The 55,891-nt window shown below is 69.9% G+C and carries 56 protein-coding genes (2 of these 56 only partly in view); 35 read left to right on the plus strand and 21 right to left on the minus strand.

From position 1 onward, the window contains the following. From thrC to ABZV77_RS16495, 21 genes are all read left to right on the plus strand, one after another. A protein-coding gene (gene thrC / locus ABZV77_RS16395; RefSeq protein ID WP_356256463.1) for a threonine synthase crosses the window boundary here: on the plus strand, positions 1–397 show its end. It extends 662 nt beyond the left edge of the window; only the last 397 of its 1,059 coding nucleotides appear in the window; its start codon lies off the left edge, out of view; it ends in the stop codon at positions 395–397. A gap of 276 nt (positions 398–673) precedes the next feature. Continuing rightward, a complete protein-coding gene (thrB, locus tag ABZV77_RS16400) occupies positions 674–1,591 on the plus strand; it encodes a homoserine kinase (RefSeq protein ID WP_356256466.1) in 918 nt (305 codons plus the stop codon). Between the two features lie 394 nt (positions 1,592–1,985). Next, entirely contained in the window at positions 1,986–4,043 is a 2,058-nt protein-coding gene (rho, locus tag ABZV77_RS16405) for a transcription termination factor Rho (RefSeq protein ID WP_356256469.1), read from the plus strand. Between the two features lie 339 nt (positions 4,044–4,382). Next, on the plus strand, positions 4,383–5,498 hold the full coding sequence (locus ABZV77_RS16410) for an LCP family protein (protein WP_356256471.1): 1,116 nt from the start codon (positions 4,383–4,385) through the stop codon (positions 5,496–5,498). 159 nt (positions 5,499–5,657) lie between these two features. Continuing rightward, complete coding sequence (rpmE, locus tag ABZV77_RS16415) at positions 5,658–5,879, plus strand: 50S ribosomal protein L31 (protein WP_356256474.1); 222 nt, start codon at positions 5,658–5,660, stop codon at positions 5,877–5,879. A gap of 115 nt (positions 5,880–5,994) precedes the next feature. Continuing rightward, positions 5,995–7,071 (plus strand): peptide chain release factor 1, encoded by a 1,077-nt coding sequence (prfA, locus tag ABZV77_RS16420; RefSeq protein ID WP_356256477.1) that lies wholly within the window; start codon positions 5,995–5,997, stop codon positions 7,069–7,071. 45 nt (positions 7,072–7,116) lie between these two features. Then, positions 7,117–7,962 carry a peptide chain release factor N(5)-glutamine methyltransferase gene (gene prmC, locus ABZV77_RS16425; RefSeq protein ID WP_055564415.1) on the plus strand — a complete coding sequence of 282 codons (846 nt, stop codon included), beginning with the start codon at positions 7,117–7,119 and terminating at the stop codon, positions 7,960–7,962. Between the two features lie 58 nt (positions 7,963–8,020). Further along, positions 8,021–8,668: an L-threonylcarbamoyladenylate synthase gene (locus ABZV77_RS16430; RefSeq protein WP_150172252.1), complete on the plus strand. Its 648-nt coding sequence runs from the start codon at positions 8,021–8,023 to the stop codon at positions 8,666–8,668. Continuing rightward, positions 8,665–9,315, plus strand: coding sequence for a protein-tyrosine-phosphatase (locus ABZV77_RS16435; protein ID WP_150186231.1), 651 nt, complete (start codon positions 8,665–8,667; stop codon positions 9,313–9,315). The genes ABZV77_RS16430 and ABZV77_RS16435 overlap by 4 nt, the downstream gene beginning before the upstream one ends. Positions 9,316–9,364: 49 nt before the next feature. Further along, positions 9,365–10,624 (plus strand): serine hydroxymethyltransferase, encoded by a 1,260-nt coding sequence (gene glyA / locus ABZV77_RS16440; RefSeq protein WP_356256482.1) that lies wholly within the window; start codon positions 9,365–9,367, stop codon positions 10,622–10,624. Positions 10,625–10,754: 130 nt separating this feature from the next. Then, a complete protein-coding gene (locus ABZV77_RS16445) occupies positions 10,755–12,095 on the plus strand; it encodes an MraY family glycosyltransferase (protein ID WP_356256485.1) in 1,341 nt (446 codons plus the stop codon). 261 nt (positions 12,096–12,356) lie between these two features. Next, positions 12,357–12,806, plus strand: coding sequence for a hypothetical protein (locus ABZV77_RS16450; protein ID WP_356256488.1), 450 nt, complete (start codon positions 12,357–12,359; stop codon positions 12,804–12,806). A 276-nt stretch (positions 12,807–13,082) separates the two neighbouring features. Then, positions 13,083–13,853: a F0F1 ATP synthase subunit A gene (atpB, locus tag ABZV77_RS16455; RefSeq protein WP_150221139.1), complete on the plus strand. Its 771-nt coding sequence runs from the start codon at positions 13,083–13,085 to the stop codon at positions 13,851–13,853. A 73-nt stretch (positions 13,854–13,926) separates the two neighbouring features. After that, a complete protein-coding gene (gene atpE / locus ABZV77_RS16460; RefSeq protein WP_016643250.1) occupies positions 13,927–14,172 on the plus strand; it encodes an ATP synthase F0 subunit C in 246 nt (81 codons plus the stop codon). Positions 14,173–14,213: 41 nt separating this feature from the next. Continuing rightward, positions 14,214–14,777 (plus strand): F0F1 ATP synthase subunit B, encoded by a 564-nt coding sequence (locus tag ABZV77_RS16465; RefSeq protein ID WP_356256492.1) that lies wholly within the window; start codon positions 14,214–14,216, stop codon positions 14,775–14,777. Continuing rightward, positions 14,774–15,598 carry a F0F1 ATP synthase subunit delta gene (locus ABZV77_RS16470; protein ID WP_356256495.1) on the plus strand — a complete coding sequence of 275 codons (825 nt, stop codon included), beginning with the start codon at positions 14,774–14,776 and terminating at the stop codon, positions 15,596–15,598. The genes ABZV77_RS16465 and ABZV77_RS16470 overlap by 4 nt, the downstream gene beginning before the upstream one ends. Positions 15,599–15,712: 114 nt before the next feature. Then, positions 15,713–17,302 carry a F0F1 ATP synthase subunit alpha gene (atpA, locus tag ABZV77_RS16475; RefSeq protein ID WP_356256498.1) on the plus strand — a complete coding sequence of 530 codons (1,590 nt, stop codon included), beginning with the start codon at positions 15,713–15,715 and terminating at the stop codon, positions 17,300–17,302. 21 nt (positions 17,303–17,323) lie between these two features. Continuing rightward, the gene (locus ABZV77_RS16480; RefSeq protein WP_356256501.1) at positions 17,324–18,241 is read left to right on the plus strand and encodes a F0F1 ATP synthase subunit gamma; all 918 of its coding nucleotides are present in this window, start codon (positions 17,324–17,326) and stop codon (positions 18,239–18,241) included. Continuing rightward, positions 18,241–19,683 carry a F0F1 ATP synthase subunit beta gene (gene atpD, locus ABZV77_RS16485; protein WP_356256504.1) on the plus strand — a complete coding sequence of 481 codons (1,443 nt, stop codon included), beginning with the start codon at positions 18,241–18,243 and terminating at the stop codon, positions 19,681–19,683. The genes ABZV77_RS16480 and atpD overlap by 1 nt, the downstream gene beginning before the upstream one ends. 132 nt (positions 19,684–19,815) lie before the next feature. Then, complete coding sequence (locus ABZV77_RS16490) at positions 19,816–20,190, plus strand: F0F1 ATP synthase subunit epsilon (protein ID WP_356256507.1); 375 nt, start codon at positions 19,816–19,818, stop codon at positions 20,188–20,190. 144 nt (positions 20,191–20,334) lie between these two features. Further along, positions 20,335–20,784, plus strand: coding sequence for a DUF2550 domain-containing protein (locus ABZV77_RS16495; RefSeq protein ID WP_055564401.1), 450 nt, complete (start codon positions 20,335–20,337; stop codon positions 20,782–20,784). 75 nt (positions 20,785–20,859) lie between these two features. Here ABZV77_RS16495 and ABZV77_RS16500 read toward each other — a convergent pair whose 3' ends face one another. The 3 genes from ABZV77_RS16500 to ABZV77_RS16510 form a co-directional block, all read right to left on the minus strand. After that, positions 20,860–22,674 carry a glycoside hydrolase family 18 chitinase gene (locus ABZV77_RS16500; protein ID WP_356256510.1) on the minus strand — a complete coding sequence of 605 codons (1,815 nt, stop codon included), beginning with the start codon at positions 22,672–22,674 and terminating at the stop codon, positions 20,860–20,862. Positions 22,675–22,908: 234 nt separating this feature from the next. Continuing rightward, entirely contained in the window at positions 22,909–23,559 is a 651-nt protein-coding gene (locus ABZV77_RS16505; protein WP_356256513.1) for a response regulator transcription factor, read from the minus strand. Beyond that, positions 23,556–24,746 carry a histidine kinase gene (locus ABZV77_RS16510; protein WP_356256516.1) on the minus strand — a complete coding sequence of 397 codons (1,191 nt, stop codon included), beginning with the start codon at positions 24,744–24,746 and terminating at the stop codon, positions 23,556–23,558. Before ABZV77_RS16510 ends, ABZV77_RS16505 begins: the two co-directional genes overlap by 4 nt. Before the next feature lie 215 nt (positions 24,747–24,961). On the opposite strand from ABZV77_RS16510, the gene ABZV77_RS16515 reads away from it, so the two are divergent. Continuing rightward, positions 24,962–25,501 carry a hypothetical protein gene (locus tag ABZV77_RS16515; RefSeq protein ID WP_356256519.1) on the plus strand — a complete coding sequence of 180 codons (540 nt, stop codon included), beginning with the start codon at positions 24,962–24,964 and terminating at the stop codon, positions 25,499–25,501. Between the two features lie 4 nt (positions 25,502–25,505). Here ABZV77_RS16515 and ABZV77_RS16520 read toward each other — a convergent pair whose 3' ends face one another. The 3 genes from ABZV77_RS16520 to ABZV77_RS16530 are packed head-to-tail and all read right to left on the minus strand — an operon-like array spanning position 25,506 to position 27,663. Then, positions 25,506–26,078 carry a cob(I)yrinic acid a,c-diamide adenosyltransferase gene (locus ABZV77_RS16520; RefSeq protein WP_356256522.1) on the minus strand — a complete coding sequence of 191 codons (573 nt, stop codon included), beginning with the start codon at positions 26,076–26,078 and terminating at the stop codon, positions 25,506–25,508. Positions 26,079–26,091: 13 nt separating this feature from the next. After that, entirely contained in the window at positions 26,092–26,847 is a 756-nt protein-coding gene (locus ABZV77_RS16525; protein WP_356256525.1) for an ABC transporter permease, read from the minus strand. A 24-nt stretch (positions 26,848–26,871) separates the two neighbouring features. Continuing rightward, positions 26,872–27,663 (minus strand): ATP-binding cassette domain-containing protein, encoded by a 792-nt coding sequence (locus ABZV77_RS16530; RefSeq protein WP_356256528.1) that lies wholly within the window; start codon positions 27,661–27,663, stop codon positions 26,872–26,874. 90 nt (positions 27,664–27,753) lie between these two features. On the opposite strand from ABZV77_RS16530, the gene ABZV77_RS16535 reads away from it, so the two are divergent. The 4 genes from ABZV77_RS16535 to ABZV77_RS16550 all read left to right on the plus strand — a co-directional run bounded on the left by ABZV77_RS16535 (position 27,754) and on the right by ABZV77_RS16550 (position 32,597). Continuing rightward, positions 27,754–28,395, plus strand: a complete 642-nt coding sequence (locus ABZV77_RS16535) for a TetR/AcrR family transcriptional regulator (RefSeq protein ID WP_356256531.1) — start codon at positions 27,754–27,756, stop codon at positions 28,393–28,395. Positions 28,396–28,542: 147 nt separating this feature from the next. Beyond that, positions 28,543–29,391, plus strand: coding sequence for a 3-hydroxyacyl-CoA dehydrogenase family protein (locus tag ABZV77_RS16540; protein WP_356256534.1), 849 nt, complete (start codon positions 28,543–28,545; stop codon positions 29,389–29,391). Between the two features lie 196 nt (positions 29,392–29,587). Continuing rightward, positions 29,588–29,911, plus strand: coding sequence for an STAS domain-containing protein (locus ABZV77_RS16545; protein ID WP_030792181.1), 324 nt, complete (start codon positions 29,588–29,590; stop codon positions 29,909–29,911). A 208-nt stretch (positions 29,912–30,119) separates the two neighbouring features. Beyond that, positions 30,120–32,597, plus strand: coding sequence for an ATP-binding protein (locus ABZV77_RS16550; RefSeq protein WP_356256537.1), 2,478 nt, complete (start codon positions 30,120–30,122; stop codon positions 32,595–32,597). Between the two features lie 72 nt (positions 32,598–32,669). Here ABZV77_RS16550 and nucS read toward each other — a convergent pair whose 3' ends face one another. Continuing rightward, entirely contained in the window at positions 32,670–33,341 is a 672-nt protein-coding gene (nucS, locus tag ABZV77_RS16555) for an endonuclease NucS (RefSeq protein WP_356256540.1), read from the minus strand. A 254-nt stretch (positions 33,342–33,595) separates the two neighbouring features. Between nucS and ABZV77_RS16560 the strand changes: the two genes are divergently transcribed. Then, positions 33,596–33,988: an SCO5389 family protein gene (locus ABZV77_RS16560; protein ID WP_356256543.1), complete on the plus strand. Its 393-nt coding sequence runs from the start codon at positions 33,596–33,598 to the stop codon at positions 33,986–33,988. A 67-nt stretch (positions 33,989–34,055) separates the two neighbouring features. Here ABZV77_RS16560 and ABZV77_RS16565 read toward each other — a convergent pair whose 3' ends face one another. Continuing rightward, positions 34,056–35,090, minus strand: a complete 1,035-nt coding sequence (locus ABZV77_RS16565; protein WP_356256546.1) for an LLM class flavin-dependent oxidoreductase — start codon at positions 35,088–35,090, stop codon at positions 34,056–34,058. 210 nt (positions 35,091–35,300) lie between these two features. On the opposite strand from ABZV77_RS16565, the gene ABZV77_RS16570 reads away from it, so the two are divergent. Then, positions 35,301–35,633 (plus strand): ATP/GTP-binding protein, encoded by a 333-nt coding sequence (locus tag ABZV77_RS16570; RefSeq protein ID WP_356256549.1) that lies wholly within the window; start codon positions 35,301–35,303, stop codon positions 35,631–35,633. 12 nt (positions 35,634–35,645) lie between these two features. On the opposite strand, the gene ABZV77_RS16575 is transcribed toward ABZV77_RS16570, so the two are convergent. The 8 genes from ABZV77_RS16575 to mce all read right to left on the minus strand — a co-directional run bounded on the left by ABZV77_RS16575 (position 35,646) and on the right by mce (position 46,543). Next, entirely contained in the window at positions 35,646–36,434 is a 789-nt protein-coding gene (locus ABZV77_RS16575) for an ABC transporter permease (protein WP_356257613.1), read from the minus strand. A 188-nt stretch (positions 36,435–36,622) separates the two neighbouring features. Then, on the minus strand, positions 36,623–37,813 hold the full coding sequence (locus tag ABZV77_RS16580) for an ABC transporter ATP-binding protein (RefSeq protein WP_356256552.1): 1,191 nt from the start codon (positions 37,811–37,813) through the stop codon (positions 36,623–36,625). Positions 37,814–37,922: 109 nt separating this feature from the next. Then, positions 37,923–38,753 carry a hypothetical protein gene (locus ABZV77_RS16585; protein ID WP_356256555.1) on the minus strand — a complete coding sequence of 277 codons (831 nt, stop codon included), beginning with the start codon at positions 38,751–38,753 and terminating at the stop codon, positions 37,923–37,925. Between the two features lie 195 nt (positions 38,754–38,948). After that, complete coding sequence (locus tag ABZV77_RS16590; protein WP_356256558.1) at positions 38,949–39,719, minus strand: ABC transporter permease; 771 nt, start codon at positions 39,717–39,719, stop codon at positions 38,949–38,951. A 3-nt stretch (positions 39,720–39,722) separates the two neighbouring features. Further along, a complete protein-coding gene (locus ABZV77_RS16595) occupies positions 39,723–40,700 on the minus strand; it encodes an ABC transporter ATP-binding protein (RefSeq protein ID WP_356256561.1) in 978 nt (325 codons plus the stop codon). A gap of 73 nt (positions 40,701–40,773) precedes the next feature. After that, positions 40,774–41,709 carry a cellulose-binding protein gene (locus tag ABZV77_RS16600; protein WP_356256564.1) on the minus strand — a complete coding sequence of 312 codons (936 nt, stop codon included), beginning with the start codon at positions 41,707–41,709 and terminating at the stop codon, positions 40,774–40,776. A 182-nt stretch (positions 41,710–41,891) separates the two neighbouring features. Then, a complete protein-coding gene (scy, locus tag ABZV77_RS16605; protein WP_356256567.1) occupies positions 41,892–45,863 on the minus strand; it encodes a polarized growth protein Scy in 3,972 nt (1,323 codons plus the stop codon). Positions 45,864–46,102: 239 nt separating this feature from the next. Next, the gene (mce, locus tag ABZV77_RS16610; protein WP_055564221.1) at positions 46,103–46,543 is read right to left on the minus strand and encodes a methylmalonyl-CoA epimerase; all 441 of its coding nucleotides are present in this window, start codon (positions 46,541–46,543) and stop codon (positions 46,103–46,105) included. A gap of 138 nt (positions 46,544–46,681) precedes the next feature. Between mce and ABZV77_RS16615 the strand changes: the two genes are divergently transcribed. Continuing rightward, a complete protein-coding gene (locus ABZV77_RS16615) occupies positions 46,682–47,884 on the plus strand; it encodes an acetyl-CoA C-acetyltransferase (protein ID WP_356256571.1) in 1,203 nt (400 codons plus the stop codon). Positions 47,885–47,969: 85 nt separating this feature from the next. Beyond that, the gene (meaB, locus tag ABZV77_RS16620; protein WP_356256574.1) at positions 47,970–48,926 is read left to right on the plus strand and encodes a methylmalonyl Co-A mutase-associated GTPase MeaB; all 957 of its coding nucleotides are present in this window, start codon (positions 47,970–47,972) and stop codon (positions 48,924–48,926) included. 62 nt (positions 48,927–48,988) lie between these two features. Here meaB and ABZV77_RS16625 read toward each other — a convergent pair whose 3' ends face one another. Continuing rightward, positions 48,989–49,693, minus strand: coding sequence for a PepSY domain-containing protein (locus tag ABZV77_RS16625; protein WP_356256577.1), 705 nt, complete (start codon positions 49,691–49,693; stop codon positions 48,989–48,991). A gap of 149 nt (positions 49,694–49,842) precedes the next feature. Between ABZV77_RS16625 and ABZV77_RS16630 the strand changes: the two genes are divergently transcribed. Together ABZV77_RS16630 and ABZV77_RS16635 are read left to right on the plus strand one after the other, a co-directional pair. Continuing rightward, positions 49,843–50,508, plus strand: a complete 666-nt coding sequence (locus ABZV77_RS16630) for a response regulator transcription factor (protein WP_356256580.1) — start codon at positions 49,843–49,845, stop codon at positions 50,506–50,508. Next, entirely contained in the window at positions 50,505–51,950 is a 1,446-nt protein-coding gene (locus tag ABZV77_RS16635; RefSeq protein ID WP_356256583.1) for a HAMP domain-containing sensor histidine kinase, read from the plus strand. Before ABZV77_RS16630 ends, ABZV77_RS16635 begins: the two co-directional genes overlap by 4 nt. A 28-nt stretch (positions 51,951–51,978) precedes the next feature. Here ABZV77_RS16635 and ABZV77_RS16640 read toward each other — a convergent pair whose 3' ends face one another. From ABZV77_RS16640 to ABZV77_RS16655, 4 genes are all read right to left on the minus strand, one after another. Next, a complete protein-coding gene (locus ABZV77_RS16640) occupies positions 51,979–52,455 on the minus strand; it encodes a MarR family transcriptional regulator (RefSeq protein WP_055564215.1) in 477 nt (158 codons plus the stop codon). A 118-nt stretch (positions 52,456–52,573) separates the two neighbouring features. Then, positions 52,574–53,329, minus strand: a complete 756-nt coding sequence (locus ABZV77_RS16645) for an AIM24 family protein (RefSeq protein WP_356256587.1) — start codon at positions 53,327–53,329, stop codon at positions 52,574–52,576. A 56-nt stretch (positions 53,330–53,385) separates the two neighbouring features. After that, the gene (locus ABZV77_RS16650; RefSeq protein ID WP_356256590.1) at positions 53,386–54,069 is read right to left on the minus strand and encodes an AIM24 family protein; all 684 of its coding nucleotides are present in this window, start codon (positions 54,067–54,069) and stop codon (positions 53,386–53,388) included. 1 nt (position 54,070) lies between these two features. Continuing rightward, complete coding sequence (locus tag ABZV77_RS16655; protein WP_356256593.1) at positions 54,071–54,709, minus strand: AIM24 family protein; 639 nt, start codon at positions 54,707–54,709, stop codon at positions 54,071–54,073. A gap of 167 nt (positions 54,710–54,876) precedes the next feature. Here ABZV77_RS16655 and ABZV77_RS16660 point away from each other — a divergent pair, with 167 nt between their 5' ends. From ABZV77_RS16660 to ABZV77_RS16670, 3 genes are all read left to right on the plus strand, one after another. Further along, positions 54,877–55,227: a DUF3817 domain-containing protein gene (locus tag ABZV77_RS16660; protein ID WP_356256596.1), complete on the plus strand. Its 351-nt coding sequence runs from the start codon at positions 54,877–54,879 to the stop codon at positions 55,225–55,227. Next, positions 55,224–55,517, plus strand: a complete 294-nt coding sequence (locus ABZV77_RS16665; protein WP_055564212.1) for an MTH1187 family thiamine-binding protein — start codon at positions 55,224–55,226, stop codon at positions 55,515–55,517. The genes ABZV77_RS16660 and ABZV77_RS16665 overlap by 4 nt, the downstream gene beginning before the upstream one ends. Positions 55,518–55,696: 179 nt before the next feature. Then, positions 55,697–55,891, plus strand: the start of a protein-coding gene (locus ABZV77_RS16670; protein ID WP_356256599.1) for a hypothetical protein. It continues 525 nt past the right edge of the window; 195 of the gene's 720 nt are visible here — the first part of the coding sequence; its start codon is at positions 55,697–55,699; the stop codon falls past the right edge of the window.

Raw genomic sequence — 55,891 nt, forward strand, 5'->3', positions numbered from 1 at the left:
CGGATCGGCGCCCATCGTGCGCGGCGAGATCGTCAAGGACCCGTCCACGATCGCCACCGCGATTCGCATCGGCAACCCCGCGTCGTGGCAGCACGCGCTCAACGCGCGCGACGAGTCCGACGGCTTCATCGACGAGGTGACGGACCGTGAGATTCTGCGCGCCTACAAGCTGTTGGCGTCGCAGGAGGGTGTCTTCGTGGAGCCCGCGTCGGCCGCCTCGGTCGCCGGTCTGCTGAAGGCCGTCGAGCAGGGCAAGGTCGACAAGGGGCAGAAGATCGTCTGCACCGTGACCGGCAACGGCCTCAAGGACCCGGACTGGGCCGTTGCGGGCGCTCCGCAGCCGGTCACCGTCCCGGTCGACGCGGCCGCCGCGGCCGAGCGCCTCGGCCTGGCGTAGTCGCGACGGGGCCCGCGGCCCCGCAGTCCCGTAGCACCACGGTCAGAACCCGCAACTCCGTACAGGGGGTGGCACAGGGGGCTTACGACACGCATCGTGCGCCTCCTGTGCGCCCTATGTCGCCACAGAACCTTCCTTCGATAGGCTGTACCGAACCCGCCCGCCGCATATGCCGCGGTGCCGCCGTAGTTCGCGGCCTTCGGGTGTTCCGTACATGTGGCACGTACTGAAATACGCAGCCTCAAAAACACGCAGCTCAAGGAGAGTCATCGAGCGATGGCCGGTCCCGCGTTCCGCGCCGCCGCCGTCCGGGTGCGCGTCCCCGCCACCAGCGCCAACCTCGGTCCGGGCTTCGATGCCCTGGGCCTGTCGCTGGGTCTTTACGACGACGTGGTCGTCCGGGTGGCCGACTCCGGTCTGAACATCGACATCGCAGGCGAGGGCAGTGAATCCCTCCCGCGCGACGAGTCGCATCTGCTTGTACGTTCCCTGCGCACCGCCTTCGACCTGCTCGGCGGACAGCCGCGCGGGCTCGAGATCGTCTGCGCCAACCGCATTCCGCACGGCCGTGGCCTCGGCTCGTCGTCCGCCGCCATCTGCGCGGGCATCGTCGCCGCGCGCGCCGTGACGATAGGCGGCGAGGCCAGGCTCGACGACGCGGCGCTGCTGGAACTGGCCACCGAGATCGAGGGCCATCCCGACAACGTCGCCGCCTGTCTGCTCGGCGGTTTCACGCTCTCCTGGATGGACGGGGGCACGGCCCGCGCGATCAGGATGGAGCCCGTCGATTCCATCGTTCCGGTGGTTTTCGTACCCGGAAAACCCGTCCTCACCGAGACGGCACGCGGCCTGCTCCCGCGCACCGTCCCGCATGTCGACGCGGCCGCCAACGCGGGCCGTGCGGCGCTGCTCGTCGAGGCCCTGACCAGGCGCCCGGAGCTGCTGCTGCCCGCCACCGAGGACCGGCTGCACCAGGAGTACCGCGCCCCGGCCATGCCGGAGAGCGTCGCCCTGGTGGAGCGGCTGCGCGCCGACGGCGTGCCCGCGGTGATCTCCGGCGCGGGCCCCACGGTCCTCGCGCTGGCCGAAGACAGTGCGGCCGACAAGGTCGCACGCCTGGCGGGAGAGGGCTGGGCGGCCAACCGCCTGGAGCTCGACGCCTCGGGAGCGAGCGTGCTGCCGCTTGCGCCCTGACGCAGTGGACGACGGGATTTCGGGGTGTCCCGATCCTGAGAGGGGGAATGTTTGTTGGATCCGGTAGTGTTAATCTCAAGTCTGCACCCGACCTCACCATGGCGAGGTGCTTTGTGTCCCCGTCCGGGACAACCATTCTTCCGGGAGCCTCCCAAACTGCTTCGTGCCTTGCACTGAGCGGTCCTGAGCACGCTCCGGAACCGGCGTGACCGAGCCGGGTGACACCGCACTCCAGTGGCACCGCACCGGGAATCGCCATCACCAATGAATTCTTCCGCCGCGTTGGCGGACCACCGCCCCGGCACGGTCCACAGAATGCAAGGACCGACCGCCGGACAGCACAACCGGTCGCCGAGCCAGACAGGCCGACGTCCGCTCCAGGGAAGGACCCTTCGTGAGCGACACCACCGATCTGATGGGCGTGACTGCCGACACGCCCGCCACGGACGCCTCCGCGGCGCCTGCCACCGGTGCTTCGGCCGGGTCCCGGCGGCGCCGCGGCACCGGCCTCGAGGGCATGGTGCTGGCGGAACTGCAGCAGGTCGCATCGGGCCTTGGGATCAAGAGCACCGGGCGCATGCGCAAGAGCCAGCTGATCGAGGTCATCAAGGAGGCGCAGGCAGGGGGCGGAGCCCCGGCCAAGAGCGCCGCGCCTTCCGGGGACACCACCGAGACCAAGCCCAAGCGCCGGGCGACCTCGAAGGCCCGGACGGGTGAGGACGCCGCCGAGCCCGCCGCCAAGGCGAGCGCCTCGGCCAAGTCCGAGGGCGGCAAGTCCGAGGGCAAGGCCGACAAGGCCGCGTCCCAGCAGCAGATCGACATCCCCGGCCAGCCCGCCAGTGACGACCAGCCCGCGGGTGAGCGTCGTCGGCGTCGGGCCACCGCCGACGCGGGCAGCCCGGAGACGGTCACCGCCGAGGCGAAGGGCGAGGCCAAGGGCGACGCGTCCGAGGCCAAGGGCGACAAGGGCGCCGACGCCTCCGGTGACGGCGGCGACGGCCGTCGCGACCGCCGTGACCGGCAGGGCCGCGGCCGTGACCGCGACCGCCGTGGCAACAAGGGCGACGACCAGCAGCAGGGCGGCGGCCGTCAGGACCGCCAGGAGCGTCAGGACCGCCAGCAGCAGGGCGGCGGTGGGCGCCAGGACCGCCAGGACCGTCAGGACCGTCAGCAGCGGGACAACGGACCGCAGGATGACGACGACTTCGAGGGCGGGCGTCGCGGACGCCGCGGGCGCTACCGCGACCGCCGTGGCCGCCGTGGCCGCGACGAGCAGGGCTTCGGCAATGAGCCGCAGGTCTCCGAGGACGACGTCCTGATCCCCGTCGCGGGCATCCTGGACATCCTCGACAACTACGCGTTCATCCGTACGTCGGGCTACCTCCCCGGTCCCAACGACGTCTACGTCTCGCTGGCCCAGGTCCGCAAGAACGGTCTGCGCAAGGGCGACCACGTCACCGGCGCGGTGCGCCAGCCCAAGGACGGCGAGCGCCGCGAGAAGTTCAACGCGCTGGTCCGCCTGGACTCCGTCAACGGCATGGCACCCGAATCCGGGCGCGGGCGGCCGGAGTTCAACAAGCTGACGCCCCTTTACCCGCAGGACCGGCTCCGCCTGGAGACCGACCCGGGCGTGCTCACCACCCGCATCATCGACCTCGTCTCGCCCATCGGTAAGGGCCAGCGCGGTCTGATCGTGGCCCCGCCGAAGACCGGCAAGACCATGATCATGCAGGCGATCGCCAACGCGATCACGCACAACAGCCCCGAGTGCCACCTGATGGTCGTCCTGGTCGACGAGCGTCCGGAAGAGGTCACCGACATGCAGCGGTCGGTGAAGGGCGAGGTCATCTCCTCGACCTTCGACCGTCCCGCCGAGGACCACACCACGGTCGCCGAGCTCGCCATCGAGCGCGCCAAGCGCCTGGTGGAGCTGGGCCACGACGTCGTCGTGCTGCTCGACTCGATCACGCGTCTGGGCCGTGCGTACAACCTCGCCGCCCCGGCCTCCGGCCGCATCCTGTCCGGTGGTGTCGACTCGACCGCGCTCTACCCGCCGAAGCGCTTCTTCGGTGCCGCGCGCAACATCGAGGACGGCGGCTCGCTGACCATCCTGGCCACCGCGCTGGTCGAGACCGGCTCGCGCATGGACGAGGTGATCTTCGAGGAGTTCAAGGGCACCGGCAACATGGAGCTCAAGCTCGACCGGAAGCTCTCGGACAAGCGCATCTTCCCGGCGGTGGACGTGGACGCGTCCAGCACCCGCAAGGAAGAGATCCTGCTCGGCAGCGACGAGCTCGCCATCACCTGGAAGCTGCGTCGCGTGCTGCACGCGCTCGACCAGCAGCAGGCGATCGAGCTGCTTCTCGACAAGATGAAGCAGACGAAGTCGAACGCCGAGTTCCTGCTGCAGATCCAGAAGACGACCCCGGCGCCGGGCAACGGCAACGACTAGTCGTCCTCAGCAGTCCGAAGGGCCGCCCCGTCACAGCTGTGACGGGGCGGCCCTTTTGGTGCGCGATGCGATCAGGGAGAGGTCAGAGAGATCAGAGAGAGACCTTGGCCACATGCGTAAGAGATTCTTACGGTCACGGGCAGTAGCCCGATGACGGAAAAAGCCGCAGGTGAGGCCTGAAATGGTGGTGTGGGGGCACACGGTCGGTCACCGGTGGAGCCGGGGGCGCGCACGGCGCACTGTGCAACCCTTCAAGCGGTTCTGCCGTCTGACAAGTGACGACACACCGCATCTGACCCTGAAAGCAGGGGGTAGCCGACCGACGGGACTGAGGAGCGCATGACCGACGAGAGCAGGGGCGCCGACGCGCCGAAGCGCGCCGCCAAGCGGGGCCGCCGCCGCAAGCCGCGCAGCACGCGCAAGAAGGTGCTCGTCGTCACCGCCTGGACCGCCGCGGGTGTCGCCGTTCTCGGAGGCACCGGCCTCGGCTACGTCTACTTCAAGCTCAACGGCAACATCAAGGGCGTGGACATCAACGCCGCTCTCGGCACGGACCGCCCCCTGGACGTCGACAACGGCTCCCAGGACATCCTCGTCCTCGGCTCCGACTCGCGCTCCGGCGACAACGCCAAGTACGGCAAGGACGAAGGCGCCGCCCGCTCGGACACGGCGATGATCGTCCACGTCTACAAGGGCCACAAGAAGGCCAGCGTCGTCTCCATACCCCGCGACACCCTCATATCCAGGCCCGAGTGCAAGACCGACGACGACCGGACGGACCCCGGCGGTCAGCGGCAGATGTTCAACACGGCGTACGAGGTCGGCGGCCCCGCCTGCGCCGTCAAGACCGTCGAGAAGATGTCCGGCATCCGGATGGATCACTACGTAGAGGTCGATTTCACGGGCTTCAAGAAGCTCATCGACACACTCGGCGGCGTCGACATCACGACGAAGAAGGCCATCCACGACAAGGACAGCCACCTCGACCTGGAGGCCGGCACCCACTCGCTCAACGGGGAGCAGTCCCTGGGCCTGGTCCGCACCCGGCACGGCGTCGGCGACGGCAGCGACCTCGGCCGCATCCAGCTCCAGCAGGCCTTCATCAAGGCCCTCCTCGACCAGGTCAAGGACGTCGGCGTCTTCAGCAACCCGAAGAAGCTGTACGACCTGGCGAACGATGCGACCAGCGCCATCACCACCGACTCCGACCTGAACGACGTCAAGAGCCTCGCGAGCTTCGCGAACGGCCTCAAGGGCATCGGCGCGGGCGACATGAAGATGGTCACGCTGCCCATCCAGTACGACCCCAACGACCCCAACCGTGTCCTTCCCCTGGAGAAGGCCGACCGGGAGGTCTGGGAGGCGCTCAGGGCCGACAAGCCCATCCCCAAGTCCGCCACGGAGCAGTCCGCGGGCGACAAGGGCGACGCGGGCGACGTGGTCTCCAGCCACTGAGCCGATCGGCAGCCCGCTCAGGACCCGTCAGGAATAGATCGGCCCCCACCCCGGTTTTGGGAGATACGGCCTGTCCTGGCAGACTGGTACGTCGGCCCCGGTTCACGTACGAGCAATCCGCACGTACGACCCGGTGCCCTCCCGAAACTAGGAGACACCTTGAAGCGCGACATCCACCCCGAGTACGTCGAGACGCAGGTCAGCTGCACCTGTGGCGCGTCGTTCACCACTCACAGCACGATCTCCAGCGGCACCGTCCGTGCCGAGGTCTGCTCCGAGTGCCACCCGTTCTACACGGGCAAGCAGAAGATCCTCGACACCGGTGGCCGCGTGGCCCGCTTCGAGGCCCGCTTCGGCAAGGCTGCAGGCGCCAACAAGTAGCGAGCCACTGCGCCGGTCATCGGCCGCCCTCGGGAGGGGGTGGCCGGGACCGGCGCTTTTGCCGTCCCGCAGCCAATTCGCGTAGAAACCTCGCGTAGAAAACCAGGAGCCCCCGATGTTCGAGGCGGTCGAGGAACTGATCGGCGAACACGCCGATCTCGAGACGAAGCTCGCGGACCCGTCGGTCCACGCCGACCAGGCCAATGCGCGCAAGCTCAACAAGCGCTATGCCGAGCTGACCCCGATCGTCTCCACGTACCGCTCCTGGAAGCAGACCGGGGACGACATCGAGACCGCGCGCGAGTTCGCGGCCGATGACCCGGACTTCGCCGCCGAGGTCAAGGACCTGGAGCGGCAGCGCGAGGAGATCACCGAGAAGCTGCGGCTGCTGCTCGTGCCCCGGGACCCGTCCGACGACAAGGACGTCATCCTGGAGGTCAAGGCGGGCGCGGGCGGCGACGAGTCGGCGCTCTTCGCCGGAGACCTCCTGCGCATGTACCTGCGGTACGCGGAGCGCGTCGGCTGGAAGACCGAGATCATCGACGCCACCGAGTCCGAGCTGGGCGGCTACAAGGACGTCCAGGTCGCCGTGAAGACCAAGGGCGGCAACGGCGCGACCGAGCCCGGCCAGGGCGTCTGGGCGCGGCTGAAGTACGAGGGCGGCGTGCACCGCGTGCAGCGCGTGCCCTCCACCGAGTCCCAGGGGCGCATCCACACCTCCGCGGCCGGTGTCCTGGTGACGCCCGAGGCCGAGGAGATCGACGTCGAGATCCACGCCAACGACCTGCGCATCGACGTCTACCGCTCCTCCGGGCCCGGCGGCCAGTCCGTCAACACCACGGACTCCGCCGTCCGCATCACGCACCTGCCCACCGGAGTCGTCGCCTCCTGCCAGAACGAGAAGAGCCAGCTCCAGAACAAGGAGCAGGCCATGCGTATTCTGCGTTCCAGGCTGCTCGCGGCGGCCCAGGAGGAGGCGGAGAGCAAGGCCGCGGACGCCCGCCGCAGCCAGGTCCGCACCGTCGACCGCTCCGAGAAGATCCGCACGTACAACTTCCCGGAAAACCGGATCTCGGACCACCGCGTCGGCTTCAAGGCGTACAACTTGGACCAGGTGCTCGACGGTGAACTCGATCCGGTCATCCAGGCCTGCGTCGACGCCGACTCCGCCGCCAAGCTCGCCGCCGCCTAAGCCCGCTCTTCGTACGACCTTCCCGACCCGTCCCGGAGGACCAGCGTGAACCTGCTGCTCGCGGAAGTGGCCCAGGCCACCCAGCGGCTGGCCGACGCCGGCGTGCCCTCGCCGCGCAACGACGCGGAGGAGCTCGCCGCCTTCGTGCACGGCGTGAAGCGGGGCGAGCTGCACTCCGTCAAGGACACCGACTTCGACGCCCGCTACTGGGAGACCGTCGCGCGGCGCGAGGCCCGTGAACCGCTGCAGCACATCACGGGGCGGGCCTTCTTCCGCTACCTGGAGCTGCAGGTCGGCCCCGGCGTCTTCGTGCCCCGTCCGGAGACCGAGTCCGTCGTGGGGTGGGCCATAGACGCCGTCCGCGCGATGGACGTCGTCGAGCCGCTCATCGTCGACCTGTGCACCGGTTCCGGTGCCATCGCCCTCGCCATGGCGCAGGAGGTCCCGCGCTCGCGGGTGCACGCCGTGGAGCTGTCCGAGGACGCCCTCAAATGGACGCGGAAGAACGTCGAGGGGTCCAGGGTCGACCTCCGCCAGGGAGACGCCAGGGACGCGTTCCCTGAGCTGGAGGGACAGGCCGACCTGGTGATCTCCAACCCGCCGTACATCCCGCTCACCGAGTGGGAGTACGTCGCCCCGGAAGCCCGTGACTACGACCCCGAGCTCGCCCTCTTCTCGGGGGAGGACGGCCTCGACCTGATCCGCGGCATCGAGCGCACCGCCCACCGGCTGCTGCGCCCCGGGGGAGTCGTCGTCATCGAGCACGCGGACACCCAGGGCGGACAGGTCCCGTGGATCTTCACCGAGGAGCGGGGCTGGGCCGACGCGGCCGACCACCCCGACCTCAACAACCGCCCGCGTTTCGCCACCGCCCGCAAGGCGATGCCGTGACGACAGCTGTGACGACCCAGATCATCAGTGTCAGTTTTTCAGTGAGGAGTCCGGACTAATGGCACGGCGATACGACACCAACGACGCGACCGACCGTACGACCGGTCTGCGCGAGGCCGCGTCCGCCGTTCGCCGTGGCGAGCTGGTCGTGCTGCCCACCGACACCGTCTACGGCATCGGTGCCGACGCCTTCTCACCGGAGGCCTGCGCCGACCTGCTGGACGCCAAGGGCCGCGGGCGCAACATGCCCACGCCCGTCCTGATCGGCTCACCGAACACCCTGCACGGCCTGGTCACCGACTTCTCCGAGATGGCCTGGGAGCTCGTCGACGCGTTCTGGCCGGGCGCCCTGACCCTCATCGCCAAGCAGCAGCCGTCCCTGCAGTGGGACCTCGGCGACACCCGTGGCACGGTCGCCATCCGCATGCCGCTGCACCCCGTCGCCATCGAGCTGCTCACCGAGGTGGGCCCGATGGCCGTCTCCTCGGCCAACCTCACGGGACACCCCGCCCCCGAGGACTGCGACGCCGCGCAGGAGATGCTCGGCGACTCCGTCTCCGTCTACCTGGACGGCGGCCCGACCCCCGGCATCGTCCCGTCGTCGATCGTCGACGTCACGGGCAAGGTGCCGGTGCTGCTCCGTGCGGGCGCCCTTGACGCGGACGAGCTGCGCAAGGTGGTACCCGACCTCGAGGTGGCGAATTGACAGCCCCTGAGACGGGGCGTGGCATAGCGGGCTTCCCGGGCTCTGCGGACTCCTTCCGCATCCTCCACGTCAGTACCGGCAACGTGTGCCGCTCGCCCATCACCGAGCGGCTGACCAGACATGCCCTGGCCGACCGCCTCGGCGACCCCCTCACGGGTGGTCTGATCGTGGAGAGCGCGGGCACCTGGGGCCACGAGGGCGCCCCGATGGAGACCAACGCCGAGACGGTCCTCGCCGACTTCGGCGCGGACCCCACCGGCTTCATGGGCCGCGAGCTCCTCGACGACCACGTCATCCGCGCCGACCTGGTCCTGACCGCGACCCGCGACCACCGGGCGCAGGTCATCTCCATGGGGCACTCGGCGGGCCTGCGCACGTTCACGCTCAAGGAGTTCACGCGGCTCGTCCGGGCGATAGACATGACGACCCTGCCGGACCCCGACGGCGGCGTGGTGGAGCGGGCCCGTGCCCTGGTGCGCGCCGCCGCGGCACTGCGCGGCTGGCTCCTCGCGCCCAACGTGGAGGCCGACGAGGTGTACGACCCGTACGGGGCACCCCTGCCGTTCTTCCGCTCGGTGGGCGACGAGATCAACCAGGCCCTCGACCCCGTCGTGACGGCGCTGACCGGGGTGCCCGCGCACATGTAGCGGCCTACATTGGATCTGAGGTCACCCCTGCAAGGCCCCGGAGCCCACGATGTCGCTCAGCACGGTCAGCACCGTACGCACCGCACCCACCTCCTTCACGGACCTCGACGGGCTGCGCAGGCAGGACCCCGAGCTGGCCGAGGTCCTCATCGCGGAGGTCGCCCGGCAGAGTGACGCGCTCCAGCTGATCGCCGCCGAGAACTTCACCTCGCCCGCCGTCCTCACCGCGCTCGGCTCGCCGCTCGCCAACAAGTACGCGGAGGGCTATCCCGGCGCCCGTCACCACGGCGGCTGCGAGCTCGTCGACATCGCCGAGCGGATCGCCGTCGACCGCGCCAAGGCCCTGTTCGGCGCCGAGCACGCCAACGTACAGGCGCACTCCGGTTCCTCCGCCGTGCTCGCCGCGTACGCCGCGCTGCTGCGCCCCGGCGACACGGTCCTTGCGATGGGCCTGCCGTACGGCGGACACCTCACGCACGGCTCGCCCGCGAACTTCTCCGGCCGGTGGTTCGACTTCGTCGGGTACGGGGTGGACCCCGAGAGCGGCCTCATCGACTACGACCAGGTGCACGCCCTGGCCCGCACGCACCGGCCCAAGGCCATCGTGTGCGGCTCGATCTCCTACCCCCGGCACATCGACTACGCGGCCTTCCGCGAGATCGCCGACGACGTGGGCGCCCATCTCATCGCCGATGCCGCGCACCCCATGGGCCTGGTCGCCGGGGGAGCGGCGCCGAACCCCGTGCCGCACGCCGACGTCGTCTGCGCGACCACGCACAAGGTCCTGCGCGGCCCGCGGGGCGGCCTCCTGCTGTGCGGGGCGGACCTGGCGGAGAGGATCGACCGGGCGGTCTTCCCGTTCACGCAGGGCGGCGCCCAGATGCACACGATCGCCGCCAAGGCCGTGGCGTTCGGCGAGGCGGCCACTCCGGCGTTCACGGGGTACGCCCATCAGGTGGTCCACAACGCACGCATCCTGGCCGAGGCGCTGGCCGCGGGCGGGTTCGCGATCACGACCGGCGGTACGGACACCCATCTGGTTCTGGCCGATCCCACCCCCCTGGGAGTGGAGGCACACACCGCCCGCGGCAGGCTCGCCGCGTCCGGGATCTTCCTCGACACCTGCGCCCTGCCGCACGGCGAGCCCCGCGGCCTGAGGCTGGGAACCGCCGCCGTCACGACCCAGGGCATGGGCGACGCGGAGCTGGTCCGCATCGCGGGCCTGCTGGTCGAAGCGGTGCGGGAGGACTCGAACGTACGAGAAGAGGTACGTGATCTGGTGGCAGCATTTCCGCCGTATCCGGCCTAGCCAGGAGCAGCCGGGTCAGGGGCCCCCGGAGACTCGTGCAACCATCGTCGCTACCCGGAAGTCCCCAACCGTATGCGCGCAAAGCTAGGGTGTGGGGCTGAGATGGCCAGCGAAACCTGTGGGGAAGCCCGTGCGTGAATACCTGCTGACGCTCTGCATCACGGCCGCGGTGACCTACCTGCTGACCGGCCCGGTGCGGAAGTTCGCGATCGTGGCCGGCGCCATGCCGGAGATCCGCGCCCGCGACGTCCACAGGGAACCCACCCCCCGGCTCGGGGGCATCGCGATGTTCTTCGGGCTGTGCGCGGGCCTGCTGGTCGCCGATCACCTGCCGAACTTGAACGCGGTCTTCGAGAACTCCAACGAGCCGCGTGCGCTGCTCTCCGGCGCGGCGCTGATCTGGCTGATCGGCGTGCTGGACGACAAGTTCGAGATCGACGCGCTGATCAAGCTCGGCGGTCAGATGATCGCCGCGGGCGTCATGGTCATGCAGGGTCTGACGATCCTGTGGATCCCGGTCCCCGGCGTCGGCACGGTCTCGCTCACGTCCGGCCAGGGCACCCTGCTCACCGTCGCGCTGGTCGTCATCACGATCAACGCCGTGAACTTCGTGGACGGCCTCGACGGCCTCGCCGCGGGCATGGTGTGCATCGCGTCGGCGGCATCCTTCATGTACGCCTACCGGATCTGGTACGGCTACGGCATCGAGGCCGCGGCCCCCGCCACGCTCTTCGCCGCCATCCTCATGGGCATGTGCCTCGGCTTCCTGCCGCACAACATGCACCCCGCCCGGATCTTCATGGGCGACTCCGGCTCGATGCTCATCGGGCTCGTCCTCGCGGCGGGCGCGATCTCCGTCACCGGACAGGTCGACCCGGCCGCGATGAAGCTGAACTTCGGCACGGGACGCGACGCGACCCACGCGATGCTGCCGGTCTTCATCCCGCTCCTGATGCCGCTGACGATCATCGCGATCCCCTTCGCGGACCTGGTGCTCGCGATCGTCCGGCGCACCTGGAACGGCAAGTCGCCGTTTGCCGCGGACCGCGGCCACCTCCACCACCGGCTCCTGGAGATCGGCCACTCGCACAGCCGCGCGGTGCTGATCATGTACTTCTGGTCGGGGCTCATCGCCTTCGGCACCGTCGCGTACTCGGTGCACTCGACGAGCATGTGGATCCTGCTGCTGATCGTCGCGCTCAGCGCGCTGGGGCTCGTGCTGCTCCTGCTGCCGCGCTTCACACCGCGCACGCCACGGTGGGCCGAGGCCTTCGTGCCGCCGCGCTACCGCCGTCGCCGTGCGGCCGCCGGACTGGCGGCCCAGGAAGCGATGCATGGGGCGCATGAGGACGGGCAGGCGCCCGACGGCTCGGAGGAGAAGACTCCGGTCCCGGCGGGCGTCAACGGAGCGACCGCGATCGGCGCCCGTTCGCGCTTCCAGGAACGGCGTGAAGCCGGTTCATCACGTTGACGCGTGACCCGAAATCGCTTCATTACCAGACAAACTGACGCTCCGGATGCACAGACGCGCGGATTACTTCTCATGTGTGACAGTCGGCACACCTAGCAGGTAAAGACCTCATCAAATAGTTTGTGATACGGTTCACGAGATCCCGGGGTAGAGCCGAAGGACCGTAGTGCGACGGTCCATTGGCCCGAGGGACCCCCTCGGCCCGGGTCTACGCTCGTCCATGACGACACCCTGCCCCCATCAGTAAGCGGAGCTGCCGCCATGCCGTCTCAAGACGCCCGAAATCTCCTTCAGACCGCCGTGCCCACGGCTGCCGTCGGCGTGATCGTCGCCGCCGTCAGTGGTGTTGTTGCCGGTGGCAAGGGAGCGATCGGCGCCGTCGTCGGCACCGTGGTCGTCATTGCCTTCATGGGGCTCGGTCTGTTCGTCCTGCAGAAGACGGCGAAATCCCTTCCGCAGCTGTTTCAGGCAATGGGCATGATGTTGTACGTCGCCCAACTCCTGCTGCTTCTGGTCTTCATGGGTCTGTTCAAGGACACCACGCTCTTCAATCCGAGGGCCTTCGCGGCCGCGCTCGTCGCGGCGACCATCGTGTGGATGGCCGCACAGGCGCGTGCACACATGAAGGCGAAGATCCTTTACGTCGAACCCGACTCCGAAAGCGACTCCTCGAAGAAGGACAAGCCGGAGAAGTCGGGGTCGTCGACGTGAAGGGTAGGGGCGGGATAAATGGCCGTTCGAGATGCTGCTATCGTCCGGTGCCAACTGCGGCACTGCGGGCGCGGGCATCTGAGCTGACGCCTGCACAATCGCGAGGCTCGATGCCTGAATGCCGCTCACACTTCCGAAACACCAGTCCGGTGCCGACCCGCGGCCGCGCGCCGCGCCGACACGACAACGAGGTTGCCGTACCTATGCGTCACGCCGAAGGAGCCCGCGGTGAGTGCTGACCAAACTGAGCTCGCCTTTGACTGGAGCTGTCGGATCATGTCCGACAACGGCTGTGGCTTCCCGGCTCCGGGCCTGCACTCGTTCCTTTTCAAGCCGATGTTCACCGTCGGCGGGTTCGAGTTCAACAAGGTCATGCTGCTCGCCCTGATGACCACGCTCGTCGTCGTCACCTTCTTCTACGTGGCGTTCGGCAAGGCCAAGTTGGTCCCGGGCAAGCTGCAGATGATGGGCGAGGCCGGCTACGACTTCGTACGCCGCGGGATCGTCTACGAGACGATGGGCAAGAAGGACGGCGAGAAGTACGTCCCGCTCATGGTGTCGCTGTTCTTCTTCATCTGGATCATGAACATCTGGTCCGTGATCCCACTGACCCAGTTCCCGGTCTCGTCGATCATCGCCTACCCGGCGGTGCTCGCGGCGGTCGTCTACCTGGTCTGGGTTCCGCTCACCTTCAAGAAGCACGGCTTCGTGGGCGGCTGGAAGAACATCACCGGGTTCGACAACTCGCTCGGCCCGATCAAGTGGCTCGTGTCGTTCATCGAGTTCTTCTCGAACCTGCTGGTGCGCCCGTTCACGCACGCCGTGCGACTCTTCGCCAACATGTTCGCCGGTCACCTGATGCTGGTGATGTTCACCGTCGCCTCCTGGTACCTGCTGAACAGCTGGATGATCCCGGCCGCCGGTGTCTCCTTCGTGATGACCATGGCGATGATCCTCTTCGAGCTTTTCGTGCAGGCCGTCCAGGCGTACGTCTTCGTACTCCTTGCCTGCTCGTACATCCAGGGCGCTCTGGCCGAGCACCACTGATCGCCCTCCTGCAATCCCCTAAGCGCCCGGTGGCCAACCCCCACCGGTCCATGAAAGAGAAGGAAGTAACGGCATGTCCGCGACTCTCGAGCTCGCCGCCCTCCAGGGTGACATCAAGGCCCTCGGCTCCATCGGCTACGGCCTCGCGGCCATCGGCCCCGGCATCGGTGTCGGCATTGTCTTCGGTAAGGGCACCGAGGCTCTCGCCCGTCAGCCCGAAGCTGCCGGCCTGATCCGTGCCAACCAGATCCTCGGTTTCGCCTTCTGTGAGGCGCTCGCCCTCATCGGCATCGTCATGCCGTTCGTCTACGGCTCCTGATCGCCCGAGACGATTAGTCCCGTTCGACGAAAGGCAATGATGTGATCGCCAACCTGGTACAGCAGGCGGCCGAGCACGCGGAGGAGCAGAACCCGCTCATTCCGCCCGGCCCCGAGCTGCTCGTCGGCGCCATCGCCTTCGCCATCGTCTTCTTCTTCTTCTGGAAGAAGCTCCTCCCGAACATCAACAAGGTTCTGGAAGAGCGCCGGGAGGCGATCGAAGGCGGTATCGAGAAGGCCGAGGCCGCTCAGACCGAGGCCCAGAGCGTTCTTGAGCAGTACAAGGCTCAGCTCGCCGAGGCCCGGCACGAGGCCGCGCGTCTGCGCCAGGAGGCGCAGGAGCAGGGCGCCACTCTCATCGCCGAGATGCGGGCCGAGGGCCAGCGTCAGCGCGAGGAGATCATCGCCGCAGGCCACACGCAGATCGAGGCCGACCGCAAGGCCGCCGCGCAGTCGCTGCGTCAGGACGTGGGCCAGCTGGCCACCGACCTGGCGGGCAAGCTCGTCGGTGAGTCCCTTGAGGACCACGCGAGGCAGAGCCGCACGATCGACCGCTTCCTCGACGGCCTCGATGAAGCCGCAGCGAAGGCCGAGGCTGCTCGATGACAGCGCACGGAGCTAGCCGCGAGGCCCTGGCCGCCGCGCGCGAGCGCCTCGACGCGCTGACGGACAGCACCTCGGTCGACGCGAAGCAGCTCGCTGACGAGCTGGCCGCGGTCACCGCGCTGTTCGGCCGTGAGGTCTCGCTGCGTCGGGTCCTGACCGACCCGGCGCAGTCCGGCGAGGCCAAGGCCGAGCTCGCGGGCCGCCTCCTCGCCGGACAGGTGGGCGGCGTGACCGCCGACCTGGTGGCCGGCATGGTGCGCTCGCGCTGGTCGCAGTCGCGTGACCTGGTGGACGCCCTTGAGGAGCTCGCCAACCTCGCCGATGTGACCGGTGCGCAGAAGGCCGGCGCCCTGGACAACGTCGAGGACGAGCTCTTCCGGTTCGGCCGGATCGTCTCGTCGAGCACCGAGCTGCGAGCCGCGCTGACCGACCGCGCCGCGACCGGCACGGCCAAGAGCGAGCTGCTGCGCAGCCTGCTCGGTGGTCGCGCCGACGACGTCACGGAGCGTCTCGTCGAGCGCCTCGTGACCGCGCCGCGTGGACGTAGCCTGGAAGACGGACTCGAGTCCCTCTCCAAGCTGGCCGCGGACCGCCGTAACCGGATGGTCGCCGTCGTCACTTCCGCCGTTCCGCTCTCGGACCGGCAGAAGCAGCGTCTCGGCGATGCCCTGGCCAAGGTGTACGGACGCCCGATGCACCTGAACCTCGACGTGGACCCCGAGGTCCTCGGCGGGATCACGGTCCAGGTGGGCGACGAGGTCATCAACGGCTCCATCGCGGACCGCATCGAGGAAGCCGGCCGCCGCGTGGCCGGCCAGTAAAAGCAACAAAGCACGACCTACGGCCCTAGTTGGGCCGTGCAGAGGATTCCTGGGGGATTTACCCCAGACCCCCAAGAAAACTTTCGGGCCCAACAAGGAGAGCAGGGAACCCAGATGGCGGAGCTCACGATCCGGCCGGAGGAGATCCGGGACGCGCTGGAGAACTTCGTCCAGGCGTACAAGCCGGACGCGGCCTCGCGCGAGGAGGTCGGTACGGTCACCCTTGCCGGCGACGGCATCGCGAAGGTCGAGGGCCTGCCCTCGGCCATGGCCAACGAGCTGCTGAAGTTCGAGGACGGGACCCTCGGTCTCGCGCTGAACCTGGAAGAGCGCGAGATCGGTTCGATCGTCCTCGGCGAGTTCAGCGGCATCGAAGAGGGCCAGTCGGTCACCCGTACCGGCGAGGTCCTGTCGGTCGCGGTGGGCGAGGGCTACCTCGGCCGCGTCGTCGACCCGCTCGGCAACGCGATCGACGGCCTCGGCGAGATCGAGACCAGCGGTCGCCGCGCCCTTGAGCTGCAGGCCCCCACGGTCATGCAGCGCAAGTCGGTGCACGAGCCGATGGAGACCGGCTACAAGGCCGTCGACGCGATGACCCCGATCGGCCGTGGCCAGCGTCAGCTGATCATCGGTGACCGTCAGACCGGCAAGACCGCCCTGGCCGTCGACACGATCATCAACCAGCGCGACAACTGGCGCTCGGGCGACGTGAACAAGCAGGTGCGCTGCATCTACGTCGCCGTCGGTCAGAAGGGCTCCACCATCGCCTCCGTGCGCGGTGCCCTCGAAGAGGCCGGCGCGCTGGAGTACACGACCATCGTCGCCGCCCCGGCGTCCGACCCGGCCGGCTTCAAGTACCTGGCGCCGTACACCGGTTCGGCCATCGGCCAGCAGTGGATGTACGAGGGCAAGCACGTCCTCATCATCTTCGACGACCTCTCGAAGCAGGCCGACGCCTACCGCGCCGTGTCCCTGCTGCTCCGCCGCCCGCCGGGGCGCGAGGCCTACCCGGGTGACGTCTTCTACCTGCACTCGCGTCTGCTCGAGCGCTGCGCGAAGCTCTCGGACGAGCTGGGCAAGGGCTCGATGACCGGTCTGCCGATCGTCGAGACCAAGGCGAACGACGTGTCGGCGTTCATTCCGACCAACGTCATCTCCATCACCGACGGCCAGTGCTTCCTGGAGTCGGACCTCTTCAACGCCGGTCAGCGCCCCGCGCTGAACGTCGGTATCTCCGTCTCCCGAGTCGGTGGTTCCGCGCAGCACAAGGCGATGAAGCAGGTCTCCGGCCGCCTCCGCGTGGACCTCGCCCAGTTCCGTGAGCTGGAGGCGTTCGCCGCCTTCGGTTCCGACCTGGACGCCGCGTCGAAGGCGCAGCTCGAGCGCGGCCAGCGCATGGTCGAACTGCTCAAGCAGCCGCAGTACGAGCCGATGGCGACCGAGAACCAGGTCGTGTCCGTGTGGGCCGGTACCACCGGTCGCATGGACGAGGTGCCGGTCAACGACATCCGCCGCTTCGAGCGTGAGCTCCTCTCGTACCTGCACCAGAGCGAGAAGGGCCTCATGACCTCCATCAAGGAGGGCGGCAAGATGTCCGACGACACCCTGCAGGCCATCGGCGACGCGATCGCGGCGTTCAAGAAGCAGTTCCAGACCTCGGACGGGAAGCTTCTCGGCGAGGACGCCCCCGCCGCTGCCAAGTGACGTAAGGAAGGGACCTGACTCATGGGAGCCCAGCTCCGGGTCTACAAGCGTCGCATCCGATCCGTCACCGCGACCAAGAAGATCACCAAGGCGATGGAGATGATCGCCGCCTCGCGTGTCGTCAAGGCACAGCGCAAGGTGGCGGCCTCCACGCCGTACGCGACCGAGCTCACCCGCGCGGTCACGGCGGTCGGCACTGGCTCGAACACGAAGCACCCGCTGACGACCGAGGCGGAGACGGCGACCCGTTCCGCGGTACTGCTCCTCACGAGCGACCGCGGACTGGCCGGCGCCTTCAACTCCAACGCCATCAAGGCCGCGGAGCAGCTCACCGAGCGCCTTGAGGCAGCGGGCAAGGAGGTCGACACGTTCATCGTCGGCCGCCGTGGTCTTGCCCACTACAACTTCCGCGAGCGCAAGGTCGTGGAATCGTGGTCGGGCTTCACCGACGAGCCTTCGTACGCGGATGCCAAGAACGTCGCGGTGCCGCTGATCGAGGCCATCGAGAAGGAGACGGCGGAGGGCGGCGTGGACGAGATCCACATCGTCTACACCGAGTTCGTCTCGATGATGACGCAGACGGCCGTCGACAGCCGACTGCTGCCGCTCAGCCTCGAAGAGGTCGCGGAGGAGTCGCCCACCAAGGGCGAGATCCTTCCGCTCTACGACTTCGAGCCGTCGGCGGAGGACGTCCTCGACGCCCTGCTGCCGCGGTACGTCGAGAGCCGTATCTACAACGCGATGCTCCAGTCGGCTGCTTCCAAGCACGCCGCCACGCGCCGCGCGATGAAGTCGGCGACCGACAACGCCGGGGATCTGATCAACAGCCTCTCCCGGCTTGCCAACGCGGCCCGCCAGGCCGAAATCACCCAGGAAATCAGCGAGATCGTCGGCGGCACAGCAGCCCTGGCCGACGCGACCGCGGGGAGTGACAAGTAATGACGACCACTGTTGAGACGGCCGTTGCCACGGGCCGCGTCGCCCGGGTCATCGGCCCGGTCGTCGACGTGGAGTTCCCCGTCGACGCGATGCCGGAGATCTACAACGCCCTGCACGTCCAGGTCGACGACCCGTCGTCCGAGGGCGAGAAGAAGACGCTGACCCTCGAGGTCGCCCAGCACCTGGGTGACGGCGTGGTCCGCGCGATCTCGATGCAGCCCACCGACGGCCTGGTCCGCCAGGCCCCGGTCACCGACACCGGCAAGGGCATCTCGGTGCCGGTCGGCGACGTGACCAAGGGCCGTGTGTTCAACACCCTCGGTGAGGTGCTGAACGACGACCCGTCCACGGTCGCCGAGGCCGAGCGCTGGACGATCCACCGCAAGGCTCCGGCCTTCGACCAGCTCGAGTCCAAGACCGAGATGTTCGAGACCGGCCTGAAGGTCGTCGACCTTCTCACCCCGTACGTCAAGGGTGGAAAGATCGGTCTGTTCGGTGGTGCCGGTGTCGGCAAGACCGTGCTGATCCAGGAAATGATCGTCCGTGTGGCCAAGCTGCACGACGGTGTCTCCGTCTTCGCCGGTGTCGGCGAGCGCACCCGTGAGGGCAACGACCTCATGGTCGAGATGGAGGAAGCCGGCGTTCTGGACAAGACCGCGCTGGTGTTCGGCCAGATGGACGAGCCGCCGGGCACGCGTCTGCGCGTCGCCCTGGCCGGTCTGACCATGGCGGAGTACTTCCGCGATGTGCAGAAGCAGGACGTGCTGTTCTTCATCGACAACATCTTCCGCTTCACGCAGGCCGGTTCCGAGGTCTCGACCCTGCTCGGCCGCATGCCGTCCGCGGTGGGTTACCAGCCGAACCTGGCCGACGAGATGGGTCTCCTCCAGGAGCGCATCACGTCGACCCGTGGTCACTCGATCACCTCGATGCAGGCGATCTACGTCCCCGCGGACGACCTGACCGACCCGGCCCCGGCCACCACGTTCGCCCACCTCGACGCGACGACGGTGCTTTCCCGTCCGATCTCGGAGAAGGGCATCTACCCGGCCGTGGACCCGCTGGACTCCACGTCCCGCATCCTGGACCCGCGCTACATCGCGCAGGACCACTACGACGCCGCCATGCGCGTCAAGACGATCCTGCAGAAGTACAAGGACCTCCAGGACATCATCGCGATCCTCGGTATCGACGAGCTCAGCGAAGAGGACAAGCTCGTCGTCGCCCGTGCCCGTCGCGTGGAGCGCTTCCTGTCGCAGAACACCCACGCCGCCAAGCAGTTCACCGGTGTGGACGGCTCGGACGTGTCCCTCGAGGAGTCGATCGCGGCCTTCAACGCGATCTGCGACGGCGAGTACGACCACTTCCCCGAGCAGGCCTTCTTCATGTGTGGTGGTCTCGAGGACCTCAAGAAGAACGCCAAGGAGCTCGGCGTCTCCTGAGCTCGCCAGCTCGATGCGGAGAGGGGCGGGGACACCCCGCACAGGGGCCGTGTCCCGCCCCTCTTCGTACGCCCACTAGAATTTGACCCAACACCCGGCTGAACCGCCGGGTGGTGACCCGAGGAGCCACCCTTGGCTGCTGAGCTGCATGTCGAGCTGGTCGCAGCGGACCGCAGTGTCTGGTCCGGTGAGGCCACCCTGGTCGTCGCACGCACCACGTCCGGCGACATCGGCGTCATGCCCGGTCACCAGCCGCTTCTCGGTGTGCTGGAATCGGGCCCGGTGACCATTCGTACGAGTGACGGCGGCACGGTCGTGTCCGCTGTCCACGGAGGATTCATCTCCTTCGCGGACGACAAGCTGTCGCTGCTGGCCGAGATCGCGGAGCTGTCCGAAGAGATCGACGTCCAGCGTGCGGAGCGGGCGCTGGAGCGCGCGAAGTCGGAGGCCGACGCCTCCGCCGAGCGTCGCGCCGACGTCCGACTGCGTGCGGTGGCGACGCGCTGACCCCAGCGCGCGGCGTAACGTGACTCAGCCGCGGCCAGGTCCGGGAACATTCCGGACCGGGTCGCGGCTGAGGCAATGCGGGTGCAATGTATTGGTCCGTTGTCGGCCCTTCGGCCGACGGTAGAGGCGAGGAGGTCGGTGCCGATGATCCTCACTCTGCTCGTGTGCGGACTTGCTTTGATCGTGCTGGTGTTGGTGGGGCTCTTCGTCTTCGGCCTGCGGCGCCGACTGATCCAGCGCTCCGGCGGCACCTTCGACTGCAGCCTGCGGTGGGACGCCCCGGAGAAGGGCGACACCTCGGGCAAAGGCTGGGGGTACGGGGTCGCCCGCTACAACGGTGACCGCGTCGAGTGGTTCCGTGTCTTCTCCTACGCTCCCCGGCCGCGCCGGGTTCTCGAGCGCTCCGCCATCGAGGTCGTGGACCGTCGCGCCCCGGACGGCGAGGAGGAGCTCGCCCTGCTCTCCGACGCCATCGTCCTCGGCTGTCAGCACCGCGGCACCCGGCTCGAACTGGCGATGAGCGAGGACGCGCTCACGGGTTTCCTGGCCTGGCTGGAGGCGGCGCCTCCCGGCCAGCGGGTGAATGTGGCCTAGCCGCGGAACGCGAGAAGCCGGGAAGACAAGGGGCGATCTTGTCTTCCCGGCTTCGTCCTAGGGGGACGGCGCGTCTTACTTCAGACCGTCATTGATGGCAGACACCAGCTCACCGTTGGCCGTGTCACCGCTGAACTCCCAGAAGAACGCACCGCCGAGCTTCTGGTCCTTGACCCACGCCATCTTGGAGCGGACGGTGGACGGCGTGTCGTAGGACCACCAGTTCGTGCCGCAGTGGGCATAGGCCGTACCGGCTATGGTGCCGTTGGACGGGCAGGAGTTCTTGAGGACCTTGTAGTCCTCGATCCCCGCCTCGTACGCGCCGGGCGCCGCGCCGGTGGCCGTGCCGCCCGGCTCCTTCTGGGTGACGCCCGTCCAGCCGCGGCCGTAGAAGCCGATGCCGAGCAGGAGCTTGGCGGAGGGCACGCCCTTGGCCTTGAGCTTGGCGATGGCGGCCGCGGAGTTGAAGCCGTCCTTCGGGATGCCGGGGTAGGACGTGAGCGGCGAGTGCGGGGCCGTCGGTCCCTTGGCGTCCCACGCGCCGAAGAAGTCGTACGTCATCACGTTGTACCAGTCGGCGTACTGCGAGGCGCCGCCGTAGTCCGCGGCGTCGATCTTGCCGCCGTCCGAGCCGTCGGCGGTGATCGCGGCCGTGACGAGGTTCTTGGAGCCGAACTCGTTGCGGAACGCCTGCATCATGTTCTTGAAGACGGCCGGGCCCGAGGTGTCACAGGACAGACCGCAGGCGTTCGGGTACTCCCAGTCCAGGTCGATGCCGTCGAAGATGTCGGCCCAGCGCGGGTCCTCGACCAGGTCGTGGCAGGACTTGGCGAAGGCCGCCGGGTTCTTCATGGCGTCGGTGAAGCCGCCGGACCAGGTCCAGCCGCCGAAGGACCAGAGGATCTTGACGTTCGGGTACTTGGCCTTGAGCTTGCGCAGCTGGTTGAAGTTGCCGCGCAGGGGCTGGTCCCAGGTGTCGGCGACGCCGTCGACGCTCTGGTCGGCGGTGTAGGCCTTGTCGGTCGCCGCGTAGGCGTCGCCCATGGTGCACTTGCCGCCCTGGACGTTTCCGAAGCTGTAGTTGATGTGCGTGATCTTGTCGGCCGAGCCGGAGGTCGCGATGTTCTTCGCGTGGTAGTTGCGCTGGTAGACGCCCCACTCGGTGAAGTAGCCGAGCTTGACCTTGTCACCGGGGCCGGGGCCCGGGTCGCCGCTGCCCGTGGTGCGGACCTTGACGGCGCCGCTTGCGGGTCCCGTCTGGTCGGCGGTGTCGCGGGCCTGGACGCTGTAGGAGTAGTCGGTGGCCTTGGTCAGGCCGGTGTCGGAGTACGAGGTGCCGGTGACCGTCGCGACCTTGGCGCCGTCGCGCAGGACGTCGTAGTTCTTGACGCCCTTGTCGTCGGTGGCGGCCTTCCAGTCGAGCTTCACCGAGGTGTCGGTGATGCCGGAGGCCGTCGGGGTGCCGGGGGCGCTCGGCGGGTTGTCGCCGGGGACGCTGCCGCCGTCACAACTGCCGCCGTTCAGCGTGCACTTGGAGGGCGCGCCGGGGCCGGTGCCGTTGAACCCGAAGGAGACCGAGGCGCCGGGGGCGAGCGTCCCGTTCCAGCCGAGGTTCTTGGCGGTCCAGCGGGCTCCGGAGTTGGTGACGGTGGCGTCCCAGGCCGAGGTCACCTTGGTGTCGGAGGGGAAGTCCCACTGGACGTTCCACGAGCTGAGCGTGGTGGTTCCGGTGTTCTTGATCGTCCACTTGCCCTCGAAGCCGTTGCCCCAGTCCTGGGTCTTGGCGTACGTGGCGGTGGCTTCGGGGGCGGCCTCGGGGGCCGCGTCGGCGGGGCCGCCGAGGGCGACCAGGGTGGCGAGCGGGAGCAGCAGGGTCGTCACTCCCGCCACGGCTTTGTGTCTGAGTCTGAGTCTCGGGCGTGTGCTGTTCGTAGTGAAGCGCACGAGTGCTCCTCGGGTGAGTTCCGGGGGTCTTAGGGGCTTGGACCCTGCGCCGCCCGTGAGCACGTGGACACGTGGGGGAGTGCTCACCGCAGTGCGGTGAGAATAGAAAGGTCTGGACCATCGGTCAAGAGGTCTGAACCAGTGGCTGGATCGCGCCGGTCCGGCGGCCCGGATTCCGGTTCAGACGCCCAACTCCTGGGCGAGGACGGCCGCTTGCACCCGGCTGCGCAGCTCCAGCTTGCCCAGCATCCTGCTGACGTGCGTCTTCACCGTCGCCTCCGCCATGGAGAGACGGGCCGCGATCTCCGCGTTCGAGAGCCCTTCGCCGATGCAGGAGAGGACCTCGCGCTCACGGCGCGTGAGGCAGTCCAGGATCGCGGGGTCCGGCGCGTTCTCACCGCGTACGGGCTTCGCGGGGGCGGCGAACTCGGCGATCAGACGGCGGGTGACGGCCGGTGCGATCAGGCCCTCGCCGCGGGCGACCGTGCGGACGCCTTCGAGGAGGTCCTTCGCCTCGGTGTTCTTCAGGAGGAACCCGGACGCGCCCGCCCGCAGCGCCCCGAACACGTACTCGTCGAGGTCGAAGGTGGTCAGGACCAGGACGTCCGCGAGTCCCTCGGCGACGACCTGCCGGGTCGCCGACACCCCGTCCAGGCGCGGCATCTGTACGTCCATCAGGACCAGGTCGGGGCGCAGCTCGCGGGCGAGCGCGACGGCCTCCTCGCCGTCCGCCGCCTCGCCGACGACCTCGATGTCGGGCGCGCTGCGCAGGATCAGCACGAGTCCCGCGCGCACGGCTGACTGGTCTTCGGCGACTAGCACCCGGATCATTCCTTGGCTCCTTCGTCCGCGGGGTCGACGGGCAGGGTCGAGAAGACGTTCCAGACCTTGCCGTCAGGGCTGCTCTCGGGGCCCGATTCGAAGGTGCCGCCGAGCAGTTCGGTGCGCTCGCGCATGCCGACGAGTCCGGCGCCGGAGCCGGGGGCGCGTGGCCCGGAGGGGTCCCCGTACGGGCTGGTCACACGGACGGTGAGGGCGCGCGGTTGCTGTGCGAGGGCGACGGTGACGCGGCCGGGCGAGGCGTGCTTGAGCGCGTTCGTCAGGGACTCCTGCACGATGCGGTACGCCGCGAGGCCCACCGGCGCGGGCAGCTTCGGCCCGTCCGTGGGGCGGGCGTCGTCGAGCGTGACGTCGAGGCCGTTGGTGCGGGCGCCCTCGACGAGGGCGGCCAGGCCGTCCAGGGTGGGCGCGGCCGTGGGTTCCAGGTCGCCGGAGTGGTCGCGCAGGATGCCGATGAGGCGGCGCATCTCGGCCAGCCCCTCGACGCTGTTCTCCCGGATGACGGCGAGCGCGTCCTTGCTGGTCTGCGGGTCGTCCAGGGAGAGCGCGGCCGTCGAGTGGATGGCGATCGCCGAGAGGTGGTTGGCGACCATGTCGTGCAGCTCCCTGGCCATCCTGGCGCGCTCGGCGCCGACGGCCTGGACCCGGTCCATCTCGGCGAGCAGCGCGGTCTGCTCGGCCCGCAGCTTCGCCGCCTCCGCGGCCTCGCGGTGGTTGCGCACGAGGACGCCGGTGGTGGCGGGGCCGAAGGAGATCACTCCGGCGAGGACGCCGATGAGGATGGCCTCGGGCTTCTGGAACCAGGCCAGGAAGCCGATGGTGATCGCCACCGTGATCAGGCCCGTGGTCACCGGGATGCGGCGGGCGGCGGCCGGTGTGCCGTACACGACGGCGGCGTACACGATGTCCGTGAACATCATGATCGAGGCGAGGTTGCCGTTCGTGAACTGGTCGGCGACCAGCGCGAGCGTGGCGCCGCACAGCGCGAACTGCGGGGCCGAGCGGCGCAGCAGCGACAGGCACGAGAGGACGCACAGCGGGATCAGCGCCCAGGCGCTGCTCAGCGGCCGGTCCGTCTGTGCGTGCAGTCCGAGCGCCCACAGCGCGAGACCGCTGAGCAGGCTGACCGAGGCGATGCCGACATCGACGCGGTGCGGACGGGCGAGGGACAGGACCATGCCCCCATCCAACACGGTGGACCGGGCCCCCTGCCTGGTCCTGGGGGAGGAGTCGGACCGGTGCCGACTACATCGAACTGGGTACCGCGCCCGCAGGTGACACGGCCTCTACATCGAAGGATGCAGTCCCACTTCGTCACTGGCGACGATGATCACCGGCCGTCGGAACGCGAGCCTTGAAAGGTGACACGGGAAGCGAACGTGAGGAGAGCACCGTGATCGTCGCACTGATCATCATCTGCGAGGTCGGCTTCTGGGTGCTGCTGGCCGCCGGGCTCGCCCTGCGCTACTGGGCGAAGAAGCCGCGTGCGAGCGTTGCCGTGCTGCTGTGCGAGCCGCTGCTTGAGGTCCTGCTGTTCGTCGTCACGGCGATCGACCTGAAGAACGGCGCCGAGCCGGACTGGAAGCACGGCCTGGCCGCCGTCTACATCGGCTACTCGATCGCCCTCGGCCACTACACGGTCAAGTGGGTCGACGTGCGCGTCGCCCACCGCTTCGCGGGCGGCCCCGCCCCCTCGACGCCGAAGTACGGCGCCGCCCGCGCCGTCCACGAGTGGAAGCTCGCCGCCCGCTGGATCCTCGCCGCGCTGATCGCCATGGCGCTGCTGCAGGGCGCGGTCTGGTACGTGGGCGGGGACGGCGAGGTCGACTCGCTGCGGATGTGGCAGCAGCGGATGCTGTGGCTGATCGGGATCAACGTCATCATCGCCGGGGGGTACACGCTCTTCCCGAAGAAGGCGCCCGCCCGGGTGTGACGCCCTAGCGCTCGCCTCCGGGCACCCACAGCACGTCTCCGACCGCCTTGTTCGCCGTACGGGCGAGGATGAACAGGAGGTCGGAGAGGCGGTTGAGGTACGTCGCGGTGAGCGTGTTCATCACGTCACCGTGGACCTCGAAGGCCGCCCACGTAGACCGCTCGGCCCGCCGCACCACCGTGCACGCCTGGTGCAGGAGCGCCGCGCCGGGCGTCCCGCCCGGCAGGATGAAGCTGCGGAGCTTCTCCAGGTCCTCCAGGAAGCGGTCGCAGTCCTCCTCCAGCTTGTCGATGTAGGACTGCTCGACGCGGAGCGGCGGGTACTTCGGGTCCTCGACGACCGGCGTGGACAGGTCGGCGCCCACGTCGAAGAGGTCGTTCTGGACCCGCACGAGGACCTTGACCACGTCCGCGTCGAGCTGTCCGAGCGCGATCGCCGTGCCGATGGCCGCGTTGGCCTCGTTGGCGTCGGCGTACGCCGAGATACGCAGATCGGTCTTGGCGGTGCGGCTCATGTCCCCGAGGGCCGTCGTCCCCTGGTCGCCGGTCCTGGTGTAGATGCGCGTCAGATTGACCATGCGGCCAGCCTAGTTACGCTCCGGCCTTCTTGAAGACACGTGTGCCCACCGTCACGGAGAGCAGGACGAAGGCGAGCGCCATCAGGACGCCGTACAGCATGGTCGTGGTCGCGTACTCACCCACGTATCCGGCCCGCACCGCGTCGACGAGGTAGCGGAACGGCATGAAGTGGGAGAGGACGTCCAGCCAGGCCGGGGCGAGGGCCATCGGCAGCATCAGGCCGGAGAGCAGCATCGAGGGCATGCTCACCGCGTTCACGACGGGGCCGAACTCGTGCGGCTTGTCGACCTTCATGGCCAGCGCGTACGAGAGGGAGGCGAGCCCCGCGGTCAGGAGCCCCACGAACGCGAAGCCGATGAGAACGCCGCCGAGCGGTGCCCTGAGCCCCATCGCCAGCGCGGCGAGCACGAGCAGCACCGCCTGGAAGACGAAGAGCGCGCCGTCGCGCAGGACCCGGCCGAGGAGCAGCGCGAGACGGCTCACGGGCGTCACCCGCATCCGCTCCACCACGCCGAACTGCTTCTCGATGATGAGCGCGAAGCCGCTGAACGTGGCGCCGAACAGGCCGAGTTGGAGCAGCAGCCCCGGCACGAGCACCTGCCACGAGTCGCCCCGTGAGCCGAGCGGCAGATCGGTGAGCAGCGGGCCGAAGAAGAGGAGGTAGAGCAGCGGGGTGAGGACGCCGAAGAGGATCTGGAACTTGGAGCGCAGGGTCTGCCGGGCGTACCGCCCGAAGATCAGCGCGGTGTCGGAGAGCAGTGCAGGCATGGCGGGGGTCCCGGGTGGTGAGGGTCAGACGGCGACGGGGGCGGTGTCCGTGGTGGATTTGGACGCGATGTCCCGCCCGGTGATGGCGAGGAAGGTGTCCTGGAGGGTGGCGTCGATCGAGCCGCCGTACTGGAGCTTGAGGGCGCTCGGTGTGCCCTCGGCGACGATGACGCCCTTGTCGACGACGACCAGGCGGTCGGAGAGTGCGTCGGCCTCGTCGAGGTAGTGCGTGGTGAGGAAGACGGTCGTGCCGTGCTCGTCGCGCAGCTTGCGCACCAGCTGCCACAGGTCGGCCCGGCTGCCCGGGTCGAGTCCGGTGGTCGGCTCGTCGAGGAAGAGCACCGCGGGCCGGTGGGTGAGCCCCAGAGCGATGTCGAGCCGCCTGCGCTGGCCGCCGGAGAGGGCCGCGCAGGGCCGCTCCATCAGCTCGGTCAGGCCGAGGTCGCGCGCCAGCTCCTCCGCGCGGTCCGCCGCCTGAGTCTTCGTCAGGCGGTAGAGGCGGCCCTGGGTGATCAGTTCCTCGCGTACGGAGATGCTCAGGTCGACGCCGCCGGACTGGGCGACGTAGCCGATCTTCTCGCGGACGCCCGCGGGGTCCTTCACGAGGTCGCAGCCCGCGACGGTGGCGGCGCCGCCGGTGGGCGGGAGCAGCGTGGTCAGCATGCGCAGGGTGGTGGTCTTGCCCGCGCCGTTCGGCCCGAGGAAGCCGAGGATCTCGCCGGGTTCGACGCGCAGGTCGATGCCGCGCACGGCCTCGACCGGGCCGCCCTTGGCCTGGAAGGTCCGGGCGAGCCCGGAGGTGCTGATGATTGCCATGGCGACCACAAAAACAGAGTCACTTAAATTTTGCAACGTCACCAAAAATCATAGAGACCCCAAAATTTCAGAGACTCTAGGATGGGAGGCATGAGTGAGGGCCTGAGGGAGCGCAAGAAGCGGCAGACCAAGCAGCGGATCTCGGACATCGCGACCGGGCTCTTCCTGGAGCACGGCTTCGTCACCGTGACCATCGCCGAGATCGCGGAGGCCTCGGACGTCTCGGTCAACACGGTCTACAACTACTTCCCGGCCAAGGAGGACCTCTTCCTCGACCGGGGCGACGACATCATCGACCGCCTCTCCCGGTACGTGCGGGGCCGCCGCGACGGGGAGTCCGCCGCCGAGGCCGTCCTGCGCGAGCTGGGCGCCGACGTGGAGGGCGTCTCACCGGCCGTCGGGCTCTTCCCCGGCTGGGCGGACTTCATGAAGGTCATCACCGAGGCGCACACCCTGCGCTCCCGCCTCTGGGCGATCCAGCAGGAAGCCCTCGACCGGCTCACCGCGACCCTCGCCGAGGAGACCCGGGCCGCGCCGGACGACCCGCTGCCCGGCCTGGTCGCGGGCCAGCTCTCCTGGGTCCACAGCACCCTCATGGCGTGGATCGGCGACGAGATGTCCAAGTGCCGCGAGCCCGCCGAGGTCTCCCGCGAAGCCCTCGCGCTGCTGGACGAGATGGAGGGCCTGCTGAGCGAGAAGGTCCTCAACTACGCGCCGCGCGCCGCCGAATGACGCGTACCAGTGTGATGTCCGTCATCTGAGACGTGACGCGCATCTCTTCGCGGACACAGGCGCGCTCACGACCGCTAACGTGCGCCGAAGAGGCATACGTAAACAGCGTGTAAGCCAAGCGTGATAAGCGGTAGGGGAGTCGGAACAGTGGCACGGAAGCTCGCCGTCATCGGAGCCGGACTCATGGGGTCCGGCATCGCTCAGGTCTCCGCCCAGGCGGGCTGGGACGTCGTCCTGCGCGACGTCACCGACGCGGCACTGACCCGCGGCACCGACGGGATCAAGGCGTCGTACGACAAGTTCGTGAGCAAGGGCAAGCTCGCGGCCGAGGACGCCGAGGCCGCGCTCGGGCGCATCACGACCACCACCGACCTGGACGCCGTCGCCGACGCGGACATCGTCGTCGAGGCCGTCTTCGAGAAGCTCGAGGTCAAGCACGAGATCTTCCGCACGCTCGACAAGATCGTGCGCGACGACGCCGTGCTCGCCTCCAACACCTCCGCCATCCCGATCACCAAGATCGCGGCCGTGACGGAGCGTCCGGAGCGCGTCGTCGGTGCCCACTTCTTCTCGCCCGTCCCGATGATGCAGCTCTGCGAGCTGGTGCGCGGCTACAAGACCAGCGACGACACCCTCGCCCGCACCCGTGAGTTCGCCGAGTCCGTCGGCAAGACCTGCATCGTCGTCAACCGCGACGTGGCCGGCTTCGTGACGACCCGTCTGATCTCCGCACTCGTCGTCGAGGCCGCGAAGCTCTACGAGTCGGGCGTCGCCACCGCCGAGGACATCGACATCGCCTGCAAGCTCGGCTTCGGGCACGCCATGGGGCCGCTCGCGACCGCCGACCTCACCGGCGTCGACATCCTGCTGCACGCCACCGGAAACATCTACACGGAGTCCCAGGACGAGAAGTTCGCGCCGCCGGAGCTGATGCGCCGGATGGTTGACGCGGGTGACATCGGGCGCAAGAGCGGGCAGGGGTTCTACAAGCACTGAACCAGCACTGACGTACGCCGTCTGACGCCCCGTTGGACGCTTCGGCGCCCCGCGGGTCACCCCTCGGAGTGAATTCGGTATCGGTTCGCTTACAGACGGCAACTTCCTCGCCCACGCGGCAGTCAGTTGCAGTGACATACGCAGACGCCTTACGTATCGGGCGTCACAGCAGACACAGCACTCTCGGGGAGCGCATATGCACATCAGGGGCGACCAGGCCCAGCTGGTCGTCGGGGGACGCCTCGACGTACGCAGCGCGGCGGACGCCCGCACGGTCCTGCACTCGGCCGTCGACGACGGCGCCGGCGACCTGGTGCTCGACCTGTCCGAACTCGACTCGTGGGACGCCACGGGACTCGGCGTCATCATGGGCGCCCACCGCCGGGCCGGCCGGTGCGGTCGCAGACTCGTCCTGCGCCACGTGCCGCCGCAGATGCAGCGCCTCCTCGTGGCGACCCGGCTCCACCGGATCCTCGCCATCGAGGGCGGCATCGGAGTCGAATCGCTTCCCAGAGCCTGAACCCGCACCTCACGCACAATCCTCACGAACCTGTGACGTCTCGGACGGGGCGGTACCCCGCCCTCCCGTAGATACTGAGCAAAGGTCTAGGGTTCGGTCGCCCACCGATATACGGACCCGCACGGGGGCACCGGACCAGAAGCGACAGCGCAGTGTGCACGAAGGCCGGAGGGGGCTCTGCACACCACGCATCTGGGGGGCTAGGACCATGGACCCGATGAACCGGGGACCGGAAGAGTACGGCCACGACGGCAACCACACCGACGAGAACGACGAGAACGGCGAGAACTCGGCCGGTCCGGCCGACCCGGCGCGCTCCGGACGGCCGCCGCGCGATCCCATGACGCCCGATTTCGGTCAGCCCGCACCCGCGCTGGCCCGCACCGTCCAGCTCGTCTCGGGCGACTTCCTGCTCACGGTCAACCCCGTCGACGGCAGCGAGATCGAACCCTGCCCGCCGGGGGAGCGGCCCGAGCGGCCCGCCAAACGGACCGCGGCCGAACGCGCCGAGCTGCGCCGCGCCTCGATGCCGCCCGTGCCGCCGGGGCCCGCACTGCCCAGGCTGCCCCTGCTGGAGCGCCAGGAGGAGCGTGAGCGCCTCGTACGGCTCCTCGCACGCGGCCGCTCCGTACGGCTGACCGGACCCGCCGGATCGGGCCGCACAGCCCTCCTGGGCGCCGTCGCCGACGACTGCGCGGACCTCGCGCCCGACGGCGTCGTCCGCCTCTCCGGCTACCGCAGGACATCCGGCGAGCTGCTCCACGACCTCTTCGCCGCCGTCCACGACGCGCCGCTGCACCGCCCCGAGCGCGCCCAGCTCCTCGAACACGTCCACGAGATCGGCGCGGTCGTCGTCCTGGACGACCTCGAATTCGGCGGCGCCGCCCTCGACGAGCTGCTCGACGCGACACCCGAATGCGCCTTCCTCATCGCCGCCACGCCCGACGTGGCGGCGCCCTCCGCCGACTCCCACCTGGAAGAGGTCTTCCTCGGCGGACTCGGCCGCGGCGGCGGCCTCGAACTCCTGGAGCGCGCCGTCGGCCGCGTCCTCGACGACGAGGAGGCCAACTGGGCGGGCGACCTGTGGTTCGAGTCCGAGGGCCTGCCGCTGCGCTTCGTCCAGGCGGGCGCCCTGCTCCGCCAGCGCGACCAGCTCCGCGCCGACCCGCACGCCTTCGAGGAGAACGGCTACTTCGGGGACGCCCCCGTCGACGCGCCCTTCGCCGCCGACGACGGGCACGACGTGCCGCTGCCCTCGCTCGCCGACGGCGCCGCGCCCGCGGCCCTGCTCGCCTCGCGCCTCAGCCCGGCCGCCCGCGCCACGCTGAAGTTCGCCGTGGCCCTCGGCGGCGAGCTGCCGCACCAGGCCCACCTGCCCGCCCTCGTGGGCGACACCCACGCCGACGCGGCCCTCTCCGAACTGGTCGGCTGCGCCCTGGTCACCCCGGTCGGCGGGCACTACCGGCTCGCCGCCGGAGTCCGCACGCAGCTGGAGACCGTCGGGTACGCGGAGGAGTCCGCCGAGTACGCCCTGAGCGCCGCCCAGCACTACGCCTGGTGGTCCGGACACCCCTCCGTCACCCCGGAGCGGGTCGCCGCCGAGGCGGACGCCGTGCAGGCCGCCCTCGCCGCCTTGGTCACCACGGAGAGCGGCGCGGCCGTGCTGCTCGCCCGCACCGCGGCGCCCGCCTTCGCCGGTGGGCTCGCCTGGGCCGCCTGGGAGCGCGCCCTGCGCTCCGGCCAGGAGGCGGCGCGGAACGCGGGCGAGGTGGCCGAAGAGGCGTACTTCCACCATGAGTTGGGGATCCTCGCGCTCTGCGGCGGGCAGCTCGACCGGGCCCGCGCCGAGCTGGAGGCGTCCATAGGGCTGCGCGGCGCACTCGCCGACAAGCGCGGCATGATCTCCGGGCGCAGGGCCCTCGCCCTGGTCGCCGACCGCTCGGGCGGCGCACTGCCCGGCGGGCGCACGGCCGCGGCCGAAGAGGTGCCCGACGCACGCTACGAGGAATCGGCGTCGCCGCCCGGCGGCATCCCCGCCGCGTTCGCCCTGCCCGAACCGCCTCCGGAGCCGGACACGCTGGTCACCAGCAGGGTGACGCCCGCCCCCGGGGCGGGTCCCGCGCCGAGCCGCCGCTCCATCATCAGCGGCACCCGGCGCAACCTCGTCGCGGCGGGCGCGGGGGCCCTGCTCGCCGCCGTCCTCGGCACCGTCGTCACGCTCGGCGCCACGTCCGGCAACGACGACCCGCCCGGCGACAAGGTCACGACGGAGCAGTCGGCGAAGGAGGACCGCGACGGCGACGGCCTCACCGCCGACAAGCCGCAGAAGGACTCCACGAGCCGCGCCGACACCCCCGGTGAGGAAGGCGTGTCCGACACCTCGGGCACCCCCTCGCCCAGCGACAGCGGCGACCCCTCGGACAAGCCGAGCGAGAGCGGCGAGCCGTCGGACAAGCCGACCGAGCCCACGGACAAGCCGACGAAGCCGACCGACAAGCCGACCAAGCCCACGGACAAGCCGACCAAGCCGACGACCCCGCCGACGAAGCCGCCGACGACCCCGCCGACGAAGCCGCCGACCACTCCGCCCACGACCCCGCCGACCCCGCCCGAGAGCGACTCTCCGCCGACCTCGCCGGACATCTCGAACTCGGCGAGCGGCCCGGGGGCAGAGGACAGGATCTGAAAAGAGGAGGGCCGGGTCCCGATGGACCCGGCCCTCCTGCAGGTGCGTACGTGTGCGGATGCCTCCGCGGCGTCAGAACAGCCGCAGCTTGTCGTCCTCGATGCCGCGCAGCGCGTTGTAGTCCAGGACGGCGCAGCCGATGCCGCGGTCCGTGGCGAGCACCCGTGCCTGCGGCTTGATCTCCTGGGCGGCGAAGATTCCCCTGACCGGCGCCAGGTGCGGGTCGCGGTTCAACAGGTCGAGGTAGCGCGTGAGTTGCTCGACGCCGTCGATCTCGCCGCGGCGCTTGATCTCGACGGCGACGGTCTGCCCGTCGGCGTCGCGGCAGAGGATGTCGACCGGGCCGATCGCCGTCATGTACTCACGACGGATGAGTGAATATCCCTCACCGAGTGTCTCGATCCGGTCGGCGAGCAGCTCCTGAAGGTGTGCTTCCACGCCGTCCTTGATGAGGCCGGGGTCCACGCCCAGCTCGTGCGAGGAGTCGTGGAGGACTTCCTCCATCGTGATGATGAGCTTCTCGCCCGCCTTGTTGACGACGGTCCACACAGCGGAGTCGTCCCCGGTCCCCTCCTTCAATGTGCAGGGCGGAGACATCCAGTTGAGCGGTTTGTAGGCCCTGTCGTCGGCGTGGATCGAGACGCTGCCGTCCGCCTTCACAAGGATCAGGCGGGGCGCCGACGGGAGATGGGCGGTGAGCCGGCCCGCGTAATCCACGGAGCATCGGGCAATGACGAGACGCATGGGGCGCAACGCTACTCGACTCGGGGTGGTGTGCGCGATTCGCCCGTCCCGCTCCCGGCGCCCCCGCGCTGAAGAGGCGACTTGTCCGTCGATGGGCCTGTTCGATCCTGGCCGGTTATGCGCCCAATCTCCTGGTGCGGTGAACGCCCGGTGCCTACCGTAGAAGCTAGAGGTCGTCATCCGTGCACGCTGCGTAGGCGGACTCCATCCCTGTCCGTAAGCCCCCGCTCCCCGGGGGTGCGAGAGGAGAACCCATGTCGCTCGACGTCTCACCGGCACTGTTGGAACAGGCCGAGCGAGGCGAGGTGGACGAAGCAGAATTCGTCGACTGCGTCCGGACCTCCCTGCCTTTCGCATGGGAGATGATCAGCTCCCTGGTGGCCCAGTTGAAGGTCGACGGCGGCGAGTTCGCCGACAACCAGACCCCGCCGCCGGACGAGCAGGCACGTGGCCAGCTGCTGCGCGCGCTCGCGAGTGACGCGATCCGCGGTGCACTGCAGCGGCACTTCGGGGTGCGTCTGGCATTCCAGAACTGTCACCGCGTAGCGGTCTTCCCGCTCGACTCGTCGGTGGACGAGCGGCTGGCCCGCTTCACCTCGATCCGAGGCCAGCTGCTCAACCAGTCCCCCGAACTCAGGGACTGCTGAAGCCTGTTGCTGCCGCTCCGTACGCGGGAGGTGTTTCAGTCCGGAGCGGCAGCTCCTCAGGCGGATCTCAGCCGAGCTGGGGGAGCACTTCGGCGCCCAGCCTCCGGACGTTCTCCTCCGTGGCCGCGAGGTCGCCGGAACCCTCCACGAGCAGTGCGAAACGGGTGATGCCCGTGCGCTCGGAGGTGGCGGCGAGCCGGTCGGCGCAGACCTGCGGGGTGCCCACGGGGTGCAGCCCGCAGAGCAGTTCCGTGTAGGCCACCGGGTCCCGCATGGCGCGGTGCCTGCCGTCCACGGTCACATGGGCGTCCAGGCCCTGCTTCAGCCACCCCGGCATGGCCTTCTGTAACGTCTCGGCCGCGTCCAGCCGCCGGTCCGCGATCTGGGCGACTCCGGCGGAGACGTGCGAGGCCGCGGAAATGTCGTCCGGCGTATGCCCCGCAGCACGTGCGTGGCGATTCCACAAGGCCACCATTTCGGCCTTCTCGTCGTCACCCACGTGCATGCCGAGGAGCATCGGCAGACAGCGCTGCGCGGCGAGCCGCACGCTGGACGGCGAGGTGCATGCGACGACCACCTCGGGGCCTGCGGTGCCCTGTCCGTTCAGGGCCTCCTGCGGGCGTGGCACGACAGCCACCTCACGGAACGAGAACCGCTCGCCGCGGCCCTCGACACGGGCTTCCCGCAGCCACCGGATCAGCAGATCGAGGGATTCGGGGAACCCTTTTTCGTACGCCTCCAGGCCCGACCCGAACACTTCCAGGTCCACCCAGGGCCCGCCGCGTCCCACGCCGAGCGAGAAACGGCCGCCCGACGTCAGGTGCAGCAGGGCCGCTTGCTCGCCGAGCGCCACGGGGTGGACGGTCGGGAGTACGCTCACGGCTGTGCCGACGCGGATCCGCCGCGTCCGCCCGAGGAGCAGCGCCGCGAGGGTCACCGCCGACGGGCACGTGCCGTACGGCACGAAGTGGTGTTCGGCGAGCCAGACCGAATCGAGCCCCGCCTCCTCGGCCACCTCGGCGGACCGCACCGCCCGGTGCAGTGCCTCCCCCTGCCCCTGTCCGGGGAACTGGGCGGCCAGAACAAAACTACCTACACGCATCGAACTCCTGCCTCCTTGACGCCGACGCAGGCACTCCCCCTACGGGCAACAACGCATGACACGTGCCAAAGGCACGGCCTGGCAAGAAGATTGTTTGATTTTCCGTGCAATGGACGGGGGCCGGAGCCGTCAATCCGGGCCGGGTACCCCTCGGCGTGGCGCGTAGGCTGGTCACACCCCTGACCGCCGTACAGCCCGTGAGGTGTTTCCGTGTCCCCGCGTCGCAACCGCCCCAAGGGCGCCGGAGAGCCGAAGCCGTCCACGGACCCGGAGCCCTCGGGCCGCTACGGCGGCTTCCAGAGCGCCGAGAGCTGGCAGGGCGAGGAGTGGAGCGTGCGGCACGTGGCGGGCGCGAGCGCGGCGGGCAAGCGGTACCGCTGCCCGGGCTGCGACCAGGAGATCCCGTCGGGCCTCGCGCACGTGGTGGCCTGGCCCGAGCACTCCGGCGTCGACGAGCGCAGGCACTGGCACAAGGCGTGCTGGAACGCGAAGGACCGCCGCACCACGCGGGTGCAGCGGTCCCGTAACGCACCGAGGCACTAGCGCCTCGTACGGCTAGACGTCGCGCTTCTCCAGGAGGGCGAACGCCCCGGCGACGGCGGCCGCCGTGACGACGACGAGCAGCGTCAGCTGCGAGCCGCCGCTGGCGCCCGTGTCGTCCGCGCCGAAGATCTTGGCGAGGGCCGTGATGGCGTTGTAGTCGTTCATCTTCTCGCCGAGCGGCTGCGTGCTCTCCCAGATCATCAGGAACCCGCCCAGGATCGCGGGCAGCAGCACCACGCCGAGCATCGCCGTGATGGCGCCCGCGGAGTGCCGCAGCATCGAGCCGACGGCGAGCGCGAGCACACCGAGCAGCGAGACGTACAGACCGCCCTTGAAGACCGACCCCACCCAGGGGAGGTCGCCCGCCTCCGGGCCGCTGTTGGCGGCCGACGCCGCGAGGCCCACCAGGAGGATCGATCCGGCGGACACGACGAAGGCGACCACGAAGAAGATCAGGATCTTCGCGGTGAGGACGCGGGAGCGCTGCGGCGACGCGGTGAACGTCGTACGGATCATGCCCGTGCCGTACTCGGACGAGGTGACGAGCACGCCCAGCGTGATCAGGCAGATCTGGCCCAGCATCAGGCCGAAGAAGGCCGGGACGGTGAAGGGCATGTCCGCGTAGTCGATCGGGTCGGTGTTCGCCACGGCGAGCAGGCCGATGCCGACGACCAGGAGCAGGAAGGTGCCCAGGGTCCACATCGTGGAGCGGACCGACTTGATCTTCGTCCACTCGGAGGAGAGGGCGTTGCCGAGGTGGGTCTTCTTGACCGGGATCGGCGAGGTGTAGGCGTTCGCCATCGCCTGCTGCCAGGCGGAGGGCGGCGCGGGGGCGGCGGGCGGGGGCGCCGTCGGAGCGCCCTGCATCGGAGCGCCCTGCGCGGGAGCCCCCTGCATCGGGGCGCCCTGCATCGGGGCGCCCGCCTGTGCGTACGCCTGCTGGGGCTGCGCCTGCGGCTGCGGCTGCTGCTGCGGCGTCGGAGGCGTGGTCATCGCTGGTCCTCGCTGTCGCGCTTGGTCATGTCGGGGGCGGGGGCGGCGGGGGGTGCTGCCGGGGCGGGCTGCTGCTGCGGCGCCGCGGCGTACGGGTTCGGCGTCCCGGGTGCACCCTGCGGCTGCTGCATCGCGAAGGGCTGGCCGCCCGGCTGGGGCGGCGGCGGGGCGTACCAGCCGGGCTGGCCCTGGCCGGGCACCGGCGGCTGCGGCTGTCCCGGCGGCAGTGCGCCGGGCGGCATCTCCTGCTGGAGGCCCACGCGCTGGTCGACCGTCGAGCGGTAGTCGACGGCGCCCTGCGTCATCCGCATGTACGCCTCTTCCAGCGAGGCCTGGTGCGGGGAGAGCTCCCACAGCCGGACGTCCGCGCCGTGCGCGAGGTCGCTGATGCGGGGGAGCGGCAGGCCCGTGACGCGCAGCGCGCCGTCCTGCTCGGGCAGCACCTGGCCGCCTGCCTCGGTCAGTGCGGCCGTCAGCTTCTCGCGGCCCGTGGCCTCGCCGTCCGGCGTGCGCACCCGCGCGAAGTCCGCGGAGTTGTGCGAGATGAAGTCGGTGACGCTCATGTCGGCGAGCAGCTGGCCGCGGCCGATCACGATCAGGTGCTCGGCGGTGAGCGCCATCTCGCTCATCAGGTGGGACGACACGAAGACCGTGCGACCCTCGGCCGCGAGCGACTTCATCAGGTTGCGGACCCAGAGGATGCCCTCGGGGTCGAGGCCGTTGACCGGCTCGTCGAAGAGCAGCACCTGGGGGTCGCCGAGGAGCGCCGCCGCGATGCCGAGGCGCTGGCCCATGCCGAGCGAGAAGCCCTTGGAGCGCTTCTTCGCCACGTCCTGCAGACCCACGACGCCGAGCACCTCGTCGACCCGGCGGGCCGGGATGCCGGAGAGCTGCGCGAGGCAGAGCAGGTGGTTGCGGGCGTGCCGCCCGCCGTGCACGGCCTTGGCGTCGAGGAGCGCACCGACCTGGCGGGGCGCGTTCGGGAGCTTCCGGTACGGATAGCCGCCGATCGTCACCTGCCCGGCGGAGGGCGCGTCGAGCCCGAGGATCATGCGCATCGTCGTCGACTTGCCGGAGCCGTTCGGCCCGAGGAAGCCGGTGACGGTTCCGGGCCGCACCTGGAAGGAAAGGTTGTACACGGCTGTCTTGGCGCCATAGCGCTTCGTCAGGCCGACTGCCTCGATCATTCTCCGCACCCATCGAATGGTTCAGGACGTCGGGGCACACGCCCCCGTAAGGGTTAGGAGGATAACTGTGAGCTGACGGTTCCAGCCAAGAGGAAGTAAAACCGTTGCTTCACACGGACGGGTCGGGTAGATCCGTCCACGGCAGCACCCAGCCCTCCTCGGCGAAGAGCAGGGTGCCCCGTGCGCGCAGCTCGGGGTCGGCGGCCGCGCTGCACACCCAGGTCGCCGCGTCCGGGCCGAGCAGCTCGCGCAGCGGCGCGGACGCGGCGAGCAGGGCGTCGAGGAGCGCTGCCTGGTCGCCGCCGCCGGGCCGGGGCAGGCCGGTGAGCGGGTCGGCGAGGACGCCGCGCGCGCTGACGTAGACGGACGCTGCAGTGAGCCGGTCGCCGGACGGCAGGGTCATGTCGTATGCGTCTCCGGAGAGCGGGATCCGCCGGTAGTTGGGGAGCTCGGTGGCGTCGACCGCGGGGAGCTGCGCCGGGTCGAGCCAGGAGACGACGAGGGTGAGCGGCGCCCCGGCGTGTGCGTAGGGGGCCGCCGCCACGTACCCGGCCCGGCCGATGTGTGCCGAGCAGCCCACGCCGATGCCGCGCAGCCGCACGGGCACCATCGGCACGGCGGCGGGGATGCCGAGCCGCCCGAGCTTGTGGGCGAGCTGGCCGGGGGAGGCGTTCGAGCCGACGGCGACGACGGGGTGGCGTCCGGCGACGGGAGGCTGTCCGAGGGCGCCGAGGACGTCGTCCAGCGTGCGGTGCGGCCCGTGGCCCGTCCCGTCGACGGTCCACGCGCCGAGTCCGCCCGGCCGCGGATGCAGCGCGAGCAGCTCGGTTCCGGTCAGCAGGGAGGGCGCCGTGACCGGCAGGCCCGGGTAGGCGAGGGGCTGCAGCGCGGGCACGCCGTCGAGGCCGAGCGCCGCGAGTGCGCGGTCCTGCGCCGTCACATGTCCCCCTGGAGTACCGCTAGGGCCTGTGTCGGAAGTCCCGTCGTTCGCCCGGAGGGCGGGCCCCGCGGCGTCCGGTGCGTGCGATCGCAAGGCGGAGGGTCGCCCCGATACTGGTTGTATCGGGGTGTCCCGACAACGCGGCGAGCGGGCGTGCCGGGCGTCGCGGGGCAGGCGGGACTTCCGACACAGGCCCTAGGCGTCCCGTTTCTTCAGCAGTACGTACCCACCGATCAGCACGAGCACCACCCACGCCACCATGATCGCGAGACCGCCCCACGGCCCGTACGGGGTGTCGTCGTCGAACGGCGACTTGACCTGCATGATCTTGCTGCCCGCCTGGTCGGGCAGGAAGCGGCCGATCTTCTTCGTCGCCGAGACGTTGCCGAGGATGCTGGAGATCAGGAAGAAGAACGGCATCAGGATGCCGAGGGAGAGCATCGGGCTGCGCAGCATCGTCGCGACGCCCATCGAGAAGACCGCGATCAGCGTCATGTAGACCGCGCCGCCGATGACGGCGCGCAGCACGCCGGGGTCGCCGAGCTGCGCCTTGTACTGGCCGAGCATCGCCTGGCCCACGAAGAACGTGATGAAGCTGGTGACCAGGCCGACCACGAACGCGAGCAGCGTCGCGACGGCGATCTTGCCGAACAGGAACGTGGCGCGCTGCGGGACCGCCGCGAGCGAGGTGCGGATCATGCCGGTGCTGTACTCGTTCGAGACGACGAGCACCCCGAAGACGATCATCGCGAGCTGGCCGAGGGACATCCCGGCGAAGCTGATGTAGGTCGGGTCGAAGGTCAGCTTGTCCTTGGCGTCGAGCCCGTCGTAGTCGTTCTTGGACAGGATGCTGATCAACATGCCGAGCCCGATCGTGACGACGACGGCGAGGCCGAGCGTCCAGAGGGTCGACGAGACCGAGCGGATCTTGGTCCACTCCGATTTCAGCACTTGTGCCGCGGCCATCGCTCAGGCTCCCCTCTGCTGCTGTTGCCAGCCTTCGCCCCAGCCGGTGGGCGGCGGCGGCTCCGCCGCTCCGTGGTCCGTGTGGGCGTGGTACTCGACCGACTCCGCGGTGAGCTGCATGAAGGCTTCCTCCAGCGAGGCCTGCTGAGGGCTCAGCTCATGGAGGACGAGCTGATGGCCCGCGGCGAGCTCGCCGAGCTCCTCCGAGGGGGTCCCGTCCACTTCGAGGGTGCCGTTGCCCGCCTCGACGGCGGTGATGCCCGCCTCGTGCAGGACGTCGAGGAGGCGTTCGCGCTGCGGGGAGCGGAGTCTCACGTACGACCGGGAGTTCTGCCGGATGAAGTCGGACATCGACGTGTCGGCGAGGAGGCGGCCCTGGCCGATGACGACGAGGTGGTCGGCGGTGAGCGCCATCTCGCTCATCAGGTGCGAGGAGACGAAGACCGTGCGCCCCTGCGCGGCAAGGGACTTCATCAGGTTCCTGATCCAGTGGATGCCCTCGGGGTCGAGGCCGTTGACGGGTTCGTCGAACATCAGGATCTCGGGGTCGCCGAGCAGCGCCCCGGCGATGCCGAGGCGCTGGCCCATGCCGAGCGAGAAGCCCTTGGCCTTCTTCTTGGCGACGGCGGTCAGCCCGACGGTGTCCAGGACCTCGGTGACGCGGGCGCGCGGGATGCCGTTGCTCTGCGCGAGGCAGAGCAGGTGGTTGAAGGCGCTGCGGCCGCCGTGCATCGCCTTGGCGTCGAGCAGGGCGCCGATGTACGTGAGGGGGTCCTTCAGCTGCGCGTAGTGCCGTCCGTCGATGCGGACGGCCCCGGCCGACGGGTTGTCGAGCCCCAGCAGCATCCGCATGGTCGTGGACTTGCCCGCGCCGTTCGGCCCGAGGAACCCGGTGACCATGCCCGGGCGGACCGTGAAGGTCAGATTGTTGACGGCCACCTTCTCGCCGTACCGCTTGGTCAGCCCCTCGAGCTCAATCATGCAGCAACGCTAAAACGGGACAAAGCCCCCTGCCACTCGGTGGCGGGGGGCTTCGGTGCCCTGCGGGAGCGCTTCAGCGGGTCTGCTGGGCGGGAACTCCCCGGGAGATGGGCTCGTCCTCCGCGGGCGTGCCCGCGGCGGCGACCGCCGCGCCGGTCAGCGTCGCCAGCATCTCGCGCACGTTCGTCAGCTGCGCGTTGATGGAGTCGCGACGGTTCGTCAGAGCGGCGAGCTCGCGCTCGGACTCCGAACGGATCCGGTCCGCCTTGGCGTTCGCGTCGGCCACGATGTCCTCGGCCTGGCGCTGCGCCGTCTCCACCGTCTGCCGGGCCCTGCGCTCCGCGTCGGTACGCAGCTTCTCGGCCTCCAGACGCAGCTGCTCCGCGCGGTGCTCGATCTCCGCGAGGCGCTTCTCCGCCTTGGCCTGACGCGAGGCCAGGTCGCGCTCGGACTGGTCGCGGCGCTTGGCGAGGTTCGTCTCGAAGTCCGCGGCGGCCTGGGCGGCCTTGGCGCGGGTCTCCTCGAAGAGGGCGTCGGCCTCCTCGCGCTTGGACTGCGCGTCCTTCTGGGCCTCGGCCCGGAGCGCGCTGGCCTCGCCCTTGGCCTTCTCGACGATCCGGACGCCCTCGTCCTCGGCCTTGGCCTTGCGCTCGGCGGCGAACGACTCGGCGTCGTTGCGCACCTGCTGGGCGGCGGACTCGGCGAGCTCGCGGTGCTGCTCGGCGGCGCGACGGGCCTCCTCGCGCAGGTCCTTCGCCTCCTCCTCGGCGAGGCGGAGGATCTTCTCGACGCGGGCACCGAGACCGGCGTACGACGGCTCGGCGTCGGCAACCTGGGCCTGGGCGTTCTGCGTCTCGAGGTGCAGCTCCTCGATGCGCTTTTCCAGAGCAGTGATACGAGCAAGAGCGCTGTCACGGTCGGAGACGAGCTTGGAGATACGTTCGTCCACCTGAGCGCGGTCGTACCCACGCCGCACAAGCTCGAAGCCGTAGGGGGAAGTGTCGCTCATGGGGTTCCTGTCGAATGAGACCGGTGAGGTGATAGAGGGAATCCTAGGGGTCCAAGCGGCGTGTCATCGAGCAGATGCCCGTTTGATCTGGAGAATGACACCCCTTTTGAGTGGTCAACGGCAGGAGTGCTTGCCAGAGACAGGGCCAAAGGTCCTTTCAGAGCACGGGTGATGCTCCTTGGCTACCCATCCGACTGCTTGCCACTCGAACGAGTTGACCCTGCCGCGGCTCCGGCCTTGACGCCACCCGCGGCCGAGCCGCTGTTCGGCCCGGTCTTCGCACCGCCCGACGGGGCCTCGAAAGACTCCAACGCCTCCAGCACGTCCTGGACACGGGAGATCTCCGCATTGATGTCGGCCCGGCGGCGCACCAGCACCTCGAGCTCCTGCTTGCCCTCTTCCACCGTACGCGTCGCCTCGGCCTCGGCCTCCGCCTTGATGCGCTCGGCCTCGCGCGTCAGCTCGGTCTTCTTCGCCTCGGCCTCCTTCAGGAGACCCTCGGCCTTCTTCACCGCGGAGATACGGACCTTGCTCGCCTCGGAGTTGGCGTCGGAGACGAGCTCCTTGGCCTTCGCCTCGGCCTCGGCAAGCTGCTCCTCCGCGGCCTTGACCAGCGCGTCGCAGCGCTCGCCCGCGGACTTCATCGCCTCCGCGGACTCGCGGCGGGCACGCTCGTGCAACTCCTCGATCTCGGCCGTCAGACGGTCGCGCTGCTCCTCGGACCGCTCCCTTATGGCGGTCGCGTCGCCACGGGCGCCGACCAGCAGTTCGTCCGCGTCCGTACGGGCCTTCTCCACCCGGGAGTTGCCCTCGACGGTCGCCGCGGAGACGAGCCGGTCGGCCTCCTTGCGGGCCGCGCCCACCATCGTGTCGGCCTGCGCCTCCGCGTCCGTCGTCGCCTTGAGCGCCTTCTCCTGCGCGTCCGCGGTCAGCTTCTCCGCCTCGGCGACCGCCTCCGTGATGAGCGTGTCGACCTGCTCGGCCGCTTCCTGACGGCGCTTGTTGGCGGCCTGACGGGCCTCGTCGAGGGTCCGCTCCGACTCCTCGCGCGCCTCGGACGTGAGCCGCTCGGCCTCCCGCGCCGCGTCCGCCTTGACGCGCTCGGACTCGGCGCGGATCCGCTCGGAGTGCTGCTGCGCGGAGTTGACCGTCTCCGCGGCCTCGGCGCGCAGCCGCTCCGCGTCGCCGGACGCGTCCGAGATGAGCTTCTCGGCCTTCGCCACCGACTCCGCGCGGACCCGCTCCGCCTCGGTCGCCGTCTCGGCCGTGAGGCGCTCGGCCTCGGTGGTGGACTCGGTGCGCAGCCGCTCCGCCTGCTCCGCCGCCTCCGTGCGGACGCGCTCGGCCTCCGCGACCGTGTCGCTCTGCAGCTTCTCGGCCTCGCTGCGGGCCTCGCCGATCAACTGGTCGGCCTGGCCCGCCGCGTCGCTGCGGATGCGGTTGGCGTCCTCGCGGGCGTCGGCCCGGGTGCGCGACGCGTCCTGCTCGGCCTGCGCGATGGTGTCCGACGCCTCCGTGCGCACCCGCTGGGCGTGCTCCGAGGCGTCCGAGCGCATCCGCTCGGCCTCCGCGATGGCCTCCGAAACCGTGCGCTCCGCGAGCGACTTGGCGGCCTCCGAGGCCTCCGTCGCCTCGCGCCGGGTGCGGTTGGCGTCCTCGGTGGCGCGCTCCCGCTCGGCATAGGCGTCGGAGCGGACGCGGTCGGCCTCCTCCTGCGCCTCCGTCTTCGTGCGCTCGGCGGCGTGCTCGGCGGCCGAACGCAGGCCCGCGACCTCTTCCTGCGCCGTCTCGTGCAGACCGGCGACCGAGTCCCGTACGGACTGGGCGTGCTGCTCGGCGGCGGAGACCATCTCGGTCGCGCGGCGGTCGGCCTCCTCGACGAGACGGATCGCCTCGGCCTGCGCCTCCTCGACGCGCTTGCGGGCGGACGCGAGCAGCTCCTCGCTCTGCTCGCGGGCCCGCTCGCGCTCCTGGTCGGCCTCCGCGCGGGCGGAGCCGAGGGTCTCCTCGGCCTCGCGGCGGCGGCGTGCGGCCTCTTCCTGCGCGGCGGCCAGCGCCTCCGCGGCCTCCGTGCCGACGCGCTCGGCGGCAGCCGCGGCCTCCGCGCGCACGCGGTCGGCGGACTCCTGCGCCTCGGTCTTGAGCCGCTCGGCCTCGGCGGCGGCCTCCGAACGCAGCCGCACGGCGATGTTCTCGCCCTCCGCGCGGGCCTTCGAGGCATCGGCGGCGGCCTCCGTGCGCAGCCGCTCCGCCTCGGTCTCGGCCTGCGACTGCAGCGTGCGGATCCGCTCGGCGGCCTCCGTGCGCAGCCGGTCCGTCTCGTCCGAGGCCTCCTTGCGGATGCGCTCGGCCTCCGCGCGGGCCTCGGTCAGCGCCTGCTCGGCGGCGGAGAGACGCTCCTCGGCCTCCGTGTGCAGCCGCGTCAGCTCGTCGGCCGCCTCGGTCTGGCGTGCCGCTATGGCCTGCTCGGTCTCCTCGCGCAGCGCCTGCGCGGCCTCCTCGGCCTCCGACTTCGTGGCCTCGGCCTGCTCGGCGGCCTCTTCGCGGTGCCGCTCGGCCTCCGCGCGGGTGCGCTCCAGGGTCTCCTCGGCCTGCGTGCGCAGGGTCGTGGCGCGCTCGACGGCCTCGGCGCGGACCCGGTCGCTCTCGGTGGTCGCGGCCGTGCGCAGCTCGTCGGCGTCGGCCTTCGCCTTGGCGAGCAGCTCCTCGGCGGACCTGGCCGCCTCCTCGATCTGCTGGACGGCCTCGCGCCGCGCCTCGCCCCGGATGCGCTCGCCCTCGGCGGCCGCGTCGGCCCGCAGCTGCTCGGCCTCGCCGCGCAGCCTGCGCGCCTCCTCCTGCAGCTCGACGGTCTTGGCGCGGTACTCCTTGGTGTCGTCCTTCGCCGCGCCCTTGAGCCCCTCGGCGATGTCGTGCGCCTCCGCGCGCAGCCGGTCCGCCTCGGTCTCCGCCTCGGAGCGGATCCGCTCGGCCTGCTCGGTGGCGGCCTTCGTGGTCTCCTTGGCGTCCTTGGAGGCCTTGTCCAGGACCTCCTCGGCGGTCCGTGCGGCCTTCGCGAGCTGGCCCGCGGTCTCCTCGGCGGTGATCGTGCGCGCCTTCTCGGCGGCGTCCGAGATGAGCTTCTCGGCCTCCGCGCGGGCGTCGGCGACCAGCTGCTCGGCCTCGGACTTGGTGGCCTCGGCCTCCTTGGTGGCCTCGCCGACCAGCCGGGCCACCTGCTCCTTGGCGGTGCGCGTGCGCTGTTCGTTGGCGCCCTCGGCGGCCTGGAGCTGCTTGCTCGCGGTGTCCTTGGCCTCGGCGAGCACCTTCTCGGCCTCGGCGCGCGCCTCGCGCAGCGCCGTCTCGGCCTCGGTCATGCGCTGCTCGGCGGCCCGGCTCGCCTCCGCCGTCTGGCGGCGCGCCTGCTCGGACTCGGTCGCCGTGGTGGAGCGCAGCTGCTCGGCGTGGTCGGTGGCCTCCTGGGCCTGCGTCGACGCGGCGTTCAGGAGGCGCTCGGCGTCCGTACGGGCACGGCGCAGGATGGCCTCGGCCTCGGTGCGGGCGGCCTCGGCGTCACCGGCGAGGCGCTGCCTGGCCTCCTCGGCGACGCGGGCGGCCTCCGCGCGGGCGGCGGCCAGGGACTGGTCGGCCTCGGTGCGCGACTCGTCGAGGAGCCGGCGGGCCTGCTGTTCGGTGCGGGCCCTGAGCTGCTCGGCCCAGGCCACGTTCTCGTTGACGTGCGACTCGACGGTCTGCCGGCGCTCGTTCAGCTCCTGGTCGAGCTGCTGGCGCCGCGTCACGGCCTCGGTGTGCAGCTCGGACTGGAGCCTGGCCTGCTGCTCGGCGTGCTCCTGGAGGATGCGCTGGGTCTGCGCCCGGGCGTCCCGCAGCTCGCGCTCGGCGTCGGCGCGCAGCTGTTCGGCCTGGATCTGGGCATTGCGGAGCAACTGCTCGGCCTGATACCCGATGTCCGCGCTGTCGTAGGCAGGGCGGGACGCGAGGTTGCGGCGCGCCTCGTGCAGCTTGGCGCGCAACACCTCGACCTGGTAGCCGAGGTCCTCGGCGTGCTGGACGGCCTTCTCCCGCTCGGTCTTCAGCCGGTCCATCTCGGCCTCGAACCGCGACAGACTGTCGGTCTCAGTCCGCGAGTTCTCTTGGCGTTCGTAGCCCCGCACTGCGCGGTCCCATCCTTCCCCAAGCTCTTCGAGCAGGGGATGCCCCAACCCTGGTCGCAAGTCTCTCCAACGAGCCTCGTCCATCCGCCGAACGGGGCCCCCGGGTGAATGGTGTCAGATCAACAGCGGAGCATGGGCTGCTGCCCCGACGCTCTTCCCCCGAAACCCGGACCCCGGCACTTGGCCGCCCCGACTTCGGACGGCCTGCCTCTCACCCTACCGGCCCAGATATACGGAGGTCAGTGCTCCTGTGACTCGGAGGGCGCCGAAGTGACAAGTTCCGTGAGTACTCCGTGACAGTCCTTCGGGTGCAAGAAGGTGATGCGCGAGCCCATGGAGCCGATACGGGGCTCGTCGTAGAGGACGCGTACGCCCTTGTCCTTGATGGCCGCGGCGTCGCCGTCCACGTCCGCGGTGCCGAAGGCGATGTGGTGCACGCCCTCGCCGTTCTTGGCCAGCCACTTGCCGACCGCGGAGTCGTCCCGGGTCGGTTCGAGAAGCTGCAGGTAGGAGGCGCCCCCGTCACTGGTGTCATTGATCTTGAGCATGGCCTCGCGCACGCCCTGCTCTTCGTTGACCTCGGAGTGGGTCACCTCGAATCCGTACGTCGCGCGGTAGAACTCGACGGTCTTGTCGAGGTCGAAACAGGCGATCCCGATGTGATCGATTCGCGTCAGCATGCTTCAAGTGCAGCGCTTGATGCAGTGATTACGCAACGTGCGCGCGATCACAGTCGCCGCCCGGTGACGGCAGGGGTACTGCTCAGTACATTCAGATAAACCCTCGTTAACTCCTCTCCTCCCAAGGGGTCGTCGCACATGGCAGGAACGACCGGCACAACCTCAGTGATCGTCTCGGGCGCACGAACGCCCATGGGCCGTCTCCTCGGCTCGCTGAAGTCCTTCTCGGGTGCGGATCTGGGGGGCTTCGCGATCAAGGCCGCGCTCGAGCGCGCGGGCATCGGAGGCGACCAGGTCCAGTACGTGATCATGGGTCAGGTACTGACGGCCGGGACAGGGCAGATCCCGGCACGCCAGGCCGCCGTCAAGGCGGGCATCCCCATGAACGTCCCCGCGCTGACCATCAACAAGGTCTGTCTGTCGGGTCTCGACTCCATCGCACTCGCCGACCAGCTCATCCGTGCAGGTGAGTTCGACATCGTGGTGGCCGGCGGCCAGGAGTCCATGACCAACGCCCCGCACCTGCTCCCCAAGTCCCGCGAGGGCCACAAGTACGGCGCGATCGAAATGATCGACTCCATGGCGCACGACGGCCTGACCGACTCCTTCGACGGCGTCGCGATGGGCGAGTCCACGGAGAAGCACAACACCCGCCTGGGCATCCGCCGCCCGGAGCAGGACGAGGTGGCCGCCCTCTCCCACCAGCGGGCGTCCGCCGCCCAGAAGAACGGCCTGTTCGAGGCCGAGATCACCCCGGTCGAGATCCCGCAGCGCAAGGGCGACCCGGTGCTCTTCGCCAAGGACGAGGGCATCCGCCCGGAGACCACCGTCGAGTCCCTCGCCAAGCTGCGCCCGGCCTTCGCCAAGGACGGCACGATCACCGCGGGCACGTCCTCGCAGATCTCCGACGGCGCGGCCGCCGTCGTGGTGATGTCCAAGGCCAAGGCCGAGGAGCTGGGCCTGGCCTGGATCGCCGAGATCGGCGCGCACGGCAATGTGGCGGGCCCCGACAGCTCGCTCCAGTCGCAGCCGTCCAACGCCATCCAGCACGCCCTGAAGAAGGAGGGCCTGTCCGCATCGGACCTCGACCTGATCGAGATCAACGAGGCCTTCGCCGCGGTCGCGGTGCAGTCAATGAAGGACCTCGGGGTGTCCTCGGAAAAGGTGAACGTCAACGGCGGAGCCATTGCGCTGGGTCACCCGATCGGTATGTCCGGCGCGCGTCTCGTGCTGCACCTCGCCCTGGAGCTGAAGCGCCGGGGCGGCGGCGTGGGTGCGGCCGCGCTGTGCGGTGGCGGCGGCCAGGGCGACGCCCTGATCGTGAAGGTGGCCAGGGCCTAGCCTCCGGCCGACCGCTGTCCCCGCTGTCCCTCGGGCATGTGCGTTAGTGCCCCGTACGTGCTCGTACGTAGTGAACGGAGCTGTGATGCAGGACGTCCCCTCCCTGGTGGCGCAGGCCCGCGAGGGCAGGCCACGGGCCGTGGCCCGGCTGATCTCACTGGTCGAGGGGGCGTCACCGCAGCTGCGCGAAGTGATGGCGGCGCTGGCGCCGCTCGCCGGCCATGCGTACGTGGTCGGCCTCACGGGATCCCCCGGTGTCGGCAAGTCGACATCGACGTCCGCGCTGGTGAGCGCCTACCGGCGGACCGGGAAGCGGGTCGGCGTCCTCGCCGTCGACCCGTCGTCCCCCTTCTCCGGCGGCGCGCTCCTCGGCGACCGGGTGCGGATGTCCGACCATGCGTCCGACCCCGGCGTCTACATCCGTTCCATGGCCACCCGCGGCCACCTCGGCGGGCTCGCCTGGGCCGCGCCGCAGGCCATCCGGGTCCTGGACGCGGCGGGCTGCGACGTCATCCTCGTCGAGACCGTCGGCGTCGGACAGTCCGAGGTGGAGATCGCCTCCCAGGCGGACACCTCGGTCGTGCTCCTCGCGCCCGGCATGGGCGACGGCATCCAGGCGGCCAAGGCCGGAATCCTGGAGATCGGCGACGTGTACGTCGTCAACAAGGCGGACCGCGACGGCGCCGACGCGACCGCGCGCGAGCTGAACCACATGCTGGGCCTCGGCGAGTCCCGCGGCGCCGGTGACTGGCGGCCGCCCATCGTGAAGACGGTCGCGGCGCGCGGCGAGGGCATCGACGAGGTCGTCGAGGCCCTGGAGAAGCACCGGGCGTGGATGGAGGAGCGAGGCGTCCTGGGGGAGCGGCGGGTCGCCCGCGCCTCCCACGAGGTCGAGTCGATCGCCGTGACGACGCTGCGCGAGCGGATCGGCTCCCTGCACGGCGACCTCAGGCTGTCCGCGCTCGCGGAGCGGATCGTGGCGGGGGAGCTGGACCCGTACACGGCCGCGGACGAGCTGGTCGAGGGCCTGACGGAGAGCTGAGACATGCCACAGGGGGCGGCGTCGGTGACGCCGCCCCCTGTGGCGGTAGTGATCGCTGGGTGTCAGTCGTCGTCCTGGCCGTCCTGACCGTCGTGGTCGTCGTGGTCCTGACCGTCGTGGTCCTGGGCGTCCGAGTGGTCCGCCGTGACCTTGCCGGTCTTCAGGTCGACGTTGTACTCGGACTCGGCACCCTTGGCGCCGGTCGTCTCCACGTTCCAGGCGGTCGCCGTGCCGTCGTCGTCCAGGTCCACGGAGGTCACCGTGCCCTTGCCGGCACCGGCCTTCGCGGCGTCCGCGGCACTGACGGACGCGCCCTTCAGTGCGGAGTTCACGCGGGCGGCGTCGGCGGCGTCCTCAGCGGCGTCGTCCTTGTCGGCCTTGTCGGTCCAGGACCCGAGGACCTTGCCCGTGCCCGGGTCGACCTCGACGCTGTGCCAGGTGCTGCCCTTCAGGACGTCGACGTCCCAGACCAGGCCGCCGTCCTCGTCGTCGAGCTCGGCGGAGACCGCGGTGCCGGGGGTGTCGGCGAGGGCCGCCCTGATCGCGTCGGCGGCGGTCACCTTGGCGGCCTTGGCCTCGGCGGTGTTCTCGGCGGCGTCGTCGCGGTCGTCGTCCCGGCCGTCCTGGTCGTCGCGGTCGTGGTCCTTCAGCTGGACGGTCGACTTGCTCGCGGCGCTGTCGTCGTCACCGCCGGTCGCGAAGGCGGCGGTGCCGCCTCCGATCAGGGCCGCGGCGGCGACGGTGGCGATGACGATGTTGCGCTTCATGAGGGTCCTCCCGAGGAAGTGGGCTGCGGGCGGCGACCGGAGGGCCGCTGCCGTTCGCTTTCGACGAGGACCAATCTGGCCGAGCGATCCTGAACGCACGCTGAAGCCGCCTGAAGAACTCTTCAGCTTCGCTCTGCCACCCTGAACGCATGCGCCTGTTGATCGTGGAGGACGAAAAGCGGCTCGCCCTGTCGCTCGCCAAAGGGCTGACCGCCGAGGGCTTCGCCGTCGACGTCGTCCACGACGGCGTCGACGGACTGCACCGGGCCAGCGAGGGCACGTACGACCTGGTGATCCTCGACATCATGCTGCCCGGCATGAACGGCTACCGCGTCTGCTCCACGCTGCGCGCCGCAGGCCACGACGTGCCGATCCTGATGCTCACGGCCAAGGACGGCGAGTACGACGAGGCCGAGGGCCTCGACACCGGCGCGGACGACTACCTCACCAAGCCCTTCTCGTACGTCGTGCTGGTCGCCCGGGTGAAGGCACTGCTGCGGCGCCGCGGCTCCGCGGGCCCCTCCCCGGTCCACACCCTGGGGAACCTGAAGGTCGACACGGCCGCGCGCCGGGTCTTCCGCGACGCGGACGAAGTCACCCTCACCGCCAAGGAGTTCGCCGTCCTGGAGCAGCTGGTGCTGCGGACCGGCGAGGTCGTCTCCAAGGGCGACATCCTCGACCACGTCTGGGACTTCGCGTACGAGGGCGATCCCAACATCGTCGAGGTGTACGTGAGCACGCTGCGGCGCAAGCTCGGCGCGGCCCTCATCAAGACCGTGCGCGGCGCCGGATACCGCCTGGAGGCCCCGCGATGAGCAGGCTGTTCGGATCGGTGCGGGCCAGGGCCTCGCTGGGCGCGAGCCTCGTCGTCGCCCTCGCCCTGGTCGCGGCGGGCGCCGCCGTGCTGCTCGCGCTGCGGGACAACCTCACCGACCAGGCGGGCTCCCGGGCCGACTCGGCCGCCCGCAAGGTCGCCTCGCAGCTCCTCACGGTCCGGTCGTTCGGCGACCTGGACCTGCCGGACGACGAGGACCAGCCCATCCAGGTGGTCGACGGCGACGGCAGGCTGGTCGCGGCCAGCGACGACCTGCAGTCGATCAGCGGAACGGGCGTCGACCAGGTCAAGCCCGACCGTAGGGGAGCGGGGGAGAAGGAGGACAGCGGCGACGGCGACCGCGAGGACCGGGAGGATCGGGAGGACCCTGAGGGCGGGGAGATCGACGACGAGCCGACGTTCACGAAGGGCTCCGCCACCATCGACGGCGAGAGCGCCGAGTACCGCTTCGCCGCCGTCGAGGTCAGCTCGCCCAAGGGCGACTTCACCGTCTACGCGGGCGGCTCGCTCTCCGACGAAAAGAGCGCGGTGTCCACGGCGTTGACGGCGATGCTCATCGGGTTCCCGGTGCTGCTCGCGGTCGTCGCGGGCGTCACCTGGCTGGTGACGCGGCGCGCTCTGCGCCCGGTGGCCGCGATCACCGCGGAGATGTCCGCGATCACCGCGTCGGAGGACCTCGCGCGCCGTGTGCCCGAGCCGGACACGCACGACGAGATCGCCCGCCTCGCCCGCACCACGAACGAGACGCTCACCGCGCTGCAGACCTCCGTGGAGCGCCAGCGCCGGTTCGTCGCGGACGCCTCGCACGAGCTGCGCAGCCCCATCGCCTCGCTGCGCACCCAGCTCGAAGTGGGCGCCGCGCACCCGGAGTTGCTGGATGTGGACGGCGCGGTGGAGGACACCGTGCGGCTCCAGGAACTCGCCGCCGACCTGCTGCTCCTGGCCCGTCTTGATGCGGGGGAGAAGCCGGGCGAGGGGCGGGTCGACCTGGCGGCCTTCGCGCGCGAGGAGCTCTCGCAGCGCACCCGGGACCACATCGACGTGCACACGGACCTGAAGAGCGTCGAGGTCGCGGGCTCCCGCAGCCAGTTGGCGCGGGTGCTCGGCAACCTCCTGAACAACGCCCAGCGGCACGCGCGCTCCCGCGTCACGGTCACCACCCGGAGCGATGGTGCCTGGGCGGTTCTTGAGGTGTCCGATGACGGGAGCGGCGTGCCTGCGAGCGAGCGGGAGCGGATCTTCGAGCGGTTCGTGCGGCTCGACGACGCGCGGACCCGCGACGAGGGCGGGGCCGGTCTTGGCCTCGCCATCGCGCGGGACGTGGCGGTGCGGCACGGCGGCACGCTCGTGGTGCGGGCGGCGCCGTCCGGGGGTGCGCTGTTCGAGCTGCGGCTGCCCAGCCCTCAGTCGTCGGCGGAATGAGGGGTGTGGCGGGCCGTGGCGGAGCGGATCAGGGCTTGCCGCGCTGGGAGCGCAGGTGTTCCGCGATCGGGGTCAGGGCCTTGCGCAGGTCTTCGAGGGCCTCGGCGGAGATGAGATCGACGAAGTGCCGTCGCACGGAGGCGACGTGGTGCGGAGCCACTTTCTGCATGGTCTCCATGCCCTCCTCGGTGAGGACGGTGTAGAGCCCCCGCCGGTCGGACTCGCAGTTCTCACGGCGCACCAGGCCCGCGTTCTCCATGCGGGTGATCTGGTGGGAGAGGCGACTCTTGGACTGCAGGGTCGCGGCGGCGAGGTCGCTCATCCGCATCCGCAGCTCTTCCGACTCGGAGAGGTACACGAGAATGTCGTAGTCGTTCATGGTCAGGTTGAACGGCTGAAGGTCTTTTTCGAGCTGATAAGTCAGCATCCTGTTGACCTCCACGTGGGTGCGCCAAGCGCACTGTTCCTCGTCGGTCAGCCACTGCGGGGCCGTCTCGGTCTCCATGGAATCGATTCTACCTAAGAAGTTGAAAGGTGAACGAATGGTGGGATGTGACGCGCCTCGCACAACCCGCCTCGCGGAGGGGCACAGGCGTTCGCCGTCACACTCCGCAGACTACCGCTCACAGCCCGAAGCGACGCTGGAGGTCCCCCAGTTGTCCGGGAAGGCGCGGTGCACCCGGCTGCTGACCCGGTTGCCCCGGAGTGCCCCGTCCGCCGGGTACGCCCCCCTGGTGCGGCACCTCTCCGGATGCCCGTTCGGGCATCAGTGCCTCGGAGGACTGGAGCAGGACCGTGCCGGCGCCCACGAACTCGAACTGGTGCTCCTCGCCGGACGTTCCGCCGATGCCGGTCAGTGCTCGCACGCCTCCGATCACGCCCGTGAGGTATCCGTGGTCGTAGTGATGGCACGGTGAAGGGCAGTCGGCCCACCCCACGAGCGCCTGTGGATCAACGCGGATCGGAGGCTCCATGAAGACAACCGGGCCGTTCGAGGCGGCGACGAACTTGCCCGTGCCGATGAGCGTCAGAAAGCCCGGAACGATCGACTGCTTCAGCGCGAGAGTTGGCTGAAAAGCGAGGAGGTTGCCCGAGCGAATGGTCAGGTTGCCCTCTTCGAGATCGTACGAATTCACGTCGAAGGCCCGGTCGGACAGGAGCATCTTGCCCTGGCCGTCCGCCACGACCCAGTCGCTCGCGTGCAGCGGCGAATGAAAGCTGGTCCGGACCAGGCGGTCGAGGCGGCCGTGCCCGATGCCGTTGAAATCGATCCGTCCGTAGTAGGCGATCATCTTGCCCTTCTGCAGGAACCACTGGTTCCCCTTGAGCTCCACGCAGAAGGTGTACGGATTCACGCTGTCGTCGCTCGGCAGCGTCATGGGGTCGAGGACGGCGGGCGCGCCCGCGGGGGTCGAGACGCTGGGGACGTTGGGATTCACAGCTTCTCCTCCGAAGCCTGGACGTACACCGCGCCGCTGCCCGACAGCTCCAGCTGGAAGGCCTCTCCGGAGCCGCGGCCCACCATGTCGCGCCAGCCGAGCGCCGTGGACAGCTTGTTGCGCACGTCGCCGTGGTGCGCGACATACGCCTGCGGGTCTACGTGGACCGGGCGCTGCGGGGTGATCGGCACCTCTATGACGCCGCCGTGCGCCATGACGGCGACCGCGCCGTGGCCCTTGAGGGTCGTGGTGAACAGGCCCTGACCGCTGATCTGGCCGCGCACCATGCCCATGACGCCGCCCTGGGAGCCCATGAACATCGTGCCCTGCTGGAGTGTGCCGTCGAAGGCGAGCAGGCGGTCTGCTTCCACGTAAAGGGTGTCTCCGGAGAGGCTGATCACCTGGATGTGGTGGCCGCCGTGCCCGAAAAGGACCGTGGCGGTGGGGGTGCCTCCCCGGTCGTCAAGACCTTGGGGGATTTCCACGGTCATCAGGGGCGTGGCCTCGCCCGCGACGCGGCGCCCGATCATGGAGGCGATGCCGCCCTGTCCGCCCTGCACGTTGGGGGTGAAGGAGACCTCCCCCTTGTAGGCCAGCATGGCGCCGCGCTGGCTGAAGATCTTGGTGCCCGGCTGGAGCGTGGCCTCGATCATCTTCGAGTTGATCTCACGGAAGGGCATGTCACACATCCCCTGCGATCGTCGCGCGTTCGCTGGGCTGAACATAGACCAGGCCGTCGCCCTCGAAGCGGATCTGGAAGGCCTCGCCGCCGCCCTCGCCCATGAAGGTGCGGAACGTGACGCCGGACTGGAAGCTCTGCTGCACATTGCCCTGGTGCGCGATGTACGCCCCCGGGTCGACCGTCAGCGGATACTGCCGGGAGACGCGCAGCACCACCGCGGGTCCATCGGAGACGATCGCCGCCTGGCCGGTGCCCTCGACGGTCGTCGTGAAGAGGCCGTTCCCCTGGGTCGCGCCGCGCAGGCCGGTGAAGCTGGTGCCGGTGCGCAGGCCGGCGTCGGTGCAGAGCAGGTTGCTCGCTTCCACATAGAGCTTCTCGCCCTGCAGGTGCACGAGGTTGATCTCGGTGGCGCGGTCGGCGAACCAGCACGTGCCGTGCCCCTTCACCTCCATCACGGTCATCTGCTCGCCGGTGACGCGGCGGGTCACCATGCCGCGGATGCCCTCACCGCCGCCGGTCATCTTCTTGAAGGCCATCTGGCCGTCGTACGCGACCATTGAGCCGTTCTTCGCCTTTACGGCGTCGCCCGTCATGTCGACGGCGAGCACTCTGCTCCCTTGGAGCCGGAACGTAGCCACGAATCGACGGTAGCCGCCGCGTACCCACCCAGAACAGGGTGAAGGGCCCTGAGCGAACCCCGAGAACACCCCGATGTCACAATGGGGGTTGCTTGTGCGTCCGTTCACAAGATCGGCGGCGCCGAGCCCCGCCCCCTGCCTGTCGTCCGTCCCACCGAAGGTGACCCGTGGACATCAAAACCGCTTCCGCACTCCGCCGCCTCCGTCTGGTCTCCGTGCCCGAGGGTATTTCCTGGATCGTGCTGCTGGTCTGCACGATCATCAAGTACACGGTCGCCGAGGGCTTCAACGTGGCGCCGGTGCTGGGCCCGATCCACGGCGTGCTCTTCATCCTCTACGTGCTGTTCTGGCTCGACGCCTGGAACCGCACGAAGTGGGACTTCAAGACCGGCGCCCTGTACTTCGCCTACTCGTTCATCCCGGGCGGCGGCTTCATGGCCGAGCGCAGGCTGAAGCGTGAGGCCGAGGCCGCGGTGATCGCTTCGCGCGCCCGCCAGGAAGGCGTCGTGAACGCATGATCGTCGCCTTCTCCGTGACCCCGCTCGGGGTCGGCGAGGACGTCGGTGAGTACGTCGCCGACGCGGTCCGCGTGGTCCGCGAGTCGGGCCTGCCGAACCGGACCGACGCCATGTTCACGTCCGTCGAGGGCGAGTGGGACGAGGTGATGGACGTCATCAAGCGCGCCGTCGCCGCGGTGGAGGCACGCTCGCCCCGCGTCTCGGTCGTCATGAAGGCGGACATCCGCCCCGGCGTGACGGACGGTCTGACCTCCAAGGTGGACACGGTGGAGCGCCACCTGTCCGCGTAGGCGTACTCCGGCGCTTCAGCGCTCCTGTACTCCAGCGCTCCGGTACTCCAGCGCTTCACGAAAGCCCCTGCCCTTCTGGGTGGGGGCTTTTCTCTGCCCATCGACTTGAGCGACTGCTCAAACAGCGCTACCTTCTGTTTGAGCAGTCGCTCAAAAACGCGCTGACGTGGGGGTTTGTCGTGGGCTTGTACATCGAGGCGCGGATACGTGCCGATCTCGACGACCTCTGGGCCCGCACCCAGCAACCCGACCGGCACCAGCGCTGGGACCTGCGCTTCACCGCGATCGACTACCTGCCGTGCGAGGAGGGCGAGCCGCAGCACTTCCGGTACGCCACGCGCGTGCTGCCCTTTGTGACCATCGCCGGTACCGGG

The organism is Streptomyces sp. NPDC004732, from assembly GCF_040609235.1.
Lineage (GTDB): Bacteria > Actinomycetota > Actinomycetes > Streptomycetales > Streptomycetaceae > Streptomyces.

What these genes read in the sequence shown, in the direction of transcription:
- thrB (WP_356256466.1), top strand. Translation starts at nt 674, where the DNA reads ATGGCCGGTCCCGCGTTCCGCGCCGCCGCCGTCCGGGTGCGCGTCCCC.
- ABZV77_RS16410 (WP_356256471.1), top strand. Translation starts at nt 4,383, where the DNA reads ATGACCGACGAGAGCAGGGGCGCCGACGCGCCGAAGCGCGCCGCCAAG.
- prfA (WP_356256477.1), top strand. Translation starts at nt 5,995, where the DNA reads ATGTTCGAGGCGGTCGAGGAACTGATCGGCGAACACGCCGATCTCGAG.
- ABZV77_RS16430 (WP_150172252.1), top strand. Translation starts at nt 8,021, where the DNA reads ATGGCACGGCGATACGACACCAACGACGCGACCGACCGTACGACCGGT.
- glyA (WP_356256482.1), top strand. Translation starts at nt 9,365, where the DNA reads ATGTCGCTCAGCACGGTCAGCACCGTACGCACCGCACCCACCTCCTTC.
- ABZV77_RS16450 (WP_356256488.1), top strand. Translation starts at nt 12,357, where the DNA reads ATGCCGTCTCAAGACGCCCGAAATCTCCTTCAGACCGCCGTGCCCACG.
- atpB (WP_150221139.1), top strand. Translation starts at nt 13,083, where the DNA reads ATGTCCGACAACGGCTGTGGCTTCCCGGCTCCGGGCCTGCACTCGTTC.
- atpE (WP_016643250.1), top strand. Translation starts at nt 13,927, where the DNA reads ATGTCCGCGACTCTCGAGCTCGCCGCCCTCCAGGGTGACATCAAGGCC.
- ABZV77_RS16470 (WP_356256495.1), top strand. Translation starts at nt 14,774, where the DNA reads ATGACAGCGCACGGAGCTAGCCGCGAGGCCCTGGCCGCCGCGCGCGAG.
- atpA (WP_356256498.1), top strand. Translation starts at nt 15,713, where the DNA reads ATGGCGGAGCTCACGATCCGGCCGGAGGAGATCCGGGACGCGCTGGAG.
- ABZV77_RS16480 (WP_356256501.1), top strand. Translation starts at nt 17,324, where the DNA reads ATGGGAGCCCAGCTCCGGGTCTACAAGCGTCGCATCCGATCCGTCACC.
- atpD (WP_356256504.1), top strand. Translation starts at nt 18,241, where the DNA reads ATGACGACCACTGTTGAGACGGCCGTTGCCACGGGCCGCGTCGCCCGG.
- ABZV77_RS16495 (WP_055564401.1), top strand. Translation starts at nt 20,335, where the DNA reads ATGATCCTCACTCTGCTCGTGTGCGGACTTGCTTTGATCGTGCTGGTG.
- ABZV77_RS16505 (WP_356256513.1), bottom strand. Translation starts at nt 23,559, where the DNA reads ATGATCCGGGTGCTAGTCGCCGAAGACCAGTCAGCCGTGCGCGCGGGA.
- ABZV77_RS16510 (WP_356256516.1), bottom strand. Translation starts at nt 24,746, where the DNA reads ATGGTCCTGTCCCTCGCCCGTCCGCACCGCGTCGATGTCGGCATCGCC.
- ABZV77_RS16520 (WP_356256522.1), bottom strand. Translation starts at nt 26,078, where the DNA reads ATGGTCAATCTGACGCGCATCTACACCAGGACCGGCGACCAGGGGACG.
- ABZV77_RS16525 (WP_356256525.1), bottom strand. Translation starts at nt 26,847, where the DNA reads ATGCCTGCACTGCTCTCCGACACCGCGCTGATCTTCGGGCGGTACGCC.
- ABZV77_RS16530 (WP_356256528.1), bottom strand. Translation starts at nt 27,663, where the DNA reads ATGGCAATCATCAGCACCTCCGGGCTCGCCCGGACCTTCCAGGCCAAG.
- ABZV77_RS16535 (WP_356256531.1), top strand. Translation starts at nt 27,754, where the DNA reads ATGAGTGAGGGCCTGAGGGAGCGCAAGAAGCGGCAGACCAAGCAGCGG.
- ABZV77_RS16545 (WP_030792181.1), top strand. Translation starts at nt 29,588, where the DNA reads ATGCACATCAGGGGCGACCAGGCCCAGCTGGTCGTCGGGGGACGCCTC.
- ABZV77_RS16550 (WP_356256537.1), top strand. Translation starts at nt 30,120, where the DNA reads ATGGACCCGATGAACCGGGGACCGGAAGAGTACGGCCACGACGGCAAC.
- nucS (WP_356256540.1), bottom strand. Translation starts at nt 33,341, where the DNA reads ATGCGTCTCGTCATTGCCCGATGCTCCGTGGATTACGCGGGCCGGCTC.
- ABZV77_RS16560 (WP_356256543.1), top strand. Translation starts at nt 33,596, where the DNA reads ATGTCGCTCGACGTCTCACCGGCACTGTTGGAACAGGCCGAGCGAGGC.
- ABZV77_RS16565 (WP_356256546.1), bottom strand. Translation starts at nt 35,090, where the DNA reads ATGCGTGTAGGTAGTTTTGTTCTGGCCGCCCAGTTCCCCGGACAGGGG.
- ABZV77_RS16575 (WP_356257613.1), bottom strand. Translation starts at nt 36,434, where the DNA reads ATGGCGAACGCCTACACCTCGCCGATCCCGGTCAAGAAGACCCACCTC.
- ABZV77_RS16580 (WP_356256552.1), bottom strand. Translation starts at nt 37,813, where the DNA reads ATGATCGAGGCAGTCGGCCTGACGAAGCGCTATGGCGCCAAGACAGCC.
- ABZV77_RS16590 (WP_356256558.1), bottom strand. Translation starts at nt 39,719, where the DNA reads ATGGCCGCGGCACAAGTGCTGAAATCGGAGTGGACCAAGATCCGCTCG.
- ABZV77_RS16595 (WP_356256561.1), bottom strand. Translation starts at nt 40,700, where the DNA reads ATGATTGAGCTCGAGGGGCTGACCAAGCGGTACGGCGAGAAGGTGGCC.
- ABZV77_RS16600 (WP_356256564.1), bottom strand. Translation starts at nt 41,709, where the DNA reads ATGAGCGACACTTCCCCCTACGGCTTCGAGCTTGTGCGGCGTGGGTAC.
- mce (WP_055564221.1), bottom strand. Translation starts at nt 46,543, where the DNA reads ATGCTGACGCGAATCGATCACATCGGGATCGCCTGTTTCGACCTCGAC.
- ABZV77_RS16615 (WP_356256571.1), top strand. Translation starts at nt 46,682, where the DNA reads ATGGCAGGAACGACCGGCACAACCTCAGTGATCGTCTCGGGCGCACGA.
- meaB (WP_356256574.1), top strand. Translation starts at nt 47,970, where the DNA reads ATGCAGGACGTCCCCTCCCTGGTGGCGCAGGCCCGCGAGGGCAGGCCA.
- ABZV77_RS16625 (WP_356256577.1), bottom strand. Translation starts at nt 49,693, where the DNA reads ATGAAGCGCAACATCGTCATCGCCACCGTCGCCGCCGCGGCCCTGATC.
- ABZV77_RS16630 (WP_356256580.1), top strand. Translation starts at nt 49,843, where the DNA reads ATGCGCCTGTTGATCGTGGAGGACGAAAAGCGGCTCGCCCTGTCGCTC.
- ABZV77_RS16635 (WP_356256583.1), top strand. Translation starts at nt 50,505, where the DNA reads ATGAGCAGGCTGTTCGGATCGGTGCGGGCCAGGGCCTCGCTGGGCGCG.
- ABZV77_RS16640 (WP_055564215.1), bottom strand. Translation starts at nt 52,455, where the DNA reads ATGGAGACCGAGACGGCCCCGCAGTGGCTGACCGACGAGGAACAGTGC.
- ABZV77_RS16645 (WP_356256587.1), bottom strand. Translation starts at nt 53,329, where the DNA reads ATGACGCTGCCGAGCGACGACAGCGTGAATCCGTACACCTTCTGCGTG.
- ABZV77_RS16650 (WP_356256590.1), bottom strand. Translation starts at nt 54,069, where the DNA reads ATGCCCTTCCGTGAGATCAACTCGAAGATGATCGAGGCCACGCTCCAG.
- ABZV77_RS16665 (WP_055564212.1), top strand. Translation starts at nt 55,224, where the DNA reads ATGATCGTCGCCTTCTCCGTGACCCCGCTCGGGGTCGGCGAGGACGTC.